At 72.0% G+C, this 56,291-nt stretch carries 51 protein-coding genes and 2 pseudogenes (1 of these 53 running past the window's edge); 36 read left to right on the top strand and 17 right to left on the bottom strand.

What is annotated here, in order from left to right:
- Positions 1-133: the 3' portion of a multicopper oxidase family protein gene (locus ACQRUO_RS01505; RefSeq protein ID WP_428313798.1), read on the top strand. It extends 1,430 nt beyond the left edge of the window; the window shows 133 of its 1,563 coding nt (coding positions 1,431-1,563); the start codon falls outside the window, past its left edge; its stop codon occupies positions 131-133.
- A gap of 82 nt (positions 134-215) precedes the next feature.
- On the opposite strand, the gene ACQRUO_RS01500 is transcribed toward ACQRUO_RS01505, so the two are convergent.
- The gene (locus ACQRUO_RS01500; protein ID WP_428313797.1) at positions 216-920 is read right to left on the bottom strand and encodes a peptidylprolyl isomerase; all 705 of its coding nucleotides are present in this window, start codon (positions 918-920) and stop codon (positions 216-218) included.
- Positions 921-1,171: 251 nt separating this feature from the next.
- Here ACQRUO_RS01500 and ACQRUO_RS01495 point away from each other — a divergent pair, with 251 nt between their 5' ends.
- Positions 1,172-2,203 (top strand): serine hydrolase, encoded by a 1,032-nt coding sequence (locus ACQRUO_RS01495; RefSeq protein ID WP_428313796.1) that lies wholly within the window; start codon positions 1,172-1,174, stop codon positions 2,201-2,203.
- A gap of 80 nt (positions 2,204-2,283) precedes the next feature.
- On the opposite strand, the gene ACQRUO_RS01490 is transcribed toward ACQRUO_RS01495, so the two are convergent.
- Positions 2,284-2,490, bottom strand: a complete 207-nt coding sequence (locus ACQRUO_RS01490; RefSeq protein WP_428313795.1) for a hypothetical protein — start codon at positions 2,488-2,490, stop codon at positions 2,284-2,286.
- Complete coding sequence (locus ACQRUO_RS01485) at positions 2,487-2,810, bottom strand: hypothetical protein (RefSeq protein ID WP_428313794.1); 324 nt, start codon at positions 2,808-2,810, stop codon at positions 2,487-2,489. The genes ACQRUO_RS01490 and ACQRUO_RS01485 overlap by 4 nt, the downstream gene beginning before the upstream one ends.
- A gap of 125 nt (positions 2,811-2,935) precedes the next feature.
- Between ACQRUO_RS01485 and ACQRUO_RS01480 the strand changes: the two genes are divergently transcribed.
- From ACQRUO_RS01480 to rarD, 23 genes are all read left to right on the top strand, one after another.
- A complete protein-coding gene (locus tag ACQRUO_RS01480; RefSeq protein ID WP_428313793.1) occupies positions 2,936-3,778 on the top strand; it encodes a helix-turn-helix domain-containing protein in 843 nt (280 codons plus the stop codon).
- Positions 3,754-3,966: a DUF397 domain-containing protein gene (locus ACQRUO_RS01475; protein ID WP_428313792.1), complete on the top strand. Its 213-nt coding sequence runs from the start codon at positions 3,754-3,756 to the stop codon at positions 3,964-3,966. Before ACQRUO_RS01480 ends, ACQRUO_RS01475 begins: the two co-directional genes overlap by 25 nt.
- Positions 3,967-4,509: 543 nt before the next feature.
- Positions 4,510-4,869 carry an NADH-quinone oxidoreductase subunit A gene (locus ACQRUO_RS01470; RefSeq protein WP_428313791.1) on the top strand — a complete coding sequence of 120 codons (360 nt, stop codon included), beginning with the start codon at positions 4,510-4,512 and terminating at the stop codon, positions 4,867-4,869.
- 60 nt (positions 4,870-4,929) lie between these two features.
- The gene (locus tag ACQRUO_RS01465) at positions 4,930-5,484 is read left to right on the top strand and encodes a NuoB/complex I 20 kDa subunit family protein (protein ID WP_428313790.1); all 555 of its coding nucleotides are present in this window, start codon (positions 4,930-4,932) and stop codon (positions 5,482-5,484) included.
- A 74-nt stretch (positions 5,485-5,558) separates the two neighbouring features.
- Positions 5,559-6,248: an NADH-quinone oxidoreductase subunit C gene (locus tag ACQRUO_RS01460; RefSeq protein WP_428313870.1), complete on the top strand. Its 690-nt coding sequence runs from the start codon at positions 5,559-5,561 to the stop codon at positions 6,246-6,248.
- A complete protein-coding gene (locus tag ACQRUO_RS01455; protein ID WP_428313789.1) occupies positions 6,248-7,597 on the top strand; it encodes an NADH-quinone oxidoreductase subunit D in 1,350 nt (449 codons plus the stop codon). Before ACQRUO_RS01460 ends, ACQRUO_RS01455 begins: the two co-directional genes overlap by 1 nt.
- 26 nt (positions 7,598-7,623) lie before the next feature.
- Positions 7,624-8,334, top strand: coding sequence for an NADH-quinone oxidoreductase subunit NuoE (gene nuoE, locus ACQRUO_RS01450; protein ID WP_428313869.1), 711 nt, complete (start codon positions 7,624-7,626; stop codon positions 8,332-8,334).
- Complete coding sequence (gene nuoF / locus ACQRUO_RS01445) at positions 8,334-9,698, top strand: NADH-quinone oxidoreductase subunit NuoF (protein WP_428313788.1); 1,365 nt, start codon at positions 8,334-8,336, stop codon at positions 9,696-9,698. The genes nuoE and nuoF overlap by 1 nt, the downstream gene beginning before the upstream one ends.
- Positions 9,695-12,151 carry an NADH-quinone oxidoreductase subunit G gene (locus ACQRUO_RS01440; RefSeq protein ID WP_428313787.1) on the top strand — a complete coding sequence of 819 codons (2,457 nt, stop codon included), beginning with the start codon at positions 9,695-9,697 and terminating at the stop codon, positions 12,149-12,151. The genes nuoF and ACQRUO_RS01440 overlap by 4 nt, the downstream gene beginning before the upstream one ends.
- Positions 12,152-13,588, top strand: a complete 1,437-nt coding sequence (gene nuoH, locus ACQRUO_RS01435) for an NADH-quinone oxidoreductase subunit NuoH (RefSeq protein WP_428313786.1) — start codon at positions 12,152-12,154, stop codon at positions 13,586-13,588. It begins immediately after the preceding gene.
- A 6-nt stretch (positions 13,589-13,594) separates the two neighbouring features.
- The gene (gene nuoI / locus ACQRUO_RS01430; RefSeq protein ID WP_428313785.1) at positions 13,595-14,179 is read left to right on the top strand and encodes an NADH-quinone oxidoreductase subunit NuoI; all 585 of its coding nucleotides are present in this window, start codon (positions 13,595-13,597) and stop codon (positions 14,177-14,179) included.
- Positions 14,176-15,039, top strand: a complete 864-nt coding sequence (locus ACQRUO_RS01425) for an NADH-quinone oxidoreductase subunit J (RefSeq protein WP_428313784.1) — start codon at positions 14,176-14,178, stop codon at positions 15,037-15,039. Before nuoI ends, ACQRUO_RS01425 begins: the two co-directional genes overlap by 4 nt.
- A complete protein-coding gene (nuoK, locus tag ACQRUO_RS01420) occupies positions 15,036-15,335 on the top strand; it encodes an NADH-quinone oxidoreductase subunit NuoK (protein WP_327068437.1) in 300 nt (99 codons plus the stop codon). The genes ACQRUO_RS01425 and nuoK overlap by 4 nt, the downstream gene beginning before the upstream one ends.
- A gap of 8 nt (positions 15,336-15,343) precedes the next feature.
- Positions 15,344-17,239, top strand: coding sequence for an NADH-quinone oxidoreductase subunit L (gene nuoL, locus ACQRUO_RS01415; RefSeq protein ID WP_428313783.1), 1,896 nt, complete (start codon positions 15,344-15,346; stop codon positions 17,237-17,239).
- 31 nt (positions 17,240-17,270) lie between these two features.
- Positions 17,271-18,890 carry an NADH-quinone oxidoreductase subunit M gene (locus tag ACQRUO_RS01410; protein ID WP_428313782.1) on the top strand — a complete coding sequence of 540 codons (1,620 nt, stop codon included), beginning with the start codon at positions 17,271-17,273 and terminating at the stop codon, positions 18,888-18,890.
- A gap of 56 nt (positions 18,891-18,946) precedes the next feature.
- Complete coding sequence (gene nuoN / locus ACQRUO_RS01405; protein ID WP_428313868.1) at positions 18,947-20,566, top strand: NADH-quinone oxidoreductase subunit NuoN; 1,620 nt, start codon at positions 18,947-18,949, stop codon at positions 20,564-20,566.
- 218 nt (positions 20,567-20,784) lie between these two features.
- Entirely contained in the window at positions 20,785-21,795 is a 1,011-nt protein-coding gene (locus ACQRUO_RS01400) for a polyprenyl synthetase family protein (protein WP_428313781.1), read from the top strand.
- A 62-nt stretch (positions 21,796-21,857) separates the two neighbouring features.
- Entirely contained in the window at positions 21,858-22,517 is a 660-nt protein-coding gene (locus ACQRUO_RS01395; RefSeq protein ID WP_428313867.1) for a response regulator transcription factor, read from the top strand.
- A gap of 258 nt (positions 22,518-22,775) precedes the next feature.
- Entirely contained in the window at positions 22,776-24,770 is a 1,995-nt protein-coding gene (locus ACQRUO_RS01390; protein WP_428313780.1) for a 2-oxoacid:acceptor oxidoreductase subunit alpha, read from the top strand.
- Positions 24,763-25,815: a 2-oxoacid:ferredoxin oxidoreductase subunit beta gene (locus ACQRUO_RS01385; RefSeq protein ID WP_428313779.1), complete on the top strand. Its 1,053-nt coding sequence runs from the start codon at positions 24,763-24,765 to the stop codon at positions 25,813-25,815. The genes ACQRUO_RS01390 and ACQRUO_RS01385 overlap by 8 nt, the downstream gene beginning before the upstream one ends.
- A 103-nt stretch (positions 25,816-25,918) precedes the next feature.
- Positions 25,919-26,851, top strand: coding sequence for an RNA polymerase sigma factor SigJ (gene sigJ, locus ACQRUO_RS01380; protein WP_428313778.1), 933 nt, complete (start codon positions 25,919-25,921; stop codon positions 26,849-26,851).
- A gap of 34 nt (positions 26,852-26,885) precedes the next feature.
- The gene (locus ACQRUO_RS01375) at positions 26,886-27,956 is read left to right on the top strand and encodes a hypothetical protein (protein WP_428313777.1); all 1,071 of its coding nucleotides are present in this window, start codon (positions 26,886-26,888) and stop codon (positions 27,954-27,956) included.
- 127 nt (positions 27,957-28,083) lie between these two features.
- Entirely contained in the window at positions 28,084-29,040 is a 957-nt protein-coding gene (rarD, locus tag ACQRUO_RS01370) for an EamA family transporter RarD (RefSeq protein WP_428313776.1), read from the top strand.
- Between the two features lie 31 nt (positions 29,041-29,071).
- Here rarD and ACQRUO_RS01365 read toward each other — a convergent pair whose 3' ends face one another.
- The 3 genes from ACQRUO_RS01365 to ACQRUO_RS01355 are packed head-to-tail and all read right to left on the bottom strand — an operon-like array spanning position 29,072 to position 32,353.
- A complete protein-coding gene (locus ACQRUO_RS01365; protein WP_428313775.1) occupies positions 29,072-30,028 on the bottom strand; it encodes an ABC transporter permease in 957 nt (318 codons plus the stop codon).
- Positions 30,015-31,040 carry an ABC transporter ATP-binding protein gene (locus tag ACQRUO_RS01360; RefSeq protein WP_428313774.1) on the bottom strand — a complete coding sequence of 342 codons (1,026 nt, stop codon included), beginning with the start codon at positions 31,038-31,040 and terminating at the stop codon, positions 30,015-30,017. Before ACQRUO_RS01360 ends, ACQRUO_RS01365 begins: the two co-directional genes overlap by 14 nt.
- 2 nt (positions 31,041-31,042) lie before the next feature.
- A complete protein-coding gene (locus ACQRUO_RS01355; protein WP_428313773.1) occupies positions 31,043-32,353 on the bottom strand; it encodes a LolA family protein in 1,311 nt (436 codons plus the stop codon).
- A gap of 241 nt (positions 32,354-32,594) precedes the next feature.
- Between ACQRUO_RS01355 and ACQRUO_RS01350 the strand changes: the two genes are divergently transcribed.
- Together ACQRUO_RS01350 and ACQRUO_RS01345 are read left to right on the top strand one after the other, a co-directional pair.
- Positions 32,595-35,282 carry a bifunctional FO biosynthesis protein CofGH gene (locus ACQRUO_RS01350; RefSeq protein ID WP_428313772.1) on the top strand — a complete coding sequence of 896 codons (2,688 nt, stop codon included), beginning with the start codon at positions 32,595-32,597 and terminating at the stop codon, positions 35,280-35,282.
- A 68-nt stretch (positions 35,283-35,350) separates the two neighbouring features.
- Entirely contained in the window at positions 35,351-35,842 is a 492-nt protein-coding gene (locus ACQRUO_RS01345; RefSeq protein WP_428313771.1) for a hypothetical protein, read from the top strand.
- Between the two features lie 212 nt (positions 35,843-36,054).
- On the opposite strand, the gene ACQRUO_RS01340 is transcribed toward ACQRUO_RS01345, so the two are convergent.
- Positions 36,055-37,044, bottom strand: coding sequence for an ArsR/SmtB family transcription factor (locus ACQRUO_RS01340; RefSeq protein WP_428313770.1), 990 nt, complete (start codon positions 37,042-37,044; stop codon positions 36,055-36,057).
- Positions 37,045-37,115: 71 nt separating this feature from the next.
- Here ACQRUO_RS01340 and ACQRUO_RS01335 point away from each other — a divergent pair, with 71 nt between their 5' ends.
- Positions 37,116-38,378 carry an MFS transporter gene (locus ACQRUO_RS01335; protein WP_428313769.1) on the top strand — a complete coding sequence of 421 codons (1,263 nt, stop codon included), beginning with the start codon at positions 37,116-37,118 and terminating at the stop codon, positions 38,376-38,378.
- Positions 38,379-38,388: 10 nt separating this feature from the next.
- Here the strand turns inward: ACQRUO_RS01335 and ACQRUO_RS01330 are convergent, their stop codons facing one another.
- The 3 genes from ACQRUO_RS01330 to ACQRUO_RS01320 all read right to left on the bottom strand — a co-directional run bounded on the left by ACQRUO_RS01330 (position 38,389) and on the right by ACQRUO_RS01320 (position 40,382).
- A complete protein-coding gene (locus ACQRUO_RS01330; protein ID WP_428313768.1) occupies positions 38,389-38,637 on the bottom strand; it encodes an SCO4226 family nickel-binding protein in 249 nt (82 codons plus the stop codon).
- A gap of 105 nt (positions 38,638-38,742) precedes the next feature.
- The gene (locus ACQRUO_RS01325) at positions 38,743-39,486 is read right to left on the bottom strand and encodes an SDR family oxidoreductase (RefSeq protein ID WP_428313767.1); all 744 of its coding nucleotides are present in this window, start codon (positions 39,484-39,486) and stop codon (positions 38,743-38,745) included.
- 80 nt (positions 39,487-39,566) lie between these two features.
- Positions 39,567-40,382 (bottom strand): hypothetical protein, encoded by an 816-nt coding sequence (locus tag ACQRUO_RS01320; protein WP_428313766.1) that lies wholly within the window; start codon positions 40,380-40,382, stop codon positions 39,567-39,569.
- A 504-nt stretch (positions 40,383-40,886) separates the two neighbouring features.
- Here ACQRUO_RS01320 and ACQRUO_RS01315 point away from each other — a divergent pair.
- Complete coding sequence (locus tag ACQRUO_RS01315; protein WP_428313765.1) at positions 40,887-41,768, top strand: glycosyltransferase family 2 protein; 882 nt, start codon at positions 40,887-40,889, stop codon at positions 41,766-41,768.
- 22 nt (positions 41,769-41,790) lie between these two features.
- Here the strand turns inward: ACQRUO_RS01315 and ACQRUO_RS01310 are convergent, their stop codons facing one another.
- From ACQRUO_RS01310 to ACQRUO_RS01300, 3 genes are read right to left on the bottom strand one after another with little or no spacing between them, the layout of a single operon-like run.
- The gene (locus ACQRUO_RS01310; protein WP_428313764.1) at positions 41,791-42,930 is read right to left on the bottom strand and encodes a DegT/DnrJ/EryC1/StrS family aminotransferase; all 1,140 of its coding nucleotides are present in this window, start codon (positions 42,928-42,930) and stop codon (positions 41,791-41,793) included.
- Entirely contained in the window at positions 42,927-43,982 is a 1,056-nt protein-coding gene (locus tag ACQRUO_RS01305) for an NAD-dependent epimerase/dehydratase family protein (RefSeq protein WP_428313763.1), read from the bottom strand. The genes ACQRUO_RS01310 and ACQRUO_RS01305 overlap by 4 nt, the downstream gene beginning before the upstream one ends.
- A 17-nt stretch (positions 43,983-43,999) precedes the next feature.
- Positions 44,000-45,049, bottom strand: a complete 1,050-nt coding sequence (locus ACQRUO_RS01300) for an NAD-dependent epimerase/dehydratase family protein (RefSeq protein ID WP_428313762.1) — start codon at positions 45,047-45,049, stop codon at positions 44,000-44,002.
- Between the two features lie 125 nt (positions 45,050-45,174).
- Between ACQRUO_RS01300 and ACQRUO_RS01295 the strand changes: the two genes are divergently transcribed.
- From ACQRUO_RS01295 to aspS, 5 genes are all read left to right on the top strand, one after another.
- Entirely contained in the window at positions 45,175-46,530 is a 1,356-nt protein-coding gene (locus ACQRUO_RS01295; protein WP_428313761.1) for a tetratricopeptide repeat protein, read from the top strand.
- Positions 46,531-46,696: 166 nt separating this feature from the next.
- Positions 46,697-47,599, top strand: coding sequence for an aldo/keto reductase (locus ACQRUO_RS01290; RefSeq protein ID WP_428313760.1), 903 nt, complete (start codon positions 46,697-46,699; stop codon positions 47,597-47,599).
- A gap of 65 nt (positions 47,600-47,664) precedes the next feature.
- Complete coding sequence (locus ACQRUO_RS01285; RefSeq protein WP_428313759.1) at positions 47,665-48,096, top strand: MerR family transcriptional regulator; 432 nt, start codon at positions 47,665-47,667, stop codon at positions 48,094-48,096.
- Positions 48,097-48,423 (top strand): thioredoxin, encoded by a 327-nt coding sequence (trxA, locus tag ACQRUO_RS01280; protein ID WP_428313758.1) that lies wholly within the window; start codon positions 48,097-48,099, stop codon positions 48,421-48,423.
- Positions 48,424-48,794: 371 nt separating this feature from the next.
- Complete coding sequence (gene aspS, locus ACQRUO_RS01275) at positions 48,795-50,162, top strand: aspartate--tRNA(Asn) ligase (RefSeq protein ID WP_428313757.1); 1,368 nt, start codon at positions 48,795-48,797, stop codon at positions 50,160-50,162.
- Between the two features lie 158 nt (positions 50,163-50,320).
- Here the strand turns inward: aspS and ACQRUO_RS01270 are convergent, their stop codons facing one another.
- Positions 50,321-51,457, bottom strand: coding sequence for a tyrosine-protein phosphatase (locus tag ACQRUO_RS01270; RefSeq protein ID WP_428313756.1), 1,137 nt, complete (start codon positions 51,455-51,457; stop codon positions 50,321-50,323).
- 229 nt (positions 51,458-51,686) lie between these two features.
- Between ACQRUO_RS01270 and ACQRUO_RS01265 the strand changes: the two genes are divergently transcribed.
- A complete protein-coding gene (locus tag ACQRUO_RS01265; RefSeq protein ID WP_428313755.1) occupies positions 51,687-52,796 on the top strand; it encodes an ADP-ribosylglycohydrolase family protein in 1,110 nt (369 codons plus the stop codon).
- Positions 52,797-52,895: 99 nt separating this feature from the next.
- On the opposite strand, the gene ACQRUO_RS01260 is transcribed toward ACQRUO_RS01265, so the two are convergent.
- The 3 genes and pseudogenes from ACQRUO_RS01260 to ACQRUO_RS01250 all read right to left on the bottom strand — a co-directional run bounded on the left by ACQRUO_RS01260 (position 52,896) and on the right by ACQRUO_RS01250 (position 55,236).
- Positions 52,896-53,099 carry a DUF397 domain-containing protein gene (locus tag ACQRUO_RS01260; RefSeq protein WP_428313866.1) on the bottom strand — a complete coding sequence of 68 codons (204 nt, stop codon included), beginning with the start codon at positions 53,097-53,099 and terminating at the stop codon, positions 52,896-52,898.
- A gap of 37 nt (positions 53,100-53,136) precedes the next feature.
- Positions 53,137-54,016: pseudogene (locus tag ACQRUO_RS01255) on the bottom strand (helix-turn-helix domain-containing protein).
- Between the two features lie 479 nt (positions 54,017-54,495).
- A complete protein-coding gene (locus ACQRUO_RS01250) occupies positions 54,496-55,236 on the bottom strand; it encodes a GOLPH3/VPS74 family protein (RefSeq protein WP_428313754.1) in 741 nt (246 codons plus the stop codon).
- A 312-nt stretch (positions 55,237-55,548) separates the two neighbouring features.
- On the opposite strand from ACQRUO_RS01250, the pseudogene ACQRUO_RS01245 reads away from it, so the two are divergent.
- A pseudogene (locus tag ACQRUO_RS01245) lies at positions 55,549-56,291 on the top strand (hypothetical protein); the annotation flags it as partial.

The raw sequence follows: 56,291 nt of genomic DNA, 5'->3' as shown, positions 1-56,291 counted from the left end.
GGACGTGCTCCCGGCCCAGGGGGTGGAGGTGGCGGTCCGGTTCACCGACTACGCGGGCGCGTTCCTGCTGCACTGCCACAACCTGGAGCACGAGGACATGGCGATGATGGCGGAGTTCAGCACCACCGAGTGACCGCACTACCGAGTGACCGTGCCGCCGAGTGAGCGCCCCGGTGGCCCGCCCCCGGACGGGTGGGCCACCGGGAGTTCGGGGGTCAGTGCTTGCTGATCTTCACCGACTTGATGTCCACCGGCAGGTTCGGGAAGCCGTCGCCGGGGTTGTTCTGGTCGTCCTCGCCGCCGGCGGCGATCTTCTGCAGGACGTCGAGGCCGCCGGTCACCCTGCCGAACGGGGTGTAGGCCGGGGGCAGCTTGGTGTCCTGCCAGACGAAGAAGAACTGGCTGCCGTTGGTGTTCGGGCCGGCGTTGGCCATCGCCACGGTGCCGGCCGGGTAGGTGGCGCCGGTCAGGTTCTCGTCGTTGAAGGAGTAGCCCGGGCCGCCGCTGCCGGTGCCGGTCGGGTCGCCGCACTGCAGGACGAAGATGCCCTTGGTGGTGAGCCGGTGGCAGTGGGTGCGGTTGAAGTAGTCGTGCTCGGCGAGGAACCGGAACGAGAACGTGGTGCACGGCGCGTCGGCGGTCAGCGCCTGGAAGGTGATCGCGCCCTGACTGGTGCGCAGGGTGGCGTGGTACGGCTGGGCGGCCTCGGTGGCGTCGAACACCGGAATGCCCTTGAACCGGTCGGCCGGGACCGCCTTGGTGAACCCGCAGTTCGGCGTGGTGCCCGCAGCGGCGGCCGCCCGCGGGGCCGCGGCGGCGGGCTTGGCGTCCGGCGAGACGGTGGCGGCCGAGGCGGCGCTGGTCGCGCAGAGCACCAGGGTGGCGGCGGCAGCGGTCGCGGCGAGGCGGGTGCGGGCCATGTGGGGACCTTTCGGGAGCCGGCTCAGTGCGCATGGGGTGTCATGCGCACAACGTCATGCCCAGGAGTCACACCACTCATGCCTACGAGATGGTCATTGCGAACGAACGGGCGATGAAGTCCGTGTGGAGGCCGCTAGTCTCCTGAGGCAACGTCAGGGGCCGGATCCAGCGTCATGGGAAGCGCGTGATCAACGCGCACGGCCCCCGAGCCGCCCGAACTGCCCGAACTGCCGGAAGGATCCCACGACCGATGACGGTCTCCGACTCGCTTCGCATACGCCGCCCGCTCGCCCGGCTGGCCACCGGGGCCGCGGTGGCGCTGCTGGCGTCCGCCCTGCCCACCGCCGCCTGGGCGAGCGGCGTCCAGCCGAACTCCCCGGGCTACTGCTCCTCCGCGCAGAACCCGCAGCTCGCCGCCCAGCTCTCGTCCGACATCTCGGGCGCGCTGGCGAGCCGGACGGACACCTACGCCTTCACGGTGGCGGACGACACCACCGGCATCACCTGCGCCTTCCAGGCCGACCAGCACTTCGACTCGGCGAGCGTGGTCAAGGTGATCATCATGGGTGCGGTGCTCCGCCGGGCCGAGGACCAGCACCGGTACCTCACCGACTTCGAGGACAGCAACATGACGCAGATGATCACTGCGTCCGACAACGACGCGGCCACCGCGCTCTGGAACGACCTCGGGATGGCCCAGCTCCAGTCCTTCCTCGACCTGGCCGGGATGCACGACACCCAGCTCGGCCAGAACGGCTACTGGGGCCTGACCCAGATCACCGCCGCCGACGAGATGAAGGCGCTGGACGTCTTCGTCAACCAGACCGTGATCACCCCCTCGGCCAAGGCGTACGCCCTGGGCCAGATGAGCCAGGTCGAGGCCGACCAGCGCTGGGGCACCCCGTTCGGCGCGCCGGCCGACGTCACCGTGCAGGTGAAGAACGGCTGGCTGCCGCGGGCCACCCACGGCTGGCGGGTGCACAGCCTGGGCATCTTCACCGGGACCGGCAAGAGCTACCGGATGGCGGTGCTGACCCAGGACAACGCCGAGGAGTCGGACGGCATCGACACCATCCAGGCGGTCGCGGCCGTGGTGCACCGGGACCTGAACGGCGGCGCGGCGAGCACGGCCGCGAAGCGTCGGGCCGGGGTCGCGCCGCAGGCCCACCCGGGCGGGGCGGCACCCGAGGCGCCGGGGGCGTCCGCGGCGCCGAAGGGCACCGGGGTCTCGGACGGTTCGGCGCCGTTCGGCCCGGTCGCGTCGGGTGACTCGAAGGGCTGACGCCCGCACGGTTCAGTAGGTGCTGCCGGGGCGCCGGGTGGGGCGGAGACGTCACGCTCGGCGCCCCCGGCGTATCCGGGTCATACGGGGAAGTCCGGCGGGCGGATGGCGCGGGCGAGGCGGAGCACCTCGATCGGGAGCAGCGGGCGGAGCTGGACCAGGACGGTGCCGGCGTGGGTGATCCGCCAGCCGCTGGAGAGGTCGGGGATGTCGACGTCGGCGTCGTCCAGGGCGTCGGTCAACTCGTCCAGGGCGCTGAGGGCTTGGCGGTGGGCGCGGAGGTTCACCGGGCATCCACCAGCCACTTGGCGTCGACGTCCCACTCCTGACCCCCGCGCTCGGGGCGCAGGTAGACGACGTGGCCGACCCGGTCCATCACGACACCCAGCCGCCGGTTGAGCACGTCGTGGACCAACTCCCCGCGCCGGACGGGGGAGTGGGGGTGCTCCGGTGGCTTGATCGTGCGGTCGTCCGGCGGGGCGGGGTAGGCGGGCGCGAGGCGGAGCAACGCCTCGGGGCGACCGCCGCAGTCGGCCGGACACTCGCAGGACGGCAGGCCGCGGTCGAAGGTGGGGGGCGGTGGGGTGTGGATCTGGTGGCTGGTCATGGCTGACTTTCTGTGCACGGTGAGGTGGGGATTCTCACGATCCGTGCATCAAGCGTGGCGCTGCGGAGTTAGCATCGCCAAGGGGGCAAGGCTTCACTAGGCCAGAATGAGATTGGGGTGTGGCGATGCCGGCTCCGAAGGAACTGGATCCCACGGCGTCGGTGGCCGCGTACCTGGGCGCGCAGGTGCGGAAGAGGCGCGAGGAGAAGGGCCTGACCCAGCGGGAGTTGGGGCTCAAGGTCTTCGTCGGGCACAACCGGATCGCCCAGATCGAGCTGGCGACCGATCCGCCGGGGCGGGACCTGATCAAGCTGCTGGACGCGGCGCTGGAGGCGAACGGGGATCTGAGCGACCTCTGGCAGGTGATGACCTGCGCAGGTATCAAGCGGTACGCGAAGGTCTTCTTGCTGCGGCAGTCCCAGGCCAGGATCATCCACGAGTTCGGTTTGGTCATCCCGGGCCTGATGCAGACCGAGGCGTACATGCGAGCGTTGTTCTCGGTCAGCGAGGCCATGGGCGAAGGCACGGTCGAGGAGAAGCTTCCGATCCGACGCGGTCGTCAGGAGATCCTCGCCAGGGAAGATCCGCCGTGGTACCGGGTCACCCTGGACGAGGCGGCGTTGCACCGCAACGTCGGCGGCCGCGAGGTCATGTGCGGGCAGCTGGAGCATCTGCTGGAGGTCAACCGGCACCCCAGGGTCGCTGTGCAGGTGGTTCCGTTCGGTGCGCTCGACGCCATCGCCATGTACGGCTCGATGTGTCTGCTCACGATGCCGGACGGTTCCCGGACTGCCTACACCGAGGGGCTGCGGACCGGGCAGTTCTTCGAGGAACCGGAGGACGTCGCCCGACTTACCGTCATCTACGATCGGATCCAGGCTGCCGCTCTCTCTCCTGAGATGTCGGCCGCCTTCATCCGGCACGTGATGGAGGAACGGTACGCATGGGACCTGCCGCCCTTGACCTGATAACCGCTGCTTGGCGCAAGTCCAGCTACAGCAGCGGGGACCAGGACAACTGCGTCGAGGTCGCCGACGGCGTCCCCTCCCTCGTCCCCGTCCGGGACTCCAAGGACCCCGCCGGCCCGGCCCTCGCCTTCCCCGCCGCGTCCTTCGCCGCCTTCCTCACCGCCCTCAAGGCCGACAGCCTTTCCTGACCCGGCCCCCGGCCCCGGCCCCGGTTCCCGCACCTCGCGGGGCCGGGGCCGACCTGTATTCAGCCGCCGCGGCCTGACACTAGTGATCTTGGCCCGGGGCCCCGCGTCCCCGCCGCAGCCGCTTGTGAACCAAGGGTCAAGCGCGTGCCTTTCCCGCGTCACCCTCCCGAGCGAGATCCACTATCACGTCAACCTGAACCCCAGAAATTTGCCAAGATCGCCGCACACTTGATATAGGAAACCGGCTCTGACCAGCCGCTTCCCCTGGAAAAGTGACTGTTTGCGACCATATGCGTTCGTTGCGTTCATATCTCGTGTCTTGTGGCCATGGCTACGGGTTCGCGAGGTGGCGTAGATCACAAAGATCCCCTTGAACCGCGTGTCGCAGATCACAAGCCGACGGGCATAGGATGCGCTCGGTCCGGGCTTTGTGAACTGCCTCACATGAGGTGGATCTCGGGAACCGGACCGCCGGATCACCGGAGGGTGACCCGGCATATCCGATCTGCAGTCATGGCTGACTGCACGGAGGGAGCGAGGCGGATGAACGCCTACGTGCCGATCCTCGTACTCGGTGCCATCGCGGCGGCGTTCGCGGTCGGTTCCGTCGTGATGGCCTCGCTGACCGGCCCGAAGCGGTACAACCGGGCCAAGTTGGAGGCCTACGAGTGCGGCATCGAACCGACACCGCAGCCCGCGGGCGGCGGACGGTTCCCGATCAAGTACTACCTGACGGCGATGCTCTTCATCGTCTTCGACATCGAGATCGTCTTCCTCTACCCGTGGGCGGTCAGCTTCGACGCCCTGGGGATCTTCGGGCTGGTCGAGATGCTGCTCTTCATCGCCACCGTCTTCGTCGCCTACGCGTACGTGTGGCGGCGCGGCGGCCTGGAGTGGGACTAGCGGGCCCTGGCGACCGCGGTGCGATCAGTTGGATTCGAGGCCACTGAGAGGGATGGGTAGATGGGAATCGAGGAGAAGCTGCCGAGCGGCTTTCTGCTCACCACGGTGGAGACCGCCGCGGGGTGGGTCAGAAAGGCCTCGGTCTTCCCGGCCACCTTCGGGCTGGCCTGCTGTGCCATCGAGATGATGACCACCGGCGCCGGCCGCTACGACCTGGCCCGGTTCGGGATGGAGGTCTTCCGCGGTTCGCCGCGGCAGGCCGATCTGATGATCGTGGCGGGCCGGGTGAGCCAGAAGATGGCTCCGGTGCTGCGCCAGGTCTACGACCAGATGCCCAATCCCAAGTGGGTCATCTCGATGGGCGTCTGCGCCTCCTCCGGCGGCATGTTCAACAACTACGCGATCGTCCAGGGCGTCGACCACATCGTCCCCGTGGACATCTACCTGCCGGGGTGCCCGCCCCGCCCGGAGATGCTGATGGACGCGATCCTCAAGCTGCACCAGAAGATCCAGCACGAGCCGCTCGGCGTGAACAAGCAGCGCGCCCAGGACGAGGCCGAGGAGCGCGCCCTGCGCGCGATGCCGACCAGCGAGATGCGGGGGCTGCTCCAGTGACCGCCACCCCGAAGGACCCCGGCACCCCGAAGGGCCCGGACACCCCGCCGGCCCAGGAGAGCCCGGACGCACCCGTGGTCCCGGAGACCCGCAAGGAGATCCCGGTCGAGGTGATCGGCCGCCGCAAGGGCATGTTCGGCGCCCAGGGCAGCGGCGACACCTCCGGCTACGGCGGCCTGGACGCCGCCATCGTGCGCCCCGCGCCGGCCGAACGCCCGTACGGGGGCTGGTTCGACGAGGTGGCGGACGAGCTGGAGGGCGCCCTGGAGGAGCAGGGCCTGACCGTCTCCGCGGTGATCGAGAAGACCGTGGTGGACCGCGGCGAGCTGACCTTCCAGATCGCCCGCGAGCACCTGCTCGCCACCGTCCGCACGCTGCGCGACGACCCGGCGCTGCGCTTCGAGCTCTGCCTCGGGGTGAGCGGCGTGCACTACCCGGGCGAGCCGGGGCGCGAGCTGCACGCGGTCTACCAGCTGCGCTCGATCACCCACGGCCGGCTGCTCCGGCTGGAGGTCACCGCCCCGGACGCCGATCCGCGGATCCCGTCGGTCGTCTCCGTCTACCCGACCAACGACTGGCACGAGCGCGAGGCCTACGACTTCTTCGGCATCGTCTTCGAGGGCCACCCGGCGCTGACCCGGATCATGATGCCGGACGACTGGCTGGGCCACCCGCAGCGCAAGGACTACCCGCTCGGCGGCATCCCCGTCGAGTACAAGGGCGCCCAGATCCCGGCACCCGATCAGCGGAGGTCGTACAGCTGATGAGCACTCAGCACGAAGAATCGGCCCGGCCGTTCGAGGAGGCCGGAGCCCGCGAGACGACCGAGGGTCGGGTCTTCACCGTCACCGGTGGGGACTGGGGCGAGGTGGTCGACGCCGTCGCCCGGGCGGACGACGAACGCATCATCGTCAACATGGGTCCGCAACACCCGTCCACCCACGGGGTGTTGCGGCTGATCCTGGAGATCGACGGCGAGACGGTGACCGAAGCCCGCTGCGGCATCGGCTACCTGCACACCGGCATCGAGAAGAACATGGAGTTCCGCACCTGGGTGCAGGGCACCACCTTCGTCACCCGGATGGACTACCTCACGCCGCTCTTCAACGAGACCGCCTACTGCCTGGCGGTGGAGAAGCTGCTCGGCATCACCGACCAGGTCCCGGACCGGGCCAACGTGATCCGGGTCCTGATGATGGAGCTCAACCGGATCTCCTCGCACCTGGTCTGCCTGGCCACCGGCGGCATGGAGATCGGCTCCACCACCCTGATGATCTACGGCTTCCGCGACCGCGAGCTGATCCTGGACGTCTTCGAGCTGGTCACCGGCCTGCGGATGAACCACGCCTACGTCCGCCCCGGCGGCCTGGCCCAGGACCTGCCGCCCGGCGCGGTGGACCAGATCCGCGAGGCGGTCAAGCTGCTGCGCTCCCGGATGCACGAGTACGACAAGCTCGCCAGCGGCAACCCGGTCTTCAAGGCCCGACTGGTCGACGTCGGCCACCTGGACCTGGCCGGCTGCCTGGCGCTCGGCGCCACCGGCCCGATCCTGCGGGCCACCGGCCTGCCGCACGACCTGCGCAAGTCCGACCCCTACTGCGGCTACCAGGACTACGACTTCGAGGTCGCGGTGGCCGACACCGCGGACTCCTTCGGGCGCTTCCTGATCCGCCTGGAGGAGATGAAGCAGTCGCTGCGGATCGTCGAGCAGTGCCTGGACCGGCTGCGCCCGGGGCCGGTCATGGTGGCCGACAAGAAGATCGCCTGGCCGGCCCAACTCGCCATCGGGCCGGACGGCATGGGCAACTCGCTGGACCACATCCGGAAGATCATGGGCACCTCGATGGAGGCCCTGATCCACCACTTCAAGCTGGTCACCGAGGGCTTCCGGGTCCCGGTCGGCCAGGCCTACGCGGCGGTCGAGTCACCCAAGGGCGAGCTCGGCGTGCACGTGGTGAGCGACGGCGGCACCCGGCCGTACCGGGTGCACTTCCGCGACCCGTCGTTCACCAACCTGCAGACGATGGCGGCGATGTGCGAGGGCGGCCAGGTGGCCGACGTGATCGTGGCGGTGGCCGGGATCGACCCGGTGATGGGAGGCGTGGACCGGTGAGCAGCACTGATCTCGGCGTGCCGGCGATGCCGGCCAAGCCGTACCCGCCCGAGGTGCACCAGCGCCTCGCCGCCGACGCGAAGGAGTTGATCGACCGCTACCCGCAGTCCCGCTCGGCCCTGCTGCCGCTGCTGCACCTGGTGCAGGCCGAGGAGGGCTGGGTCAGCCCGACCGGGATCCGGTTCTGCGCCGAGCAGTTGGAGCTCACCACCGCCGAGGTCACGGCAGTGGCGACCTTCTACACCATGTACCGGCGCCGCCCGGCCGGCCGGCATCACGTGGGCGTCTGCACCAACACGCTCTGCGCGGTGCTCGGCGGCGACCAGATCTTCGCCGAGCTCCAGCAGCACCTCGGGATCGGCAACAACGAGACCACCGAGGACGGCGAGGTCTCGCTGGAGCACATCGAGTGCAACGCGGCCTGCGACTACGCGCCGGTGGTGATGGTCAACTGGGAGTTCTTCGACAACCAGACCCCGCAGAGCGCCAAGCAGCTGGTCGACGACCTGCGGGCGGGCGCCGAGGTGCACCCCACCCGCGGCGCCAGGCTCTGCAGCTTCAAGGAGACCGCGCGGATCCTGGCCGGCTTCCCGGACGAGCGCGAGGGCGCCGTCGACGAGTCCGGAGCCGGCGGCGCGCCCAGCCTGGCCGGCCTGCGGCTGGCCAAGGGCGAGCAACTGCCCGGCACCCCGGGCGCCCGAGTGGTCTCCCCGCGCGCAGAAGGGACGGAGGCGTGATGACCGCCACCGAGCCGGCCGAGAAGCTGCTCACCCCCGTGCTCTCCGCTTCCTGGGACGACCACCGGCCGTGGTCGCTGGAGACCTACCGCCGCCATGACGGCTACCTGGGCCTGCGCAACGCGCTGCAGTTGGAGCCGGACGCACTGATCGCCCTGGTCAAGGAGTCCGGCCTGCGCGGTCGCGGCGGCGCCGGCTTCCCGACCGGGATGAAGTGGCAGTTCATCCCGCAGGGCGACGGCAAGCCGCACTACCTGGTGGTCAACGCGGACGAGTCCGAGCCCGGGACCTGCAAGGACATCCCGCTGCTCTTCGCCAACCCGCACGCGCTGATCGAGGGCATGGTGATCGCCTCCTACGCGATCCGCTGCAACCACGCCTTCATCTACCTGCGCGGCGAGGTGGTCCCGGTGCTGCGCCGGCTGCACGCGGCCGTCGCCGAGGCCTACGCGGCCGGCTACCTGGGCCGCGACGTGCTGGGCTCCGGGTTCGACCTGGACATCACCGTGCACGCCGGTGCCGGCGCCTACATCTGCGGCGAGGAGACCGCGCTGCTCGACTCGCTGGAGGGCCGCCGCGGCCAACCCCGGCTGCGCCCGCCGTTCCCCGCCGTCGCCGGCCTCTACGCCTGCCCGACCGTGGTGAACAACGTCGAGTCGATCGCCTCGGTGCCGCCGATCCTGGTCCGCGGCAAGGAGTGGTTCACCTCGCTGGGCACTCCCAAGTCGCCCGGCTTCACCCTCTACTCGCTCTCCGGGCACGTCACCAACCCCGGCCAGTACGAGGCGCCGCTGGGCGTCACGCTGCGCCAGCTGCTCGAGGTGAGCGGCGGGATCCGGGCCGGCCACCGGCTCAAGTTCTGGACCCCGGGCGGCAGTTCCACCCCGATGTTCACCGACGAGCACCTCGACGTGCCGCTCGACTACGAGGGCGTGGGCGCGGCCGGCTCGATGCTCGGCACCAAGGCGCTGCAGATCTTCGACGAGACCACCTGCGTGGTCCGCGCGGTCACCCGGTGGACCGAGTTCTACGCCCACGAGTCCTGCGGCAAGTGCACCCCGTGCCGCGAAGGCACCTACTGGCTGGTCCAGTTGCTCAAGCGGATCGAGGCCGGGCAGGGCGTCCCGGGCGACCTGGAGAAGCTGCTGGACATCGCCGACAACATCAACGGCAAGTCCTTCTGCGCCCTGGGCGACGGCGCGGCCAGCCCGATCGCCTCCTCGTTGCAGTACTTCCGCGCCGAGTACGAGCAGCACATGGCCGAGCGCCGCTGCCCGTTCGACCCGGCCGCCGCCACCGTCTGGGCCGACGGCCACCGCGCCGCGGCCCCCGAGCCCGTCACCGAGAGGGAGGTGCACGCGTGACCATCGTTGATCCGGACACCAAGACGGCGGTCGAGCTCGTCACGCTCACCATCGACGGCGTCGAGGTCCAGGTCCCCAAGGGCACCCTGGTGATCCGAGCCGCGGAGCAGATCGGCACCCAGGTGCCCCGGTTCTGCGACCACCCGCTGCTCGACCCGGTCGGCGCCTGCCGCCAGTGCATCGTCGAGGTCGAGGGCCAGCGCAAGCCGGTCGCCTCCTGCACCACCACGGTCGCCGAGGGCATGGTGGTGCGCACCCAGCTCAGCTCGCCGGTCGCCGAGAAGGCGCAGCGCGGCGTGATGGAGCTGCTGCTGATCAACCACCCGCTGGACTGCCCGGTCTGCGACAAGGGCGGCGAGTGCCCGCTGCAGAACCAGGCGATGTCCACTGGCGCGGCCGACTCCCGCTTCGAGGGCATGAAGCGGACCTACGAGAAGCCGGTCCCGATCAGCAGCCAGGTGTTGCTGGACCGGGAGCGCTGCGTGCTCTGCGCCCGCTGCACCCGGTTCTCGCTGCAGGTCGCCGGCGACCCGTTCATCGACCTGGTGGAGCGCGGCGCGCTGCAGCAGGTCGGCACCGGCGAGGGCGACGACTTCGAGTCCTACTTCTCCGGCAACACCATCCAGATCTGCCCGGTCGGCGCGCTCACCTCCGCCGCCTACCGGTTCCGCTCCCGCCCGTTCGACCTGGTCTCCTCGCCCGGCGTCTGCGAGCACTGCTCGGCCGGCTGCGCGCTGCGCACCGACCACCGGCGCGGCAAGGTGCTGCGCCGGCTGGCCGGCGAGGACCCCGAGGTCAACGAGGAGTGGAACTGCGACAAGGGCCGGTTCGCCTTCCGCTACGCCCAGCAGCGGGACCGGCTGACCAAGCCGCTGGTGCGCGATGCGGCCACCGGCGAGCTGGTGGAGACCTCCTGGCCGCAGGCGCTGGCGGCGGCCGCCGAGGGGCTGGCCGGGGCCCGGGCCGCGGTGCTGACCGGCGGCCGGGTGACGGTCGAGGACGCGTACGGCTACGCCAAGTTCGCCCGGGTGGTGCTCGGCACCAACGACGTGGACTTCCGGGCCCGCCCGCACAGCGCCGAGGAGGCCGACTTCCTGGCCGCCGCGGTCGCCGGGCACGGGGTGGACCTGGACGGGAAGGGGGTGACCTACCGGGCGCTGGAGGCCGCGCCGGCCGTGCTGCTGGCCGGCTTCGAGCCCGAGGAGGAGTCCCCGATCGTCTTCCTGCGGCTGCGCCAGGCCGCCCGCCACGGGCTGAAGGTCTTCGCGATCGCCGACCACCGGTCGCGCGGCCTGGCCAAGCTGTCCGGGTCGCTGCTGCCGGCGGCCCCGGGCACCGAGGCCGAGTGGCTGGGCGCGCTGGCCGCCGAGGAGCCGCTGAGCGAGGAGGCCGGTCGGGCCGCCGAACTGCTGCGGCAGCCGGGCGCGGTGATCCTGGTCGGCGAGCGGCTGGCCCAGACGGCCGGCGCGTTCACCGCGGCGCTGCGGCTGGCGCACGCCTCCGGTGCGGCGCTGGCCTGGGTCCCGCGCCGGGCCGGCGAACGCGGTGCGCTGGAGGCCGGCGCGCTGCCCGGGCTGCTGCCCGGCGGTCGCCCGGTCACCATGCCGGCCGCGCGCGCCGAGGCGGCCGCCCGGTGGGGCGTGGCCGACCTGCCGGGCCGGCTCGGCCGGGACACCGGCCAGATCCTGGCCGCCGCCGCGCACGGGGACCTGGACGCGCTGCTGGTCGGCGGCGTCGACCCCGACGACCTGCCCGACCCGCAGCTCGCCGAGGAGGCGCTGACCCGGGCCGGCTTCGTGGTCTCGCTGGAGCTGCGGCCCTCGGCCGTCACCGAGCACGCCGACGTGGTGCTGCCGGTGGCCGCGGTCGCCGAGAAGGCCGGCACCTTCCTGGACTGGGAGGGCCGGGTGCGGCTGTTCGAGGCCGCGCTCAAGCCGGACCAGCAGATGGGCCGCCACCTGCACTCGGACGTCCGGGTGCTGCACATGCTGGCCGACGCGCTCGGCCGGCAGCTGGGCCTGCCCGACGTCCGGGCCGCCCGGCGCGAGCTGGACGCCTTCACCCCGTGGACCGGCGACCACCCGGCCGCGCCGGCCGGTCACCCGGCCCCGCTGCCCCGCCCGGCCACCGGGCAGGCGGTGCTGGCCGGTTGGCGGCTGCTGCTGGACCGGGGCACGCTGCAGCAGGGCGACGAGCACCTGGCCGGCACCCGGCACCCGGCCGTGGCCCGGCTCTCGCCGACCACCGCGGAGGAGATCGGCGCGGGCGACCGGCTGCGGGTCAGCGGGCCGGCCGGCTCGGTGGTGCTGCCGTTGGAGGTCACCGCCGAGATGCCGGACCGCACGGTCTGGCTGCCGCTCAATTCCGTGTCCCAGGAGGGCAGCGCGTACCGGGTGCTCGGCACCACGGTCGGCCACCTGGTGACCATCGCCCCGGCAGGAGGGGAGGAGTAGATGCACACCGCCGAGTCATTGCACGGCGCCGAGCCACTGCACGGCGCCCAGGCGCTGCGCGGCGTCAGGCCGCTGGCCGACGCGAACTACCAGACGTTGAGCTTCTTCGGCCACGACCCGTGGTGGCTGATCGTGGTCAAGGCGCTGTTCTGCTTCGCCTTCCTGGTGATCAGCGTGCTCTTCGCGATCGTCTGGGAGCGCAAGGTGGTCGCCTGGATGCAGCTGCGGATCGGGCCCAACCGGCACGGCCCGTGGGGGATGCTGCAGTCGCTGGCCGACGGGATCAAGCTCGCCCTCAAGGAGGACCTGGTGGTCGCCGGGGCGGACAAGGTGGTCTACGTCCTGGCCCCGATCGTCTGCGCGATCCCGGCCTTCATGGCGATCGCGGTGATCCCGTTCGGGCCCGCCGACAACGAGATCTCGATCTTCGGCACCCGCACCCCGATGCAGCTCACCGACCTGCCGGTGGCCCTGCTCTACATCCTGGCCACCGCCTCGATCGGGATCTACGGCATCGTGCTGGCCGGCTGGTCCTCCGGCTCCACCTACCCGCTGCTCGGCGGCCTGCGCTCGTCGGCCCAGATGATCTCCTACGAGATCGCGATGGGCCTCTCGTTCGCCGCGGTCTTCATCTACTCCGGCTCCATGTCGACCTCGCAGATCGTCGACAAACAGCAGTCGACCTGGTTCGGGGTGCTGCTGCCGGTCTCCTTCATCGTCTACCTGATCGCGATGGTCGGGGAGACCAACCGGGCGCCCTTCGACCTCCCGGAGGCCGAGGGCGAGCTGGTCGGCGGCTTCAACACCGAGTACAGCTCGCTGAAGTTCGCGATGTTCATGCTCGCCGAATACGTCAACATCACCACCGTCTCGGCGGTGGCCAGCACGCTCTTCCTGGGCGGCTGGCGGGCGCCGTGGCCGATCTCCTCGTTCTGGGTCGGGGCCAACCACGGCTGGTGGCCGATGCTCTGGATCGTGCTCAAGATCCAGCTGCTGCTCTTCTTCTTCATCTGGCTGCGCGGCACGCTGCCCCGGCTGCGCTACGACCAGTTCATGAAGCTCGGCTGGAAGGTGCTGATCCCGGTCTCGCTGGTCTGGCTGGTGATGGTGGCCAGCGTCCGGGCGCTGCGCAACGAGGGCCGCGGCTTCGGCCAGGTGGTGCTCTGGGTGGGCGCGCCGGTGGCAGCGGCGCTGCTGATCTCGCTGGTCTGGGACGCCCTGCGGAGCAAGGAGAAGCCGCAACCGTTCGAACCGGCCGCGGAGTTCGACCCGCTGGCCGGCGGCTACCCCGTCCCGCCGCTGCCCGGCCAGCAGCTGCCGCCGGTGCCGCGCCGCCGCAGCCGGGTGCCCAAGGCCACCCCGCCGCCGCAGCAGCTCGACGACGGGCAGCAGTTGGAAGACGCGCTCAACGGCGCCAACCATTCCGAAGGGAGCTGAACCGGGATGCCAGAGTCCGAGGACAAGCCGTCGCTGCTGGGCCCGGCCGCCGGCTTCGGCGTGACCTTCAAGGCCATGTTCAAGAAGCGGCTCACCGAGCAGTACCCGGAGCAGAAGAAGCCCACCGCGCCGCGCTTCCACGGCCGCCACCAGCTCAACCGGCACCCGGACGGGCTGGAGAAGTGCGTGGGCTGCGAGCTGTGCGCGTGGGCCTGCCCGGCCGACGCGATCTACGTGGAGGGCGCCGACAACACGGAGGAGGAGCGTTACTCCCCGGGCGAGCGGTACGGCGCGGTCTACCAGATCAACTACGCCCGCTGCATCCTGTGCGGGCTGTGCATCGAGGCCTGCCCGACCCGCGCGCTGACCATGACCAACGAGTACGAGCTGGCCGACTCCTCGCGGGCCGACCTGATCTTCACCAAGGAGCAGCTGCTGGCCGGCCTGACCGAGGGCATGGTCGCGCCGCCGCACGCGATGTACCCGGACACCGACGAGGGCGCCTACTACCGCGGTGAGGTCACCCACGCCGCCCCCGGCACCGTCACCCAGGAGAGCCACCCGCTCGACGAGCGGGAGGTGACCGCATGACCTCCACCGGCGAGGCGGTGCAGTTCTGGGTGCTCGCGGTGATCGCGGTCGGCGGTGCGCTGGGCATGCTGACCATGCGCAAGGCGGTGCACAGCGCGCTCTGCCTGGCGGCCACCATGATGGCGCTGGCGGTCTGCTACCTGGCGCAGGGCGCGGTCTTCCTGGGCGTGGTGCAGATCGTGGTCTACACCGGCGCGATCATGATGCTCTTCCTCTTCGTGGTGATGCTGGTCGGCGTCACCTCGGCGGACTCGCTCAAGGAGCAGCTGAAGGGCCAGCGGGTGGCCGCGGTGCTCTGCGGGCTCGGCTTCGGGGTGCTGCTGGTCGCCGGCATCGCCAACGCCAAGCTGGGCCACTTCACCGGGCTGGCCGAGGCCAACGCCGAGGGCAACGTGCAGGGGCTGGCCCGGCTGATCTTCACCCAGTACGTCTGGGCCTTCGAGGTCACCGGCGCCCTGCTGATCACCGCGGCGGTCGGCGCGATGGTGCTGACCCACCGCGAGCACGTGCAGCCGCCGAGCAGCCAGCGCGAGCTGGCCGCGCAGCGGGTGCGGGAGAACAAGCAGGTCCCGCCGCTGCCGGCGCCCGGCGTCTACGCCCGGCACAACGCGGTGGACATCGCGGGCCTGCTGCCGGACGGCACCATCGCCGAGGACTCGGTGATGGCCACGCTGCGCGAGCGCGGGCAGATCCGCGACGTCAGCCAGGACATGCTGCGCCGGATGGCGGAGCTGGAGAACACCACCGCCGACTGGCTGGGCCGGCCGCCCTCCGAGCGGCCGCTGCCCGCGCAGCAGCGCCCCGCGCTGGCGAAGGTGCCGGGCAAGCAGACCGAGGAGACGAGGGAGGAGGCGGAGTGAATCCGGTCAACTACCTGTACCTGGCCGCCCTGTTGTTCACCATCGGGGCCTCCGGCGTGCTGATCCGGCGGAACGCGATCGTGCTGTTCATGTGCGTGGAGCTGATGCTCAACGCCGCCAACCTGGCCCTGGTCACCTTCTCCCGGCTGCACGGCAACCTGGACGGTCAGATCCTGGCCTTCTTCACCATGGTGGTCGCGGCGGCCGAGGTCGTGGTGGGCCTGGCGATCATCGTGAGCATCTTCCGGACCAGGCACTCGGCTTCGGTCGACGACAGCAACCTGATGAAGCTGTAGGGGCCCAGGTGAACTCTCTCATCCCGCTGCTCGTCGCAGCGCCGCTGGCCGGTGCTGCCCTGCTGCTGCTCGGCGGCCGCGCGCTGGACCGTTTCGGCCACTGGCTGGGCACCTGCGCCGCGCTGCTCTCCTTCGGCTTCGCGCTCGCCCTGTTCGCCGACATGCTGGGCCGCAGCACCGACCAACGCCCGGTCGACCAGCACCTGTTCAGCTGGGTGCCGGTGGCCGGCTTCCAGGCCGACGTCTCCTTCCAGCTCGACCAGCTCTCGATGACCTTCGTGCTGCTGATCACCGGGGTCGGCACGCTGATCCACCTCTACTCGGTCGGCTACATGGCGCACGACGAGCGCCGCCGCCGCTTCTTCGCCTACCTCAACCTCTTCCTGGCCGCCATGCTGCTGCTCGTGCTGGCGGACAACTACCTGCTGCTGTACGTCGGGTGGGAGGGCGTCGGGCTCGCCTCGTACCTGCTGATCGGGTTCTGGCAGCACAAGCCCAGCGCGGCCACCGCGGCCAAGAAGGCGTTCATCGTCAACCGGGTCGGCGACATGGGCCTGTCCATCGCGATCATGCTGATGTTCGCCCAGTTCGGCAGCTTCGCCTTCGGCCCGGTCTTCGACACCGCGCACCAGGCGAGCACCGGGCGGCTGACCGCGATCGGGCTGATGCTGCTGCTCGCCGCCTGCGGCAAGTCGGCCCAGGTGCCGCTGCAGAGCTGGCTCGGGGACGCGATGGAGGGTCCGACCCCGGTCTCCGCGCTGATCCACGCGGCCACCATGGTGACCGCCGGGGTCTACCTGATCACCCGCTCGCACGCGATCTTCGACCTGGCGCCGGACGCGCAGACCGCGGTGGTCTGCGTCGGCGCGGTCACGCTGCTCTTCGGTGCGATCGTCGGGTGTGCCAAGGACGACATCAAGAAGGCACTGGCCGGCTCGACCATGTCGCAGATCGGCTACATGATCCTGGCCGCCGGCCTCGGCCCGGTCGGGTACGTCTTCGCGATCATGCACCTGGTCACCCACGGCTTCTTCAAGGCCGGGCTCTTCCTCGGCGCCGGGTCGGTCATGCACGGCATGAACGACGAGGTGAACATGCGGCACTACGGCGGCCTGCGCAAGTACATGCCGATCACCTTCGCCACCTTCGGGCTCGGCTACCTGGCGATCATCGGGTTCCCCGGGCCGTCCGGCTTCTGGTCCAAGGACAAGATCATCGAGGCGGCGTTCGCCAAGGGCGGCACCGAGGGCTGGATCCTCGGCGCGGTCACCCTGATCGGCGCCGCGGTCACCGCGTTCTACATGACCCGGGTGATGATCCTGACCTTCTTCGGCGAGAAGCGCTGGCAGCCGGACGCAGAGGGCAACGCGCCGCACCCGCACGAGTCGCCGGCCTCCATGACCGTCCCGATGATCCTGCTGGCGATCGGCTCGGTCTTCGCCGGTGGCCTGTTCGTCCTCAACGACTCCTTCCAGAACTGGCTGGCGCCGGTCACCGGGCACAGCGAGGGCAACTCCCCGCTGCCGACCGCGGCGGTCATGGCGCTGAGCATCGGCTGCATGCTGGCCGGCGTGCTGGTCGCCTACCTGGTGTACGCGCGCTCCACCGTCCCGGTCACCCCGCCGGTGGGCTCCGCGCTCACCCGGGCGGCCCGCCGCGACCTGCTGCAGGACGACTTCAACCACGCCGTCCTGGTGCGGCCCGGCTCCGCGCTCACCGCCGCGCTGGTCTTCTTCGACAGCAAGGGGCTGGACGGCTTCGTCAACGGGCTGGCCGCCACGGTCGGCGGCGCCTCCAGCCGGCTGCGCCGGGTGCAGACCGGCTACGTCCGCTCCTACGCGCTCTCCATGTTCGGCGGCACGCTGGTGCTGGTCGCCACGACGCTCCTGATGAGGTCGGTCTGATGAATCCGAAGAACCGTCAGGAGGCCCGGCGATGAGCTACCTGCTGACCACCACCTGCGCCGTCCCGGCCGCCGGGGCGATCCTCACCGCGGCGATGCCGGCCGGCACCAGCGAGGCCCGCCGGCGCACCACCAAGGCGGTCGCGCTGACCGTCGCCACCGCCACCCTGGCGCTGGCCGCGCTGGTCGCCGCCGACTTCAAGCCCGGCGGCGCCCGCTACCAGCTCACCGAGTCGCACCCCTGGATCCGCGCCTTCGGGATCAGCTTCTCGCTCGGCGTGGACGGCATCGGCGCGGTGCTGGTGCTGCTCACCGCGGTGCTGGTGCCGATCGTGATGCTGGCCTCCTGGCACGACGCGGAGCCCGAGGTGGCCGCGGACGGTGCCACCTTCGAGGGCCGCCGCCGCACCCAGGGCTTCTTCGCCCTGGTGCTGGCGGTGGAGGCGATGGTGATCGTCTCCTTCCTGGCCACCGACGTCTTCCTCTTCTACGTCTTCTTCGAAGCCATGCTGATCCCGATGTACTTCCTGATCGGCGGCTTCGGCGACCGGGTCGGCGGCGCCGAGGCGGCCCGCCAACGCTCCTACGCCGCGGTCAAGTTCCTGCTCTACAACCTGCTCGGCGGGCTGGTCATGCTGGCCGCGGTGATCGGCCTGTACGTGATCGCGAACAACCAGGGCCAGGGCACCTTCGACCTGCAGGCGCTCACCTCGGCGCTCGCCGACGGCCGGCTGGTGGTCAACCCGACCGCGGAGAAGGCGCTCTTCCTCGGCTTCTTCTTCGCCTTCGCGGTGAAGGCGCCGCTGTGGCCGCTGCACACCTGGCTGCCCAACGCGATGGGCGAGGCCACCGCCGGCACCGCGGTGCTGATCACCGCGGTGGTGGACAAGGTCGGCACCTTCGCGATGCTCCGGTTCTGCCTGGGCCTGTTCCCGCACGCGTCCAAGTTCTTCGCCCCCGCGATCCTGGTGCTCGCGGTGGTCGGGATCATCTACGGCGCGCTGCTGGCGGTGGGGCAGAAGGACATCAAGCGGCTGATCGCCTACGCCTCCATCTCGCACTTCGGCTTCATCATCCTGGGCATCTTCGCGATGACCAGCCAGGGCCAGAGCGGCGCCACCCTCTACATGGTCAACCACGGCATCTCCACCGCGCTGCTGATGCTGGTCGCCGGCTTCCTGATCTCGCGCCGCGGCTCGCGGCTGATCGCCGACTTCGGCGGGGTGCAGAAGGTGGCGCCGGTGCTGGCCGGCACCTTCCTGATCGGCGGCCTGGCCACCCTCTCGCTGCCCGGCCTGGCGCCGTTCGTCAGCGAGTTCCTGGTGCTGGTCGGCACCTTCACCCGCTACCCGGCGCTCGGCATCGTCGCCACCGTCGGGATCGTGCTCGCCGCGCTCTACGTGCTGGTGCTCTACCAGCGCACCATGACCGGCCCGGTGCGCGAGTCGGTGCGCGGCATGGCCGACCTGAAGGCGCGCGAGCTGCTGGTGGCCGCGCCGCTGATCGCGCTGACCCTGGTGCTCGGCGTCTACCCGAAGCCGCTCACCGACATCGTGAACCCGGCGGTGGCCGACACCCTCTCCCAGGTCCACCGGACCGACCCGGCCCCGGCCCACCCGGTGGCCATCCCTGCCGGAGGTGAGCAGCAGTGAGTGCCCTTCCCGTCCACGCCGTCCCCGGCGGCGCCGGGGCCGTCCACAGCCTGTGGATGACGGCGGCCGGCGGCAACTCGCCGAGCATCCCGGCCCCGCACCTGGAGTACGGCCGGCTCTCCCCGATGCTGGTGGTCTTCGGCGCGGCGCTGCTCGGTGTGCTGGTCGAGGCCTTCCTGCCGCGCCGCGCGCGTTACGCCACCCAGGTGACGCTGGCGCTTGCCGGGGTGGCCGGGGCCTTCATCGCCGTCGTGGTGCTGGCCAGCCAGGGCTACGGCACCACCAAGGCCGGCGTGCTGGCGATGGGCTCGGTGGCGCTGGACGGCCCCGCGCTCTTCCTGCAGGGCGTGATCCTGCTGGCCGCGGTGCTCTCGGTGCTGCTCTACGCCGAGCGCGGCCTGGACCCGCGCACCGAGGGCGGGCCGCTGGACGCCTTCACCGCGCAGGGCGCCGCCACCCCCGGCAGCGAGCAGGAGAGGCAGGCCACCCGGGCCGGCTTCGCCTCCACCGAGGTCTACCCGCTGACCCTGTTCGCGGTCGGCGGCATGCTGCTCTTCCCGGCCGCCAACGACCTGCTGACCATGTTCGTGGCGCTGGAGGTCTTCTCGCTGCCGCTGTACCTGCTCTGCGCGCTGGCCCGGCGGCGCCGGCTGCTCTCCCAGGAGGCGGCGGTCAAGTACTTCCTGCTCGGCTCCTTCGCCTCCGCCTTCTTCCTGTTCGGCAGCGCGCTGCTGTACGGGTACGCGGGCAGCTTCCGGCTCCCGGAGATCGCCGACGTGATCTCCGGGGTGGCGCCGTCCACTCCGGCGCTGGCGATCAGCACCCGCAACGACGCGCTGCTGCTGATCGGGCTGGCGATGCTCGCGGTCGGCCTGCTCTTCAAGGTCGCCGCGGTCCCCTTCCACGCCTGGACCCCGGACGTCTACCAGGGCGCCCCGACCCCGGTGACCGGCTTCATGGCCGCCGCCACCAAGGTGGCCGCCTTCGGCGCCTTCCTGCGGCTGTTCTACGTGGCCTTCCCCGGGCTGCGCTGGGACTGGCGCCCGGTGATGTGGGGTGTGGCGATCCTCACCATGGTGGCGGGCGCGGTCTTCGCGGTGACCCAGCAGGACGTGAAGCGGCTGCTGGCGTACTCCTCGGTGGCGCACGCCGGGTTCATCCTGACCGGCGTGATCGCCACCGACCGGCAGGGCCTGAGCGCGGTGCTCTTCTACCTGCTGGCCTACTCCTTCGTCACGCTGGGTGCCTTCGCCGTGGTCACCCTGGTGCGCGACTCCAAGGGGGAGGCGACCCACCTGTCCAGCTGGGCCGGGCTCGGGCGGCGCTCGCCGCTGCTCGCCGCGGTCTTCGCGCTCTTCCTGCTCTCCTTCGCCGGCATCCCGCTGACCAGCGGGTTCACCGGGAAGTTCGCGGTGTTCCAGGCCGCGGCCTCGGGCGGGGCGACGCCGCTGGTGATCGTCGGTGTGCTGAGCTCGGCGGTGGCCGCGTTCTTCTACATCCGGGTGATCGTGCTGATGTTCTTCTCCGACCCGCAGCCGAACGGCCCCGCGGTGGCGATCCCGAGCGTCTTCACCACCCTGGCGATCTCGCTCGGCGTCCTGGTCACGCTGGCCCTGGGTCTGCTGCCGCAGTACTTCCTGGACCTCGCGTCCAAGGCGGCCATGTTCACGCGCTGAGCCCGCGGCTGCACCACCCGCTGAGGGCCGATCAGCCGCCCGCAGCGCACCCACCGGCCGGGTCCGGGGCGGTCACCGCCCCGGGCCCGGCGCCATCTTCGCCGCGCTACCCGCACGCCCGTACAGTGATCCACTCGTGACCGGATACGCTGCTGGGGATGGCAGCGGCCGCAACAGGGACCGGACCGCATGATCGACCGGCGACAGGAGTGGTCTTCGTGACCGTCGTGGAACCCTTCGGGCTCAGCGTGCAGGACCGCGATCTGACCCGTGACGTCCAGGCCGGGCTGGAGGCGGTGGAGGCCGCCATGGCCGAGGCCGTGAAGAGCGACCTGCCGCTCGTCACCGTCACCGCGAGCCATCTGATCAAGGCCGGCGGCAAGCGGTTCCGCCCGCTGCTGGTGATGCTGGCCGCCCAGTTCGGCGACCCGACCGCCGTCGGCGTGGTGCCGGCCGCCGTGGTGGTCGAGCTGACCCACCTGGCCACCCTGTACCACGACGACGTGATGGACGAGGCCCCGGTGCGCCGCGGGGTGCCCACGGTCAACGCCCGCTGGGACAACTCGGTGGCCATCCTGACCGGCGACTTCCTCTTCTCCCGCGCCTCCCAGGTGCTCTCCGGCCTCGGCCCGGAGGCGGTCAAGATCCAGGCCGACGCCTTCGAGCGGCTGGTCACCGGCCAGATCCTGGAGACCGCGGGCCCCGGCCCCGGCGACGACCCGCTCAACCACTACCTCGAGGTGCTGGCCGGCAAGACCGGCGCGCTGATCGCCGTCTCCGGCCGGTTCGGCGCGCTGATGGCCGGAGCCGAGCCCTGGGTGGTGGAGATCCTCACCGAGTACGGCGAGAAGATGGGCCTCGCCTTCCAGCTCGCCGACGACGTGCTGGACATCGCCAGCGACGGCCACGAGTCCGGCAAGACCCCCGGCACCGACCTGCGCGAGGGCGTGCCCACGCTGCCGCTGCTGCTGCTGAAGTCGATGCCGGAGGACCCGAGCGACCCCGAGGACGCCCGGCTGCGCGAGCTGATCCAGCAGGACCTGACGGACGATCGGCTGCACGCCGAGGCGCTGCGCCTGCTGCGCCGGCACCCGGCGCTGGAGCGCGCCCGCCGCGAGACCCTGCGCTACGCCGAGGAGGCCCGCGCGCTGCTCGCCCCGCTGCCGGACTGCCCGGCCAAGGCGGCCCTGCAGGGCCTCTGCGACGCGGTGGCGATCCGTACCATGTGACGGGTCCGCGGCACCCGCGGACGCGTCCGTCGTACTGCGGCCCACCGGGGGAGAGCACCATGCTGCGCGTCGTCATCGCCGAGGATTCGGTCCTGCTGCGGGAGGGCCTGATCCGGCTGCTCACCGACCGCGGGCTGGAGGTGGTCGCCGGGGTCGGGGACGCCGCGGCGCTGATCACCACCATCGACGAGCTGGCCGCGGCCGGCACGCTGCCGGACGTGGTGGTGGCGGACGTGCGGATGCCGCCCACCCACACCGACGAGGGCGTGCGGGCCTGCGTGGAGCTGCGCGGGCGCCACCCGGAGCTGGGGGTGCTGGTGCTCTCCCAGCACGTGGAGCAGCAGTACGCCGCCGAGCTGCTGGCCGGCTCCACCCGCGGGGTCGGCTACCTGCTCAAGGACCGGGTGGCCGAGGTGCGCGAGTTCGTGGACGCGGTGGTCCGGGTGGCCGGCGGCGGCACCGCGCTGGACCCCGAGGTGGTGCAGCAGCTGCTCAGCCGCAGCCGCAAGGGCGACGTGCTGGCCGGGCTGACCCCGCGCGAGCGCGAGGTGCTGGGGCTGATGGCCGAGGGCCGGACCAACACCGCGGTGGCCAAGCAGCTGGTGGTCTCGCACGGCGCGGTGGAGAAGCACGTCAGCAACATCTTCCTCAAGCTGGGCCTGGCGCAGAGCCCCGAGGACCACCGCCGGGTGCTCGCGGTGCTCACGTACCTGAACTCCTGAGGGCCCGCCGCCGTACCTCCCGGTGGCCGCTTTGGTGGCCGCTCCGGTGGCTCCTCCCGGGATCCTTGCGGCGGCCCCTTCGCGCGGCCCCCGGGAGAGCGGATACCGCTGGGAGGTACGGGAATACACAGCGCCGCCGGAACGCTCTAGTTACGGCTCAGGGAGAAACAAGCCGCATAGGATGCGATGTGGTGCACCAGGCGGACGGGGCACACGGCTCACGCCCGCGGCTGGTACCCCTGAGGGAGGTTCGCGGCAGTGACCAGCGAGGTCGATCAGGCAGAGGCAGCGAGCGGCGGCCCGGACGCGCCGAACGGCCGCCTGGCACCAGACGCCCCCAACGGGACCAGGTCATCCGGACCGACCGGCGGCACCGAGCCGGGCGGGCGGGCCAAGCCGATCCGCCGGGTGGACCGGGTGATCATCCGCTTCGCCGGCGACTCCGGCGACGGCATGCAGCTCACCGGCGACCGCTTCACCTCCGAAACCGCCTCCTTCGGCAACGACCTCTCCACCCTGCCGAACTTCCCGGCCGAGATCCGGGCCCCGCAGGGCACCCTGCCCGGCGTCTCCAGCTTCCAGCTGCACTTCGCCGACCACGACATCCTCACCCCGGGCGACGCGCCCAACGTGCTGGTGGCGATGAACCCGGCCGCGCTCAAGGCCAACCTGCCCGACCTGCCGCACGGCGCGGAGATCATCGTCGACACCGACGAGTTCACCAAGCGGGCGCTGGCGAAGGTCGGTTACGGTGCGGACCCGCTGGCCGACGGCTCGCTGTCGGGCTACCACCTGCACAAGGTGCCGCTGACCACGCTGACCCTGGAGGCGCTCAAGGAGAGCGGCCTGGCCCGCAAGGACGCCGAGCGGGCGAAGAACATGTTCGCGCTGGGCCTGCTCTCCTGGATGTACCACCGTCCCACGCACGGCACCGAGTCCTTCCTGCGCACCAAGTTCGCCAAGAAGCCGGCCATCGCCGAGGCCAACATCACGGCGTTCAAGGCGGGTTGGAACTTCGGGGAGACCACCGAGGACTTCGCGGTCTCCTACGAGGTGCTGCCGGCCAAGCTGCCGGCGGGCACCTACCGCAACATCTCCGGCAACCTGGCGCTCTCCTACGGCCTGATCGCCGCCGCCCAGCGCGCCGGCCTGCCGCTCTTCCTGGGCTCCTACCCGATCACCCCGGCCTCCGACATCCTGCACGAGCTCTCCAAGCACAAGAACTTCGGGGTGCGCACCTTCCAGGCCGAGGACGAGATCGCCGGGATCGGCGCCGCGCTCGGTGCGGCCTTCGGCGGCTCGCTGGGGGTGACCACCACCTCGGGGCCCGGGGTGGCGCTGAAGTCGGAGACGATCGGCCTGGCCGTCTCGCTCGAACTGCCGCTGCTGGTGGTCGACATCCAGCGCGGCGGCCCCTCCACCGGGCTGCCCACCAAGACCGAGCAGGCCGACCTGCTGCAGGCGATGTTCGGGCGCAACGGCGAGGCCCCGGTGCCGATCGTGGCCCCGGCCACCGCCGCCGACTGCTTCGACGCGGCGCTGGAGGCGGCCCGGATCGCGGTCACCTACCGCACCCCGGTGATGCTGCTCTCGGACGGCTACCTGGCCAACGGCTCGGAGCCCTGGCGGATCCCGGCGATCGACGAACTGCCGGAGATCAAGCCGGAGTTCGCCACCGGCCCGAACACCCCCGAAGGCGAGTTCCACCCCTACCGGCGCGACCCGCACACGCTGGCCCGCCCCTGGGCGCTGCCCGGCACACCCGGCCTGGAACACCGGATCGGCGGCATCGAGAAGCAGGACGGCACCGGCAACATCTCCTACGACCCGGCCAACCACGACCTGATGGTCCGCACCCGCCAGGCCAAGGTCGACGGCATCACGGTCCCGCCCCTGCAGGTCGACGACCCGGACGCCACCGCCCGGGTCCTGGTCCTGGGCTGGGGCTCGACCTACGGCCCGATCACCGCCGCGGTGCGCCGGGTGCGCGCCGACGGCGGCCGGGTCGCCCAGGCCCACCTGCGCCACCTCAACCCCTTCCCGGCCAACCTCGGTGCGGTGCTCGGGAGTTACGACAAGGTCATCGTCCCCGAGATGAACCTCGGCCAACTCGCCCTGCTGCTGCGGGCCAAATACCTGGTGGACGCCCAGTCCTACAACCAGGTGCGCGGACTGCCCTTCAAGGCGGCGCAGTTGGCGGACGTGCTGTGGGCGGCGATCGGAACCCTGGACGGGAGTGCGGGCAATGAGTGAGCAGGGCGGCTTCCGTTCGCTGGAGCTGGTGCCGAAGGCCGACGCGCCGCAGAGCGCCAAGGAGTTCAAGACCGACCAGGAGGTGCGCTGGTGCCCCGGCTGCGGGGACTACGCGATCCTGGCCGCCGTGCAGTCCTTCATGCCCGAACTGGGCATCCGCCGGGAGAACACCGTCTTCATCTCCGGCATCGGCTGCTCCTCCCGCTTCCCGTACTACATGAACACCTACGGGGTGCACTCGATCCACGGCCGGGCTCCGGCGATCGCCACCGGCCTCGCCGCCTCCCGGCGCGACCTGAGCGTCTGGGTGGTCACCGGTGACGGCGACGCGCTCTCGATCGGCGGCAACCACCTGATCCACGCGCTGCGCCGCAACGTCAACCTGAAGATCCTGCTCTTCAACAACCGGATCTACGGCCTGACCAAGGGCCAGTACTCGCCCACCTCCGAGGTCGGCAAGATCACCAAGTCCACCCCGATGGGCTCGCTGGACGCGCCGTTCAACCCGGTCTCGCTGGCGCTCGGCGCCGAGGCGAGCTTCGTGGCCCGCACCATCGACTCCGACCGCAAGCACCTGACCTCGGTGCTGCGGGCCGCCGCCGAGCACCGCGGCACCGCGCTGGTGGAGATCTACCAGAACTGCAACATCTTCAACGACGGTGCCTTCGACGTGCTCAAGGACCCGGAGACCGCCGAACAGGCGCTGATCCGGCTGGAGCACGGGCAGCCGATCACCTTCGCCGACCGGGGCGTCTTCCGCGACCCGGCCACCGGCGAACTGACCGTCGCCGAGGTCACCCCCGCCAACGAGGACCGGGTGCTGGTGCACGACGCGCACGCGGCCAGCCCGGTCACCGCCTTCGCGCTCTCCCGGCTGGCCGACAACGACACCTTGCACCGCACCCCGATCGGCGTGCTGCGCAGCGTCGAACGCCCGGTCTACGACACCCTGATGGCCGATCAACTGGACGCGGCCGTGGCCCGCAGTGGCCCCGGCGACCTGGCGAAGCTGCTGGCCGGCCAGGACACCTGGACCATCGCCTGACCCACCGTCGCCACGGACGTCACCGACGCCACCGACGTCACCGCCCCGGGCCGCTCGCCACGCGATGCTTGCCCGGGGCGGTGGCGGCTGGCAGCCTGGACGGGTGATCGAGACCGACACCGAGGACCCGTTCCTGGCCAACCGGCGGCTGCTCTTCGGCACCGCCTACCGGCTGCTCGGCAGCGTCGCGGACGCCGAGGACGTGCTGCAGGACACCTGGCTCAAGTGGGCCGCCGTGGACCACGACACGGTCAACCACCCCAAGGCCTACCTGGTGCGCACGGTCACCAACCTGTCGCTCAACCGGCTCGGCTCCGCCCGGGCCCGCCGCGAGGCCTACGTCGGCCCGTGGCTGCCCGAGCCGCTGCTCACCGACCGCACCCCGGCCGACCGGCCGGCGCTCGCCCCGGACGCCGCCGAGCACGCCGAACTGGCCGACTCCGTCTCGCTGGCCATGCTGGTGGTGCTGGAGACGCTCAGCCCGCTGGAACGCGCGGTCTTCGTGCTGCGCGAGGTCTTCGACTACTCCAACGCCGAGCTCGCCGAGGCGCTGGAGCGCTCCGAGGCGGCCATCCGGCAGACCGCGCACCGGGCCAAGGCACACGTGGCGGCCCGCCGGCCGCGCTTCGACACCGACCCCGCCGAGCGCCGCCAGGCCACCGAGCGGTTCCTGGCCGCCTGCGCCACCGGCGACGCGGCCAAGGTGATGGAGCTGCTCGCCCCCGAGGTGACCGCCTGGTCGGACGGCGGCGGCGTGGTCCGCTCGGCGCTCCGCCCGCTGCACGGGCCCGACCACGTGGCGCGCTGGCTGCTCGGCGTGCTGGCCAAGCCGGAGATGGTCGGGGTGAGCCCCGAGTTCGCCTGGATCAACGGCGAGGAGTCGCTGCTCCTGGTCAAGGACGGGGTGCCGCGGGGCGCGTTCGGCCTCGACCTGCGCGACGGCGCGGTGGTCGGGATGCGCGCCCAGCTCAACCCCGAGAAGCTGCGCGGCCTCAGCGGCCCGGCCCCCTGGGAGCGGGTGACGGGCGGGGCGTAACCTCTGGGCGGAATCTCGACCTCGGGGGGAAAGCGTGCCGTACCTGTTGCTCCTGCTGGGCTGCGCGGTCGTGGTGCTGGCGGCCAGGTTGTCGATCGTGCAGCGGACCGCGCAGCGGGCGCTGGCGACGGCGGAGGAGGCCAAGCGAGTGGCCGCGGCCCGGCCGGCGGCGGCGCAGGCCAAGGCTGCCCGGGTGGTGCTGACCAAGGCGCCGGCTGCGGACCGCACCGGGCAGCTCGCGGTGCTGCACACCGACCTGGTCCAGGTGCTCGGGCGCCGGGCGGCCCAGGAGCTGCCCGCCGCGGCGCGCGCGGTGGCGGCCGCGCCGGTCAGTGCTGCGGTGCGCCCCTCGGCGGCTTCGGTGCCGCGGGACGCGGTGCCGGTGCCGGCCTCGCCGGCCGACGACGGCCTGCCGCGGCTGTCCGTCGTGTCCGGCCCGCAGGACAGGGTGACCGCGGTGCCGCAGGCCCAGCCCGGCGAGCGCTTCCACTACGCGGGCGTGCGCACCGGGCCGGGCGAGCAGGAGTTCCGCTTCGAGTGGCCGGAGCCCGGGGCGGTCGCGGTGGCGGAGGCGGTGGTCAGCACCGAGGGCCAGGCGTCCGTCACCCCGATGACCCGCACCGCGACCGCGGTGCACACCCACGACCAGTTGGTCCGTGCCACGCAGTACAGCGGCACGGTCCGCCGGCGTGCGCTGCTCACCCCGGAAGCCACCCACCTCAAGGTGGAGACCCAGGGCACCGGGCAGACCGAGTGGTCGGTGCGCCTGCTCGGTCCGAGCGAGCTGGACGAACTGGTGGACGAGCGGTCCGGAGCCGGCCGCTCGATGCTGATGGTGCGGCCGGCCAAGCCGGTGGAGCTGGTGGTGCACGCCAAGTCCCGCTCCTCCTGGACGGTGGAGTTCGTCTGCGGCTGCTGGGCGGGGCCGGCGTGCAGCTGCAAGCAACCGAAGCAGCTCAGCGGCTACGTGGCGCCGAAGGCCTTCGGCACGGGGGAGGCGATCGAGGTGCTGACGATCCCCAGGCCGGGGCTGGTGATCGTCCACGCGTACGAGGAGTCCGACCCCTGGCAGCTGAAGCTGCGCCCGCTCGGCGCCAAGAAGTGATCCCCGGCCGAGCGGTCCCTGTCCCGCCCCTGTCATGACCAAAATGCGAGAACGGAGATGACAAGACTGGGCGCTGCCCGCTACGGTCACCACGTCACACGTGCGCCGAGCGGAGGAGAGGCCTGCCATGGCATCCGAGCCCCAGGGACTCCAAAGCGAAGGCGGCCGCGGCCTCGGGCTCGGCATCGCCGCCTACGGCATCTGGGGGCTCTTCCCGCTCTACTGGCCGCTGCTCGAACCGAGCGCGTCGGGGGACATCCTGGCCAACCGGATGGTCTGGTCGCTGTGCGTCGCGGTCGCCATCCTCACCGCCCGCCGGCACTGGGCCTGGCTGCGCCCGCTGCTCCGGCAGCCCCGACGGCTGGCGCTCACCGCGCTGGCCGCCGCCGCGATCTCGGTCAACTGGGGCGTCTACATCTGGGGCGTGAACTCCGGGCACGTGGTGGAGACCAGCCTCGGCTACTTCATCAACCCGCTGGTCACCATCGGCTTCGGCGTCCTGGTGCTCAAGGAGCGGCTGCGCCGGGCGCAGTGGGCGGCGGTCGGGGTCGGCGCGCTGGCGGTGGCGGTGCTCACCGTCGGGTACGGGCGGCTGCCGTGGATCGCGCTCACCCTGGCGTTCAGCTTCGCGGTCTACGGGCTGCTGAAGAAGACGGTGGCGCTGGGCGGGCTGGAGAGCTTCGCCCTGGAGACCGCCTTCATCTTCCCGTTCGCGGTCGGCTTCCTGGTCTACCGGGCGGCCACCGGGCACGCGGTGTTCGGCCACGGCGCCGGCCACCTGACGCTGCTGATGCTGACCGGCCCGATCACCGCGGTGCCGCTGCTCTGCTTCGGCGCCGCGGCGATCCGGATCCCGCTCTCCACCATGGGCCTGCTCCAGTACCTGGCGCCGGTCTTCCAGTTCCTCTGCGGGGTCCTCTACTTCCACGAGTCGATGCCGCCGGAGCGCTGGGCCGGCTTCGCGCTGGTCTGGGCGGCCCTGGTGATGCTCACCTGGGACGCGGTGCGCCGGCTGCGCGCCGAGCGGCCGGGCGCCGTGGCGGCCCGGCCGCAGCCGGCCGCGGTGCCCAGCAGCACCCGCTGACCGGCCTTGTGCGGGAGCTGCTCAGGGTGGTTCAGGCGGTGATGTCGCGGCTGGTGAACCGGGCCCAGGCGGCCGAGCCGAAGACCGCGACGTACAGCGCCTGCAGCCCCAGGTCGCGCCAGACCCCGCTCCAGTACATCGGCTGGCGCAGCAGGTCGCCGAAGGAGAGCCAGTCGTGGGTGAAGAGCCACGGCTGGATCGCGGCGAGCTGCGGGAAGCCGTCCAGCACCTGGACGATGATCACCAGGCCGACCGTGCTCGCCATCGCCGCGATGCCGCTGCCGGTCAGCGTGGAGATGAACAGCCCGATCGCCACCAGACCGGCCAGCGAGAGCGCCACCACCGCGCAGATCAGCACCACCCGCAGCAGCGCCGCGCCCAGGCCGATGGTGTCGCCGGAGAGCAGCGTGACGTTGCCGACCGGGAAGAGGATCGAGCCGGCGATCAGCCCGGAGAGCGCCACCGCCAGGGTGGCCGCCACGCAGAAGGCCATCGCCGCCGAGAACTTCGCGGCCAGCAGCCGGGTCCGGCCGGCCGGCGCCACCAGCAGGTAGCGCAGGGTGCCGGTGGCGGCCTCGCCGGCCACCGAGTCGCCCGCCACCACGCCGACCGTCATCGGCAGGAAGATCGGCAGCGAGGTGGCCAGCGCGGTGAAGGTCAGGAAGACGCCGTTCTGGGTCACCTGGGCCAGGAAGGCCGGGCCGTTCGGGCCGTCGTGCAGGTGGCCGGTCTCGATCCGCACCACCACGCCGATCAGGATCGGCACCGCGGCCAGCACCCCGAGCAGCGCCATGGTCCGGGCCCGGCGGAAGGTGAGGGTCAGCTCGCTGCGGAACAGCGACAGGAACCCGGGCAGGGTGGCCGAGCGCGGCCCGGCCGGCGCCGCGGCGCTCCCGGCCGGCCCCGCTCCGGCCGCTGTCGCTCCGGCGGCCACCGCCACCGTCTCCGCAGTCGCCGCCGTCACCGTGTCAGCGTCAGCCCGCGACATCGAATCCCTCCCCGGTCAGTGCCACGAAGGCGTCCTCCAACGTGCCCCGCTCCACCCCGAAACCACGCACCGCGACCCCGGCCTCCACCAGGGCGGCGCACAGCCGGGGCAAGGTCTCCTCGTCCGCGGCGGTCAGCTCGCCGTCCACCCGGCCGTCGCCGATCCGCAGGTCGGTGACCCGGTGGCCGCGCAGCACCGCCACCGCCTGCTCGGTGTCCGCGGTGCGCACCACCAGGCGGCCCTGGGCCCGGGCGGCCAGCTCGGCCACCGTGCCCTGCACCACCAGCCGGCCCTTGGACATCACCGCGGCATGGCTGCAGACCTGCTCGATCTCGTCCAGCAGGTGGGAGGAGAGGAACACCGTGGTCCCCTCCGCCGCGACCTCGCGGACCAGCGCCCGGATCTCCCGCATGCCCTGCGGGTCCAGCCCGTTGGTCGGCTCGTCCAGCACCAGCAGCTCGCGCGGCTGGAGCAGTGCGGCGGCCAGGCCGAGCCGTTGCTTCATGCCGAGCGAGTAGGCCCGGGCCTTCTTGCCGGCGGCCGCGGCCAGCCCGACCCGGTCCAGCGCCTGCGCCACCCGCTGCTTGCGGGTGCGCGGGTCGGCGGTCGGGTCGGCCGAGTCGTAGCGGATCAGGTTGTCCCGGCCGGACAGGTAGCCGTACAGCGCCGGGCCCTCGATCAGGGCTCCCACCCGCGGCAGCACCCGGGCGGTGGACTGCGGCATCGGGGCGCCGAGCACCGTGGCCACCCCGGCGGTCGGCGCGATCAGGCCGAGCAGCATCCGGATGGTGGTGGTCTTGCCCGAGCCGTTCGGGCCGAGGAAGCCGAAGACGCTGCCGCGCGGCACGGTCAGGTCCAGGCCGTCCACGGCCAGCTGCCCGCCGGCGAACCGCTTGGTCAGCCCCTGGGTGCGGATCACCGGCGAGCCGCCCGAGGGGGCCGCGACGGCGGCCCCCTCGGTGGTTCCCGCCGGATCCCCCTGGACGGAGACCGCAGTGGGAGAGACGGTCATTGCTACTTCACTCCCGCCGCGGCCTGCAGCACCGGCAGGGTGACCGCGCCGGCGTAGACCCGGTTGTCGTCGGTGATCAGCACGTTGACCACCTTGGTGCTGATCAGGGTGCCGCCGGCGACCGGCTTGCCGAGCGACTTGGCCAGCTCGGCGGCGTTCGGCAGCTGCGCCCGGTTCGGGTGGCCCTTGCCGCCCTGCGGCGCCTGGCCGACCGGGCCGTTCGGGTGCGCGGTGGCGGCGGGCAGGGTGAAGGAGACCACGGTGGTCCAGTCGGTGCCGGTCACCGTGGGGGCGCTGCCGTCCTGCGGCCGCTCGCCCTTGGTGCGGTCGGCCTTGGGGTCGCCCTTGGTGTGGTCCGCCGGGCCCTGCTGGACCACGGTGGCGCCCTTCGGCGGCGTGAAGTCGAAGGTGCCGGCGCTCGGCTCGGCGAACGACACCTGGCTGAAGTGCGCGTCCAGCACGGTGCCGCCGGAGGCCGCGGTGGCCACCACGGCCAGCGGGGTGCCGGTGGCGGCGTCGACCGCGATCTTCACCTCGCCGATGGTGGAACCGGTCTGCTTCGGCTTGACGCTCAGCCGGTAGGCGTCGCGACCGGCCACCGAGGTGGTGCCGGCCACCGCGATGTCGGAGTTCGCGGCGTTGTCGGCCAGGAACTGCTGGGCGGCCTGCTCCGGGGTGACCGGCACCCCGGCCGGCAGCTGCTCCGGTGCCCGCGTCGCCGCGTCCTTGCCGGTCGCCGCGTCCTTGCCGGTCAGGTGGACCGCCTGGTCGGTGGCGCTGTCCCAGGTCCAGGCCTGGTCGCCGTTGTGGATCAGGTCGTACTCGGCCAGCGGCTCGACCAACGCCACCCGCTGCTTGTCCGGGCCGTCGGCCGCGATCCGCAGGGTGTGGTCACCGGCCAGCAGGGTGGCCAGCTTGGCCTGCGGGTCCGCGCTCGCGCCGGCACCCTGCTTGGCCTGCCCGCTGCCCCCGGCGGCCCCCGCCTCGCCGGTCACCCCGGCCAGGCCGCCGCGGCCGGCGATGTCGAGCAGCTCACTGGGCACCCCGAGGTCGGTGGAGACCTGCACGGTGCCGCTGAGCTGCTGGGTCCGGTCCGACAGCACCTTGGTGACCAGCTGCTGCGCGGTCACCTGAGGCAGCGTCGGATCCCCCGGGCTGGCCAGCGCCGGCACCACGGCGATCCCGGCCGCGGCGACGGCGGCGATCGCCACCGGCACCAGCACCCGGACCGCGGTGCGGCGCCGGGCGTTGTAGGGGGTGCCGAGCGGCTCCTCTGGCGGCTGCTCGTCGAATCCGGCGTAGGTGGTCGTCATGGTGTCAGCCCCTCCGGTAGCACTCGAAGTCGTGCTCTGTCGCTCGGTCGTGAGCGCCCTGTCGTGCTCTGTCGTGCTCTGTCGTGCGTCTTCCCTGTGACGTCCATTAGAGCCCGCTGAACGCTCCGTCACATCGCCCCGCAGGGCTAATCCGCGGTACATCGCCGGATGCAGCCGACCCTGAGGCCGTCTCAGGGTTGTCGGGGTCGTGGGGTCCTCCGGCTGGCGTAGTGTCGGCCCCATGGACGCCACGCCACTCTCCGCTCCGCGCCCGACGGTGCCCGCCACGCCCGTCCCGCTCGGCGCACCCGTCCCGCCCGGCACCCAGGTCGCCGGGCAGCCCATGCCCCGCACGGCCACCGCGACCGCGATGCGGCGCGCGCTGCGCCGGGCCCGCGACGGGGTGGCGCTGGACCGCGCGGAGGCGGCGGTGCTGCTCCAGGCCCGCGACGCGGACCTGGCCGAACTGTGCACGGTCGCCGCCCGGTTGCGCGACCAGGGCCTGGCCGCGGTCGGCCGGGAGGGCGTCATCACGTACTCCCGCAAGGTGTTCGTCCCGCTCACCCGGCTCTGCCGGGACCGCTGCCGCTACTGCACCTTCGTCACCGTCCCCGGCAAGCTGCGCCGGGCCGGCCAGGGCATGTTCCTCTCGCCGGACGAGGTGCTGGAGATCTGCCGCCAGGGCGCCGCGATGGGCTGCAAGGAGGCCCTGTTCACGCTCGGCGACCGCCCCGAGGACCGCTGGCCCGAGGCGCGCGAGTGGCTCGACACGCACGGCTACGACGACACCGTCTCCTACCTGCGGGCGATCTCCATCCGGGTGCTGGAGGAGACCGGCCTGCTGCCGCACCTCAACCCGGGCGTCTGCAGCTGGACCGACTTCCAGCGGCTGAAGCCGGTCTCCGGCAGCATGGGCATGATGCTGGAGACCACGGCCACCCGGCTCTGGTCCGAGCCCGACGGCCCGCACTACGGCTCCCCCGACAAGGAGCCTGCGGTGCGGCTGCGCGCCCTGGAGGACGCCGGGCGCAGCGCGATCCCGTTCACCACCGGCCTGTTGATCGGCATCGGCGAGACCTACGAGGAGCGGGCCGACTCGCTCTTCGCGATCCGCTCGGTGGCCCGCCGCCACCACGGGATCCAGGAAGTGATCATCCAGAACTTCCGGGCCAAGCCGGACACCGCGATGCGGGGCATGCCGGACGCCGAACTGCAGGAGATCGCCGCCTGCATCGCGGTCGCCCGGGTGGTGCTCGGGTCCGGCATGCGGCTCCAGGCGCCGCCGAACCTGCTCGACGGGGAGTACCAGCTGATCATCGGTGCGGGGATCGACGACTGGGGCGGGGTCTCCCCGCTCACCCCGGACCACGTCAACCCCGAGGCGCCGTGGCCGCAGATCGAGGAGCTGGCGGCGCGCACCGCCGAGCAGGGGTACCGGCTGCGCGAGCGGCTGACCGTGTACCCGGAGTTCCTGCGGCGCGGCGAGCCCTGGCTGGACCCGCGGCTGCGCCCGCACGTCGACGGCCTGCTGGCCGAGGGCACCCTGCTGGCCCGCGAGGACGCCCCGGTGGTCGGGCGGCCCTGGCAGGAGCCGGAGCAGCCGGTCACCGGCAGCGGGCGCACCGACCTGCACCGCACCATCGACACCGAGGGCCGCAGCGGCGACCGCCGCGGCGACTTCGACGAGGTCTACGGCGACTGGGCCGAACTGCGCGCCCAGGCCGCCGCGCTGCCCTCACCCGCCACGGCGCCGGCCCCGGAGCGGCTGGCCGGGGACCTGCGGCAGGCGCTGGCGGTCGCCGCCGACGACCCGACCAGGCTGACCGACGAGCAGGCGCTCACCCTGCTGCACGCGGACGGGCCCGGGCTGGACGCGCTCTGCCGGATCGCCGACCAGGTGCGGCAGTCGGCCGTCGGCGACACCGTCACCTACTGCGTGACCCGGAACATCAACTTCACCAACGTCTGCTACACCGGCTGCCGGTTCTGCGCCTTCGCCCAGCGCCGCACCGACGCCGACGCCTACACCCTCTCGCTCGACCAGGTGGCCGACCGGGCCGCCCAGGCCTGGGAGGTGGGCGCCACCGAGGTCTGCATGCAGGGCGGCATCCACCCGGACCTGCCCGGCACCGCCTACTTCGACATCGCCCGCGCGGTGAAGGCCCGGGTGCCGGACATCCACGTGCACGCCTTCTCCCCGATGGAGGTGGTCAACGGCGCCACCAGGACCGGCCTGTCGATCCGCGACTGGCTCACCGCCGCCCGCGAGGCGGGCCTGGACACCATCCCCGGCACCGCCGCCGAGATCCTGGACGACGAGGTCCGCTGGGTGCTGACCAAGGGCAAGCTGCCGGCCGACACCTGGGTCGAGGTCATCACCACCGCGCACGACCTGGGCATCCGCTCCTCGTCCACCATGATGTACGGCCACGTGGACCAGCCGGCGCACTGGCTGGGCCACCTGCGGCTGCTCGCCGAGATCCAGCAACGCACCGGCGGCTTCACCGAGTTCGTCACCCTGCCGTTCATCCACACCAACGCCCCGGTCTACCTGGCCGGCATCGCCCGCCCCGGCCCGACCGCCCGCGACAACCGCGCGGTGACCGCGGTGGCCCGGCTGCTGCTGCACCCGCACATCCCCAACATCCAGACCAGCTGGGTGAAGCTCGGCGCCGAGGGCGCGGCCGAGATGCTCCGCAGCGGCGCCAACGACCTGGGCGGCACCCTGATGGAGGAGACCATCTCCCGGATGGCGGGCTCCTCCTACGGCAGCCACAAGTCCATCCGCGACCTCGAAGCCATCGCCACCGCCGCCGGCCGCCCCGCCCGCCAACGCACCACCACCTACGGCGAGGTGACCGCCGAACGCCGCACCGCCGCCCTCGCCTCCGACGGCCACCTGCCCCGCCTGCTCCCGGTGGTGGAGTAGGGGCGGTGGTGGGATGGGGTCGTGGTGGCGCAGGAGCGAAGAGCGACATCCAAGGTACTGTGGAAGTCATGTCGACGGCCTACGAGGACGTGCCCTTCAGCGAGCTGTTGCACCACCCGGCGGCGACCGCCCGTCGGTTGGAAGCGGTCCGCGCACTGCGGCTGCGCCGCCGTGATGCGGGGGATCTCGCACTGATCCGGGCGGACCAGCTGGAGCAGGACAGTGCGGTGGTCGACTTCACCGCCAGGCTGTTGGCGGGGTTGCTCCGCAGCGAGAACACCGCGGCGTTGCGTGCGGTGCTGCCCGATGCCCTGCCCTGGTCGGTCTTCCTGCCGGAACCCGACGTCGAGTCGATGCTCGACGAGCTGGCCACCACCGCCCGCGGTGCCGCCGCGCTGGAGAACCTGGCCCCGCTCGCCACGCTGCTCACCCAGTGGCGGCACACCGCCGAGATCCATGCCGACCCCGCCCTGTACGCCGCCATCACTCGCGAGCCGGAGGGCGACCTCGGGCCGGTGCCGTCGCCGGAGCCATCGCCGGAGCCCGAGGCGGCCGAGTGACCCCCAAGCGCGGTGACCGCGCTGCACCACCCGCGGTCGGTGACGAGTACGAGCTGCGGTTCGCCACCGGTGATGCCGCCACCGGCTGGGAGGACCTGGCCGCCCACGCAGCGGGGAACCTGCGCCGTGCCTTCGACAAGCTGCGCACCAACCCGAACGCTGTGGATCGCTTACGCGGGCACCGGTCACCCTAAGGCCACTGACTGACAGCGCTACGGACCGTCGCCCGCGGCCCCCTCCGCCAGGGCGTCGCCGAGGGGTGTGCGGCGGTAGACCACGCGGCGGCCGACGCGGGTGCGGGTGATCAGGGCGGCCTCGCGCAGGATGGTCAGGTGGGCGCCGATGGTGCCCAGGGAGTGGCCCAGTTCGGCGGCGAGTTCGCTGGTGGTGGCGGGGTGGGCCAGGTCGCGCAGGACGGTGGCGCGGACCGGGCCGAGCAGGCGGTCCAGGGCGTGCGGCGGGCGGTCGGCGGCGGGGGAGTCGGCCACCCCGCGGGCCGGGTAGACCTGGGCGTAGCGGCCGTCCGGGCCGACGCAGAGCCAGGTGCCGGTGGCGACGGTGACCGGGACGAAGAGCATGCCGTCCTCGCCCACCACGAAGTCCGGCCCGGGCTGGTTGCTGAACCTGATCGCGTCCGCCCCCACCCAGGAGCTGCGCCGGCTCATCCGGTGCAGCGCGCCGGGCCAGCCGTAGGCGGCCAGCAGGCCGGCCCGGTAGGTGACGTCGCGCTCCAGCATGGCCCGCCGGCGCGGCCACTCGGGTGCCACGAACCGGTCCCAGACCGTCCGCAGCAACTCCGCCGTGCGCGGCCCGTACCCGCCGCCGGTCAGCCAGTCCAGCTCGTGCCGCTGCCAGCTGCGGGCCACCGACCGCGCCAGCTGGGCCCGCACCCCCTCGTCCGACTCCTGCTCCACCAGCGGGAGTTCGTCGGCGAGCCGGGTGCGCATGCCGCCGGCCGGCGGGTGCACCAGGTAGTCCGGCAGCCACTTGGTGCTGGAGACCAGCCGGGCCAGGCCGCGGTGGAACGGGTCGGCGGCCAGCAGCTCGGTGAAGGCCGGCCGGCTGCCGGCGTGCCAGGCGGCGAACCAGGGCTCGGGCACGGGCCGGCTCAGCGCGATCAGGGTGCCCAGCGTCTCGGCGAGCGGGGAGAGCGCGAACCGGGACCGGGACAGCGCGAGCGGGGAGAGCCGGAGCAGGACCATCCGTTGCCGCCACCTTTCGCGTCCAGACGAAACGATAGTCCGTCGCGACCGGTTGCCGAAGGCTCTGCCCAATGCGCCCCTCTTCGCTCGCGTCCCCCGGCTTCCGCTGGTTCTTCACCGGTCAGTCGATCTCGCTGCTGGGCAGTTCGCTGGCCCCCGTGGCCCTCACCTTCGCCGTGCTGGACGCCTCCGGGCGGACCGGTGACCTCGGCGTGGTGCTGACCGCCCGGATGGTGCCGATGCTGGCCTTCCTGCTGGTCGGCGGCGCCACCGCCGACCGCTTCCCGCGCCGCACCGTGCTGGTGGCCGCCAACCTGGGCTCGGCGCTCACCCAGGGCGCGGTGGCCGCGCTGCTGCTGACCGGCCACTACGCGCTGCTCGCGGTGGCCACCCTGGAGTTCCTCAACGGTGTGCTCGCCGCCTTCAGCACCCCGGCGCTGCGCGGTGTGGTGCCGCAACTGGTCGCCCCCGAGCTGTTGCAACGGGCCAACGCGCTGCTCGGCTCGGCCCGGAACGCCACCAAGGTGCTGGGGCCGAGCCTGGCCGGGCTGTTGGTGGTGGCCGTCGGCGGCGGGTGGGCGATCGGCGGCGACGCGCTCAGCTACCTGCTGGCGGCCGGCTGCCTGCTGCGGGTACCGGTGGCGGGTGCGCCGGGTGGGGGCGCTGGGGGACATGCCGCTGGGGGCCATGGCGCGTTGCTCGCCGACATCCGTGCCGGCTGGGCCGAGTTCCGCCGGATCCGCTGGGTCTGGCTGAGCGCCTGGGCCTTCTTCGTGCTCAACCTCGCGCAGACCGGGACCTGGCAGATCCTCGCCCCGCTGCTCACCCGCCAGCGCGCCGGCACCGCGGCCTGGGGCCTGCTGCTGAGCGTGCGGGGTGCGGGTCTGCTGCTGACCAGCGTGCTGCTCTACCGCCTGGTGCTGCGCCGCCTGCTGCGGGCGGGCCAGCTGGCCTGCGTGCTGAGCCCGCTGCCGCTGCTGGCGCTCGGCGCAGGCCTGGGCATGCCCTGGCTGCTCGCCGCCGCCCTGCTCTCCGGGCTGGGCTCCGCGGCCGCCGCGATCGCCTGGGACACCTCGCTGCAGGAGCACGTCCCCGGGCACGCGCTGGCCCGGGTCGGCGCCTGCAACGACCTGCTCAGCTACCTGCCGATCCCGCTCGGCCAGCTCGCGGTCGGCCCGCTGGCCCACGCCTTCGGCGCGGCCCGGGTCACCGGCGCGGCCGGCCTGCTCGCCATGGCGGCAGCCCTCGCGCCGCTGGCCCTGCCGGCGGTGCGCCGGCTGCCGCACGCCACGCCGGGCGGGGCCGAGGCCGAGGCGGTCGGGGTGCCGGCCTAGACCAGCACCCTCAGACCATCAGCGACACCTGGTGGATCTCGTCGGCCTTGTGGCCGGCCCGCTCGTGCACCCGCTGGACCGCGGCCGGGGACGGCGCCTCGGAGAGGCAGTAGACCGTCCCGGAGTCCGGGTCGGCCCAGGCCTGCCTGAAGTGCACGTTCTCGCTCGCCTCGATCGCCTGGTCCGCCCGGTGGGCGGCGGCCAGCTGGTCCGCCGTGATGCCGGTCATCCCGTGGTGGACGTCCATGAACAGGGGCATCGTCCTCGCACCTCCGTCGGCGCGTCGTTGCTTCGCCTGCTTCCAGGATGACCCGCCGCCGCCCCGGGTGCGCGGGGGCCGGGGCTCGTGCCGCCTCCCCGTCCGCTACCCCAGGCCGCCGGTCGCGCGCAGGTTCTGGCCGGTCACCCAGCGCCCGTCCGGCCCGGCCAGGAAGCCCACCACGTCGGCGATGTCGGCCGGCTCGCCGAGCCGGCCGAGCGGGGTCATGGCCGGGATGGCCGCCAGGATCTCGTCCGTGTTGGCCCCGCGCAGCATCTCGGTGTCGGTGGCGCCCGGCGAGAGGGTGTTCACCGTGATGCCGCGCCCGCCCAGCTCCTTCGCGGCCACCGCGGACAGCTGCTCCAGCGCACCCTTGCCGGCCACGTACGTGCCGACCTTGGGGCTGGGGTGCGCGGTGGTGGCGCTGGAGACGTTGACGATCCGGCCGCCGTCGCGCATCCGCCGCGCGGCGTACCGCATGGTCAGGAACGGCGCCCGGGCGTTGACCGCCAGCATGTGGTCGAAGTCCGCCGGATCGGTGTCGGCCAGCGCGGTCAGCCTGCGGATCACGGCGGCGTTGTTGACCAGGATGTCCAGGCCGCCGAGCAGCCCCTCGGCCTCGGTCATCAACTCCTCGGCGGCGTCCGGCTCGGCGAGGTCGTACTGCAGCGCCCACACCGTGCCACCGGCGGCCTGCACCGCCTGCACCGTCTCCTCGGCCGCGGCCTTGTTGCCGCCGTACCCGAAGACCACGGCCGCCCCGTCCCGGGCCAGCCGCTGCACGATCGCCCGCCCGATGCCCCGCGAGCCACCGGTCACCACGGCGGCCTTGCCTGCGAGCACTGACATGAGGTCCTCCCCCTGTTCAAGGTGCGGCCGTCCGTTCGGCCGCGGAGGCACTCCTTCCCACTTTGGATGCCGTGGCCACATCAACTCTCGAACGAGGTAGCGATGGTGGCGACCGTCGCCCGCATCGCCGCCCGCGCACTCGCGGCCCCGCGCGCCGTCGCCTCGTGGCCCCCGCCGAGCGGCAGCAACGGTGCGCCCCGCCCCGCGCACGCGCCGCACCGGCCGGGGCGCGGCAGCGGATCGCGACACTCCACGCACTCGTGGAGCGCGGCCCGCTCGGTCGGCCCGTCCACCTGCTCCGGCGGCATCTTGCGCTGCAACCGGCTCCGGATCAGCCCCATCGGCGAGTCCAACACCGCGGGCAGGCCCGTCAGCAACGCCTGGCCGAGCTCGGCGAGCGAGCTGCCGCGCCGCAGCCAGTCGGCCACCAGCGGGGCCAGCTTCCACGCCTCCGCCTCGCCGAGCCGCAACCGCCGTTCCGGCCGGATCACCCGGTACAGCGCCGCCACCGCCTCCCGCAGCACCGGGTCCACCGGACGGGTGGGGCGGGGGGTGGGTGCTGTCTCCCGGGTCTCTCTCTTTTGGGCGACAGGCGATCCGGGTCTTGGCACACCGGGTCCCAGCATCACGGGATCCGGCGCCACCTGCTGCGGAGTGTCGAAGACGTGCACCTCGGAGCGGAGCGTGCCGTCGGCCTGGCGGACTTTGAGGACCCAGTAATAGCCGTGCCGCTTGAGCTCGTTGAGCGCCCGGGCCACCGCCGTCCGCCCCTGCGGACTGGAGTCGGCCATCCGCCGCCCGTCCTCCCGCCACCCGGCAGGCCGCGAGAGCAGGTCGACCAGCAGACCGCGCGCACTGTAGCTCAGCAACCGGTTCTGCAGAAGCTGGTTGGGCAATACCGCAAACCCGCGCGCGGGCGCGCTAAGGTGAATGTGCATCAGAGGGCCTGTTTCCCTTGGGTGCCACGCCCCGGGGTGTTCCAGCACCGCCGGGGTCAACACTTTTCCGTTGACGTTCCAGCCGGACCGTAGCACCCCAACTACCCTGCGCCACCACCCATTCACCCGATCGGATTGCCGCGGGGGGCGCACACCACCTCACGCGCGCTCTGAGGGCGAACCCGCCGGATCGACGCGCTGGTCAGATGAGCGATCCGACAGGGCTGGCAGCCCGGTGACCGACCCAGAACGCGGCGGCGGCCAGCTGCCTTGGCCATCGGTCGCGGGGCAGTGTGGCATCGTGACCGGGACATCCGGGCCGGTAGGCCTCAGCCCGGGTGTGCTGGTATGGGTACTGGTGGTCCGGGAGCCAGGCGGTCCTGGCGAGTACGTGCAGCGGCACGTCCCCTGGTTCCGGTGACCACGAGATCTTGAAGGGTTCCTCGATAGGGGTCGGGTGCGATGGGCGTCACGCTGGGCGTGGTGGTGCTGACGATGGGCGACCGGCAGAAGGAGCTGCATGCGCTCCTGCAGTCGGTGGCGGCGCAGGAAGCCCAGGAGGGCGAGAGCGTCAAGACCGTGGTGCTCGGGCAGGGGGTGAAGCTCCCGGAGCTGCCGACCTGGGTGGATGCCGTAGAACTCCCCGAGAACCTCGGCATCCCCGGCGGCCGGAACGCGGGCGTCGAGCAGTTGCGGAAAGTCGGTGACATCGACGTTCTGGTAGTGCTCGACGACGACGGGCTTCTTCCCCAAACCGACACCTTCCGGCTGATCCGCGAGGCCTTCGAACAGAACCCGCGCCTCGGGGTGGTGAGCTTCCGGATCGCAGACGAGACCGGGTTCACCCAGCGCAGGCACGTTCCCCGGTTCGGCTCCTCGGACCCGCTGCGATCCGGTGAGGTCACCACCTTCCTGGGCGGCGGTCACGCCATCCGGATGAGCGCGATCGACCAGGTCGGCGACTTCCCGGCGGCGTTCTTCTACGCGCACGAGGAGACCGACTTCGCCTGGCGGGCGCTGGATGCCGGCTGGGAGATCCACTACCGGGCCGACATGGTGCTCCAGCACCCCCGAACCGACCCGGCCCGGCACACCACCTATTACCGGCTGACGGCCCGCAATCGAGTGTGGCTGGCCAAGCGACATCTGCCCGCCGTCCTGGTGCCGATCTACCTCACCTCCTGGGCGCTGTACACGCTGGTCCGCCGGCCGCCGCTGTCCGGGCTCAAGGCGTGGTGGTCCGGCTTCTTCGAGGGCGTTCGGTCGCCCTGCCCACCGCGTCGGCCGATGCTGTGGAGCACGGTCTGGCGGATGACGCGGCTGGGCCGGCCGCCGGTCATCTGACAGCCGGCCAGTGCACCGAGAATCAGGCCCAGATGGTATGTAAGGCGTCGAGCACGCGCTGCACGTCCGTGCTGGTCATCGCCGGGTAGCACGGCAGGGACAGTTGCCGGGCTGCGATCTGCTCGGTGACGGGCAGGTGGCAGTCCACGTACCGGTATGCAGCGAGTCGATGCACTGGCTTGAAGTGCACGCTGGTGCCGATGCCGTAGGTGTCGCGGAGCCGGGCGGCCACGATGTCCCGGGTCCGGCCCCCGACCGGTTCGATCAGGACGGGGTAGAGGAACCAACCGTGCCGGACTCCGTCCAGGACGGTCGGCAGCCGCAGCCCCGGAAGCCCGGCGAGGGACCGGTCGTAGGAGCCGGCGATCAGGGTCCGGCGCGCGGTGAACTCCGGCAGCTTCCGGAACTGCTGGATACCGACCGCGGCCGTGATGTCCGGCATCGTGTACTTCAGGCCCGGCACGGTGACCTCGTATTCGGCGGTCCGGTGCTTGCCGTGCCGTTGCCAGACGGACGAGTCGATGCCGTGCCGGCCCAGGAGGCGGGCCGTCTGGACGAGGTCCGCGCGGCCGACGATCATCCCGCCTTCACCGGTGGTCATGACCTTGTTCGCGTAGAAGGAGAACACCGCCAGGTCGCCGACACTGCCCGCCCGCAGGTCGTCGCGCGAGGCGTGCAGAGCATGGGCGGCGTCCTCGATCAGCACCAGGCCGTGGTCGTCAGCGATTTTGCGGAATGCCCGGAGGTCGCAGGGTTGGCCGCCGTAGTGCATGACCACGATGGCCTTCGTCCTTGAGGTGACCGCTTGCTCGGCAGCGTTGGGGGTGATGGTGAAGGTGACGGGATCGACCTCGGTGAACACCGGCGTGCCGCCGCAGTGGACGATGGCGTTCGGGGCCGCGCAGAAAGTCAGACTCGGGGTGATCACCTCGTCGCCCGGCTCGACCCCGGCCGCCAGGAGGGCGAGATGTAGAGCGGCCGTGCACGAGGAGACGGCGAACGCGTCCTCGACACCGAGCTCGGACCGCATGGCTTCCTCGAACCGGGTCGCCTTCGGGCCGTGGGTGAGCCAGCCCGAGCGCAGGGTGTCCAGGACCTCGGCTTCCTCCTCCTGCCCGAGGGAAGGCCGGTTCCACGGGAGGAACGGGACGCTGGTCGTCACTGTTTCTTCCACGCGTCGGCGTATTCGGCGTGGTACCGCTGGCAGGCCGGGGTACGCAGGCTCCGCACCTTGCCGGCGGTGACGGCGTCCAGCAGGCCTCGGTGGTTGTCGTACTGGGGCTCGTTCGGGTCCGTGATCCTGTGGCTCACGAGGAGATCGGCGATCTCCTGCACACCGTCCTTGAGAGTGGTGGAGCACGCCCCGGGAATGTGCTGCTGGAGCCGGGCGAAGCTCACCCGGTAGTCGCGGGCGTCGGCTTCGTCCCGCTCCGGCCCCAGCTGGATCTTCGAACCGGGCACGATGGCGGCCACGGTCTCGGCGATGTCGGCGATGGTGCGGTTCTCCTGGTCGCTGCCGACGTTCCATTTCCCGGACAGGTGGCGCTCCAGGACGTCGGCGAGCACCCTGACGACGTCGCCGACGTGGACGAGGGGCCGGCGCTGCGAGCCGCCGTTGAGCGGGATGCGCCCGGTGGCGACGGCGCGCGACGTCATGGAGTTGACCACGGAGTCCAGACGCTGGCGGGGTGAGGAGCCGTGGACGGTCGCCAGCCGAAGGCTCGTCAACCCGGTGGCTCCGGCGAGTACGTCGGGCAGGCGCCGTTCGGCGAGGACCTTGGTCCGAGCGTAGATCCCCAGCGGGTTGGGTTCGGTGTCCTCGTCCACGGTGCCTTCGTGCTTGCCGTAGACGCTGCACGAGGAGAAGAAGACGTACTGGCCGACGCCGGCACCGGCGGCTGTCTCGGCGGCGAGCAGCGGGGCGGCGTAGTTGAGCTCGACGGCCAACTCCTCGTCCAGCTGGCAGGCGGGTTCACCCACGATCCCACCGAGGTGCACGACGGCGTCCGCGCCGTCGCAGACCCGGGCCAGCAGGTCTGGGTCGCGCAGATCCCCGTTGATGAACGAAGCGGCGCTGGGCAGGAGCCGGCCCGGGTCGTCCCCGCGGTTGTAGATCAGGCCGTCCACGATGGTGACGTGGTGGCCGAGCGATACGAGGTGGTGCGACGCGGCGGAGCCGATGTAGCCGGCCCCGCCGAGCAGTACGACGCGCATGGAAGTGGTCCTTTCGTTCAGGCGGCCAGGGGAGTGGCCCGGCAGGCGAACCAGTCCGGGACGGCGTCCGGCGTGGCCTTGAGCCAGTGCACGTAGCGGTCGACGCCCTCGGCGAGGGTGATGGTCGGACGCCAGCCGAGCAGGTCCGTCGCCCTGCGGGTGTCGGCACAGCCTCCGCGCGGGTCGCCCTCGGGCATCGGAGTCTCGACGAGTGTGGCGTCGGGGTAGTGGGCGGCTATCAGGTCGGCAATCTCGCGGACCGACGACGGGTTGCCGGTACCGATGTTGACGGTCTGCCCGGCGGTCTGGTCCGCGACGAGGGCGAGGACGGTGGCGTGTGCGATGTCCTCGACGTGGACCATGTCGCGCACCTGTCGGCCGCCACCGTTGAGCCGCATCGGCCGGCCCGTGTGGGCGGCCATGGCCAGCCACGGGACCATCCAGGAGTGCGAGCCGGGCTTGGGGATCTGCGGGTCGCCGTAGACCGAGAAGTACCGGACGATCGAGAACTCGGTGCCGCCACCGCCGAGCATCAGGCGCACCTGGTGCTCGCCCCACACCTTGGTGTTGGCGTAGACCGAGATCGGGGTCAGCGGCTGATCCTCGCTGAACCGCGACACGCCGTCCTCGGTAGGAGCGCCGTCGCCGTAGACGGATGCGGACGACACGAACACCAGGCGCCTCACCTGCGAGTCCGCCACTGCGTCCAGGACGGTCTGGGTGCCGTGGACGTTCGCGGCGAACGCGATGTCGGGCCGGCGGGTGCAGGCGGCGACATCGGCGTACGCGGCGGCGTGGATCACGTAGTCGGCACGGCCGGTGAGCCATTTCACGGTGGCCCTTTCGCGAACGTCGCCGAGGACGACCTGGGCGCTGTTGCGGTCCACCTGGAACAGGTCCCGCACCGGATGCGGGTAGGCGTCGAACCGGTCAAGCACGATCGGCGTGGCGCCGCAGGCGGCGAGTTGGGCGACGACGCGGCTGCCGACCAGGCCGCCGCCTCCGGTGACCAGCACGCCGGCCCCGGCCAGTTCACGCAGGCGCGGATCGGAGTACACGTCAGCCATGACGAATCGACCTCCTCTGAAGTGCGGGTTTGTGCAATCAGTGAACAGTCGGCCAGCTGGCGGCGGTACGGTGGTGGCTCACCCATCCCGTTCAATCTGTTCAAGATCCGTTCCGGGGGCGTGAGGTGACTGGTCGTAGGGAGCCCAATAGGCGGCTGGCCGCCGTCATCGAGGAATCCGGGTGCACGTACGAGGTGTTGGCCAAGGGGGTGCGCGCTGTCGCAGCGGAGGCCGGCGAGACGCTGCACACCTCTCGATCGGCTGTGCACTCCTGGGTCACGGGAGGCACTCCAACTGGCAAAACGCCGGCATACATTGCCGAAGCCCTGACCAGAATGGCGAAGCGGAGGGTGACGCCCTCCGAGATCGGTCTAGGCTTCGACGCAATCGGGGAGGCCATGGCCCCGGATTTCCTGGCCACCGCTTCCGATCTCGGGAGACTCGTCATGTTCCATCGCCGTGACTTCCTTGCCCTCGCGTTCGCCACCGCCTCCGTCGGGCTCCCGCTCGCCTACGACCACCAGGCCGCCGCCGCAACACTGCGAGTGATGAAGAGCGGTCGCAGAGCCGGCGCCGACGAGGTGGCCACCGTCCGGCAGCACACCGAGATGTTCAGGACCGCTGATGACAAGCTCGGTGGTGGCCACGGGCTGACCACCGTGTCGTCCTACCTTGCCGACGCAGTCGTGCCGATGCTTTATGCAACCTTCCCTTCGGAGACGGTGCGGATGGACGCCTTCGGGGCGGCGGCTGAGTTGGCGACTCTGGTGGGATGGAAGTGCCACGATCTCGGCCGCGAGGGTGCAGCACAGAGGTTCTACCTCCTTGCCTACCAGCTCGGTTGCGAGTCCGATCCCGCAGGCCACGGGGCGTGGATGATGCGAGCCCTCACTCATCAGGCCCTCGACCTGAACCAGACCACGCACTGCGTCGAACTGGCCGAGGCTGCGCTGTCACGGGCCCAGGGGAAGGTGGATCGGAAGACTGAGGCGCTGCTGCTGGTCACCGCCGCTCGGGCGTACGGAGCGAGCGGCCAGGGCAGCAGCGCTGCCGGGGCGCTCCTGGCGGCCGAGGATGCCATGCTCGCCGGCGATGACGGCCTTCCCTCGTACGCTGCCGCCTCCGGTCCGGTCGCAGCCACCGTGGCGTCACACACGGGCAGGACCCTGACCGAGATGAAGGACCACCGGGCCGCCGAACGGCACTACCGTGCGGCGCTGGCGGGCCGGGCCCCGGAGGCCTACCAGCGGGTTCGTGGTCTGACCATCGCCAACCTTGCCAAGTCCGTGGCCGCCCAACACCGCCACGAGGAGGCCGTGATTCTGTGGAACCAGTGCCTGGACCTCATGGACGGCGTGGCGTCCGACCGGAACCAGAAGGAGCTGAAGACGGTCCGCTCGACCATGGCCGTCTACAGCAGGCGAGGAATCCCCGGCGCCCCTGAACTCGCCCGGCGAGCCGCTGAGCTCGCATCCTCGTGAGTGTGACCAACCGGGCTGTTCGATGACTCGCCGATCCGCCAGGAAAAACTCGCGAATGGCCGTCTCGTGGGAACTCTGCGGCTATCCCGCTCGTTATCAATATGGGTAATTCGCCCGATAATTAACACTCTGGGCTGATTCCCAATCCTGTGATTTACTCCCCGGCATGACTTCCCAGATGATCTCCTCCCTGCCCTCCGCATCCGCCGCCGGTACCTGGCAGCTCGGTGACCTGACCGTCAATCGGCTCGGGTTCGGGGCCATGCGGCTCACCGGGACCGGGCCGTTCGACATCGGGGTGCCGCGGGACCGGGGGCAGTCGATCGCCGTGGTGCGGCGGGCCGTTGAGCTCGGGGTGAATCACGTCGACACCGCCGCCTTCTACTTCTCCGCGCTCCGCTCCGCGAACGAGCTCATCAACTCCGCGCTCTCGTCCGGTGCCGACGACGTGGTGGTCACCACCAAGGTGGGGCCGGGGCGGCAGGCGGACGGTGAGTGGTGGTGGGCGGAGCCGGCGCAGCTGCGGGGGCAGGTGGAGGAGAACCTGCGGCAGCTCGGGCGGGACCGGCTGGACGTGGTGAACCTGCGGATCAAGGGCAAGGCCGTCGAGCCGATGCTCGAGCGGTTCGCCGCGCTCGCCGAACTCCGTGAGGCCGGGCTGATCCGGCACCTGGGTCTGTCCAACGTGTCGGTCGAGCAGTTGGCGGCGGCCCGGGAGGTGGCGCCGGTGGTCTGCGTGCAGAACCGGTTCGGGGTCGGGGCCACGGTCGAGCAGCGGGCGGTGCTGCACGCCTGCGGGGAGGCGGGCATCGCGTTCGTGCCGTTCTTCGCGATCGCGGGTCAGGGCCGGGAGGAGGGTCCGGCGGCGGCCGAGGAGCTGGCGGTCACCGAGATCGCCGCGGCCCACGAGGCGTCCGCGGCCCAGGTGCGGCTCGCCTGGACGCTGGCGCAGGGCCCGCACGTGCTGGCGATCCCCGGCACCGGCAACCCGGAGCACCTGGTGCAGAACGTCGCGGCCGGTGCGCTGCGGCTGAGCGAGGCCGAGCTGGCCCGGCTGGACGCGATCTGAGGCTGGCGTTGACGTCGGGGTCAAGGTCTACCGTCGAGGGGAGCGAGCGGGCAGGAGGAGACGCCATGCGGATCGGCGAACTGGCGGAGCGCGCGGGGACCACCACCCGCACCCTGCGCTACTACGAGTCGCGCGGGCTGCTCACCGCCCGGCGCAGCGGCAACGGCTACCGGGCGTACGGCGAGGAGGACCTGCGGCTGGTCCGGCAGATCCGGCTGCTGCAGGACTTCGGCTTCGAGCTGGAGGACACCCGCCCGTTCGTGGAGTGCCTGCAGGCGGGGCACCCCGAAGGCGACGCCTGCCCGGCCTCGCTGGAGGTGTACCGGCGCAAGCTCGCCGAGCTGGACGCGGTGCTGGCCCGGCTGGGTGAGGTGCGCGAGCAGGTGGCGGGGCAGCTGGCCCGCGCCGAGCTGGCGGCCGACAGCGCCCGGACGGCGCCGCGCTGCGAGTGGACCGCAGGACAGACCGATGACGAGGACGACTGGGAGGGCCGATAGATGGCGGACGGCTTGACGATGGTGACGGACGAGACCTTCCGCGCCGAGGTGCTGGAGTCCGACCGGCCGGTGCTGGTGGACTTCACCGCCGACTGGTGCCCGCCGTGCCGGATGGTGGCGCCGGTGCTGGCCGCGGTGGCCGTCGAGGAGGCCGACCGCCTCAAGGTGGTCGCGCTCGACGTGGACCTCAATCCGGAGACCCAGGCCGCCTACGGGGTGCTCTCGATGCCGACCCTGGTGGTCTTCAAGAACGGTGAGCCGGTGAAGTCGATGGTCGGCGCCCGGGCCAAGGCCAGGCTGCTGCGCGAGCTGGCTGACGTGATCTGACGTACGGACGTCGGCCGGGCCAGTTGTCGAGACGGCCGTTGAGACGGTCGTTGAGACGCCTGACGGGATGGCACGCGCTGCCGCGGCGCGCGGGAAATGGCCTTGCGCCGTCCCGCGCGCCGTCCCTATCCTCCTGATCAACGCGACGAAGGAGACGAGTAACCGCGGGATTCCGCGAGCCGAGAGAGCCGCCGGCAGCTGTGAAGGCGGTCTCGTGCCCCACGGTGAAGACACTCCGGAGCGTAGCGCTGGACAAGAGGCCGACACGGTGCCCGAAAGGTGCCGGAGGTCGGCGAAAGTGCGGTGGCACCGCGAGTCACCCTTCTCGCCCGCACTCCCAAGGGATCAGCCGAGGTCCGTGGAGGACTGCGATGATCCACCCGACGAGCCACCCCGAGACGAGCCACCCGACGCCCCGCCCGGCCGGGCGCAGCAGCCGTACGCCGGTGGCCGAACTCCCCGAGCACATCGGCGAGACCGTGACGGTCGCCGGTTTCGTGCACACCCTGCGCCTGCAGAGCACCATGCAGTTCGTGCTGGTCCGCGACCGGAGCGGCACCGTCCAGGTGACCCACCGCCGGGGCGAGGACGAGCTGACCGCACTGCTGGACGGCCTGAGCACCGAGTCCGCCGTGCGGATCACCGGCACCGTGGTGGCCAACCCGGTGGTCAAGCTGGGCGGTCTGGAGCTGCTGCCGACCGCCGTCGAGGTGCTGAACAAGGCCGCCGCGCCGCTGCCGATCGACGAGCACTCGGGGCCCGAACCCCGGCTGGACTGGCGCTTCCTGGACATCCGCCGGCGCCCGGCGGCCCAGCTGCTGTTCGCGGTGCAGACCACGCTGGAAGCGGGGATGCGGGAGTACGCGTACGCCGCCGGCTGCACCGAGATGCACACCCCGAAGCTGATGGGCACCGCCTCCGAGTCCGGCGCCGAGGTCTTCGAGCTCGGGTACTTCGGCGGGCAGGCCTACCTGGCCCAGTCGCCGCAGTTCTACAAGCAGATGGCGATCGCGAGCGGCATCGACGGGGTCTTCGAGGTCGGCCCGGTCTTCCGCGCCGAGCCCTCGTACACCTCCCGGCACGCCACCGAGTTCACCGGGGTGGACGTGGAGCTGGCCTGGACCGCCGACGCCGAGGAGGTGCAGCGGTTCGAGGAGGGCATGATCGCGCACGCCCTGGGCCTGGTGGCCGAGCGGCACGGCGCGGCGATCCGCGAGCAGTTCGGGGTCGAGGTGACGGTGCCGAGCACGCCGTTCCCGCGGGTGACGATGGCCGAGGCGCAGCGGATCCTCCGCAGCGAGCTGGGCTGGGACCCGGAGGGCGCCAAGGCCGACCTGGACCCGGAGGGCGAGCGGGCGCTCAGCGAGTACTTCCGGGAGCGGACCGGGCACGAGTTCCTCTTCGTCACGCACTACCCGAGCAGCGTGCGCCCGTTCTACCACGCCCGACCGGCCGACCGGCCCGACCTGACGCTCAGCTTCGACCTGCTGTGGAAGGGACTGGAGGTCACCACCGGTGCCCAGCGCGAGCACCGCTACGAGGTGCTGGTCGAGCAGGCGGCGGAGAAGGGCATGCGGACCGAGCCGCTGTCCGACTACCTGAACTGCTTCCGCTACGGCTGCCCGCCGCACGGCGGCTTCGGGATGGGCCTGGGCCGGATGCTGATGGTGCTGCTCGGGCTGGGCTCGCTGCGGGAGGCGGTCTTCCTGTTCCGTGGGCCGAACCGGCTGACGCCGTGAGGGAGAAGTCGGTCGGTGGCGTGACGGAGGGGCGGTAAGTCGCGCGACGGGAGTCAAGGCGATGGAATCGCGATGACAGCTGACAGATTTCAGAATCTGTCAGCTGTCATCGGTTATCGCGGGATTGTCATCGGGAGACTGTCGTCGCCCCGACGCGCTCAGTCCACCAGCAGCTGCCGCTTGAGCTCGCGCAGGTCGTGCCGGTCCAGGCCGAGACCGTTCTTCAGGTAACCGTCGAACGAGCCGAAGTCCTTGGTGACCTCGGCGAAGCCGGCGTTCAGGTACTCGGGCCGGACGTCCAGCAGCGGCTTGTAGACCGCCTGGTAGGCGGGCGGCAGCTGGGCCAGGGTGGCGGCGTTGACCTGCGCCCGGTAGGTGTTGCTGGCGAGGTAGTCGCCCATCACGGTGTCGCTCGGCACGCCCAGCGCGGTGAGCAGCACGGCGCTCGCCCAGCCGGTGCGGTCCTTGCCGGCGGTGCAGTGGTACAGCACGCTCCCGTCGGCGTTCCCGCCGTCCCCGCCGTTCCCGCCGTCGCCGCCGTCCCCGCCGTCGCCGTCGCGCTCGACCAGCGCGGTGAAGACCGCGTGGTACGCCGACTTGGCGGACGGCGCGGCGACCATGGTCCGCTCGGCGTCCTCCATCGCCTGCACCGCGGCGGCCGGGGTGGTGACGTCGAACGCCCCGGTGCCCGCAACGCCGAGCACGTTCTCGCTGTACTCCGTGGCGCCGGCCGGCAGCCGGTCGGGCGCCGCCTGCTGCTCGCCGGGCGTGCGCAGGTCGTAGACCTGGGCGATGCCCAGCCGCTGGAGCTTGGCCAGGTCGGCGGCGGAGAGCTTGGAGAGGTCGCCCGAGCGGTAGACCGAGCCCATCCTCACCCAGTGGCCGTCGGTGGTGCGGTAACCGCCGGCGTCGCGGAAGTTGGGGGCCGAGGCGAGGTGCAGGTCGCGGTCGGCGATGGTCAGCGGGTCGCCGTGGTCCGGGACCAGCTCGAAGTACCAGCGGTCGGCGGCCGGCACGGTGACCGAGACGGTGGCCGCGCCGGCGGCCCGGGCGACCGGCTTGCGCAGCGCGATGCGGTCCTGGTCCTGGCCGGCGTAGACGGTGACGTGGTGCACGCCGGGGGCGGTCCAGGTCAGGGTGAAGGAGCCGTCGGCCTGCTGGGTGGCGGTGGCCGCGGTGAACGGGATGCCGTGCGCGTGGTGGTGGCCGTCGGCCAGGGCCGGGGCGGCGGTGCCGAGGGCGAGGGCGCTGGTCAGGGCGGCGGCGCCGGCCAGCAGGCGGGGGGAAGTCAGCATGCCGGGAGGCTAGGCGTGCCAAAGTGGCACGCCGTGACACTTCAATGGCCGATCGGCAACAAGTTGTTGAAGAGAAGGTGTTCGACCGGGTCCCGACCGAAACAGCCGGGACCCCGGTCGAAACCCCCCGAAGCGTCGCCACCCGCCGTCGGGACGAACTACAGTGCCCACCGGCGTCGGGGGGAGGCCCCGCGCGCGGGTCCTGTCGTCCAGTGAAAGGCCGTCATCGGTGATACCCCTGTGGTCGCGCGCCCAGCAGCAGGACTACCGCAGTCGGGTCCGCGGCTGCCTGCTCGGCGGGGCGATCGGCGACGCGCTCGGCGCCGGCGTCGAGTTCGACAGCCTCGACAAGATCCGGGCCGACCACGGACCCGACGGAGTGACCGGCTACGTCCCGGCCTACGGCAAGCGCGGCGCGGTCACCGACGACACCCAGATGACCCTCTTCACGGTCGACGGCCTGATCCGCGCCCACGTCCGGCAGGGCACCGGCGGCTGGCACCCGCCCACCGACGTGCACCAGGCCTACCTGCGCTGGGCCGCCACCCAGCGCGACTGGGGCCCGGACGAGCGGCGCCGGGACCTCGGCTGGCTGGGCCGCGAGGAGTGGCTCTACGCCCGGCGGGCGCCCGGCTCGGCCTGCCTGTCCGGCCTCTCCGGCCCGGACGCGGACCGGCTCGGCACCCTGGAGGCGCCGAAGAACCCGCACTCCAAGGGCTGCGGCACGGTGATGCGGGCGGCGCCGTTCGGCCTGCTGCTCGGCTGGGAGCCCGGCCTGGTCCTCCAGCTGGCCATCGAGTGCTCGGTGCTGACCCACGGCCACCCCACCGGCTACCTCTCCGCCGGGGCACTGGCGGTGATCGTCCACTCGGTGCTGCGCGGAGCCACCGTGGAGGAGGGGGTCGAGCTGGCGCTCGGGCTGCTCGCCGAGCGGCCCGGCCACCAGGAGACCACCGCGGCGCTGCGCGCGGCGGTGGCCGCGGTGCGGGCCGGGGAGCCGTCGTCGGAGCGGGTCGCCGCGCTGGGGGAGGGCTGGGTCGCGGAGGAGGCGCTGGCGATCGGGGTGTACTGCGCCCTGGTGGCCGAGGACGTCCGGGCCGGGCTGCTGCTCGCCGTCAACCACTCGGGCGACAGCGACTCCACGGGCACGGTCTGCGGGAACCTGCTCGGCGCGCTGCACGGGGAGACGGCGCTGCCGGCCGACTGGGTCGCCGAACTGGAGGGCCGCGGCACCCTGCTGCAACTGGCCGACGACCTGGTGCTGGAGCTCAGCCACGGTGCCGAACTGCACGGCCCGACGGCCGGCCCGGCCTGGCGCGAGCGCTACCCGGTGGGGTGAGACCGCGGCTCCGGTGCCGGAGCCGGTGCCCCGGGTCCAGAGCCGGTCCGCCCCGGCTCCGGTCGTGGCGAGCGCTCCCGACAGGCCAGTGGCCGGGACTCAGAGCACGCCGAACGCCCCGCGCCCGGTGGCGGCGGCGAAGGCCAGCCAGGCCGCCGGGGAGAAGTGCAGCTGCGGCCCGGACGGGTCCTTGGAGTCCCGGACCGCGACGGTGGCGGGCAGCGGCACCGCGACCTCCACGCAGGCGCCGTTCCCCCCGCTGTGGCTGCTCTTGCGCCACGCCGGGTCAACGGTCAGCAGCAGGCCGGCAGTCGAACCCGGAACAGCGGTCGAACCCGGCTCAGCAGTCAAGTTCTGGGGGCTCATTCTCGTATACCTCCGCATAGGTGGTGATCAGGGACCTCGACTCGGCGACACCGAACGCCGCCGCCCGCAGGTGGTCGTAGAGACCGGTATAGCGGCGGACGTCGCTCTCCTTCTCCAGGTAGAGGTCGCTCGTCACCCCTTCGAAGTAGACAACCGTGGAATCGGCAGACTCCGGGAACTCCATCAGGGAGAATGTCCCGGTCATTCCGGGGTGTGCGCCCCGGGTGAACGGGATCACCTGGATGTTCACGTTCGCCTGCTCGCTCGCCTCCAGCAGCCGGCGCAGCTGAGCCGCCATCACCACCGGCCCGCCGACCTCCCGGGCCAGCACCGCCTCGTCTATCACCGCCCAGAAGCTGGCCAGCTGGTCCTCGCCGGTCAGCCGGTCCTGCCGCTTGAGCCGCACCTCCACCCGGCGGTGGATCGCCTCCGCCTCGGTGTCCGGCTGGGTGCCCCGCACCACCGCCTCCGCGTACTCGCGGGTCTGCAGCAGCCCGGGCACGAACGAGGACTCCGTAGGCGCGGATCGAGAAGGCCGCCGCCTCCAGCCCGATGTAGACGCTGTAGGGGATGTCGCCGAAGTCGTTCCACCAGCCGCGCTGCTTGGACTCCCGGGCCATCTCCAGCAGGCTGTTGCGCATCTTCGGGTCGGTGACCTCGTAGAGCTCGCACAGGTCGCGCACGTCGCGCGGGCTGATGCTGCGCCGCCCGTTCTCCAGTCGACTGATCTTCGACTGGGAGACCATCAGGACGTCGGCGACCTGCTCGGCGGTCATGCCTCGTTGCTCCCGCAGGTGGCGCAGTTGCGCGCCCAGCCTTCTGCGACGGACGGTGGGGTTGCTGCTGGCGGACACGTGGACCTCCGGCGGGACCTCTTCGGTGCTGCTACTGATCGCGGGGGCGGTACGGCGGGGGCGCGGGGCGGGCGGCCGCCCGGCGCTGCGCAACGGCTCGGACAACGGGACCGACCCCCTCTTTCTCAGCAGCATGGCACCTCCGGTCGGCTCCCCGTCAGGGAATGACCCGAGCAGGCCCGGTCTGGGCGAAACTCGCACGCCGGGGCGATTTCGGTGGTAATGCGATCTGTATGCGGAGTTCGACGGCTCTGCGGTGACGGTTCCTCCGTTCCGTTCTGTTCCGTTCAGTCGCCCGGGATGTTCGAGGACGCTGTTCGAGGGCACTGGGTTCGAGGACGCTGGGTTCGAGGGCACTGGGCCGGTGGCCGGGTGCCAGTGGCACGTGCCGGGGACGACGCAGGGCGGCCGCTCCCGGCGAAGAGTGCCGGGGGCGACCGCCCGAGGGCCCTGGGGCCGTCAGTACGGCGGCCGTCGGTTCAGCGTGCGCCGACCCGGGTGGGTGCGGTCGGTGCGGTGCGGCTGCGCGGGACCTGGTCGCCGCCGCTGCGGGCGGCCGGAGCCCGCCCGCCGGGACCGTTCCGGCTCGCCTGGACGGGCAGGCCGTTCTGCACGTCCATCACGGCGTGCGCGACCATCCCGCCGAGCGGGTCGTAGCGGATCAGGTCGCGCAGGCGCGACCGTGAGGACCGGCCCTCGTTGCCGGGGTAGAGGTGCTTGCCCAGGCCGACGGCGTGGGCCAGGGCGGCCAGCGCTGCGGTCCGGGGGTCCGGCGGCACACCGGTGCGGATGGCGGTGTCGAGACGCTGCTTGATCGCAGCGTTCGTACAGTCGTCCGACGCCTGGTAACGGGTCGTCGGCAGGACCCCGCACACCTGGCCCGGAACGGCGGCGACCATCCCGCACCGCTCCAGATGGGCCAGGTAGGTCTGCCGAAGCCCCAGCCTGGGGCCGCCGATCCAGTGCGCCGCCCGCACCGGAGAGCCGCGTCGGCGCAGCAGCTCCAGTGCGTGGTCCAGGGTCGGATCGCCGGTCGGCCGCGGCAGCACCACGGCGATCCGGTCACCGTCCGGGACGATGCGTCCGGCCAGGGACAGCTCGACGAGCTGTGCCCCGGCGAGTCCGAGGTCGAGGGTTTGCGGCTGCGCTGTGGTGCCCGTGGTCGGGTCCAAGGCGAGCAGCAAAAGTTCCTCGGGAATTGTTCTACGGCTCTTGCCCATCCAAGCCTCCCCGCGTGGATGAATGACAGCGTGACGCCTCTCACACGGACTTGTCGAGTACGCCTCCGAATCGTGACCTTGGGCCGGGAACTCTTTCGGGGCACCGCCGGTGCGGGGAACCGGCGGCCGAGCGGGTGACGTCTGAGGCGAGAATGGGCCGAGTGTTCGGAATAACCGCCGGTCGGATGGGGTGTGGCGGGATGCGAACGGGCTGCGGTGGCGGAGACTGTACAGGTCGGACTCGCGGCGCGTAACCCCCGCGGGAATCCCTGCAACCCATGACGACGGACGAGAAAGAGGAGGTCGGGACAGGTGGGCGACGCCCCGGAGAAGGTGCAGGACGGGGAGCGGGAGCAGTCGTCGGCTGCCGCGGCGCCCTCGGTGGGCGAGGTCGAGGGGGGCAAGGGCGGCCAGACCGTCCACTTGCGCGTCCGGGATGTGGACAGCAAGACCACCTTCCTGCGGCTGCCCGACTCCGAGCCGGCCGAAGCCGCACCGGTGGTGGATGTGGAGAAGACGCAGGTGATGGACCCGCGTCTCGCACTCCGGGACAAGCCGGCCGATGCGGTGGACGGTGCCGCGAAGGCTGACGAGCCGTCAGATGACGAGTCGTCGAACGCGGCGTCGAACGAGCAGGTCGGCGAGGAAGCCGGCGAGGAGGTCGGCGAGGAGGCGGACGGGCCGTCGGACGAGCTGGTCGACGAGCCGTCGGAGGAGTCGTCGGACGAGCCGCCGGTCGGGAAGGCCGACGGGCCGTCGGAGGAGTCGCCGAAGGAGTCGTCGGACGCGAAGGCGGACGAGCCGTCGAGCGAGAAGACGGAGGAGGAGCCGGAGGAGGAGGCCGGCAAGAAGGCGGCCCCGGCCGAGGCTGTGGCGCCCGCCGAGCCGGTCCGTCCGGCCGAGCCCGCGCGGGTTCCGGCGGCAGTCGCCCCTGCCCCTGCCCCTGCCCCTGCCGCTCCTACTGCCCCTGCCCCTGCCCCGGCCGCGGCTCCGCGGCGGCCGGCCGCGCCGCCTGCCCCGCCGGCCGCCACCACGCCCACCCCCGCCCCGCTGTC

The sequence above is a fragment of the Kitasatospora sp. LaBMicrA B282 genome (genome assembly GCF_050325825.1).
Classification (GTDB): Bacteria; Actinomycetota; Actinomycetes; order Streptomycetales; family Streptomycetaceae; genus Kitasatospora.
This window is presented reverse-complemented; position numbering and strand designations above follow the sequence as displayed.

Excerpts from the sequence above, each read along its gene's own strand:
- ACQRUO_RS01350 (WP_428313772.1), top strand. The coding sequence starts at position 32,595 with ATGGACGCCACGCCACTCTCCGCTCCGCGCCCGACGGTGCCCGCCACG.
- nuoF (WP_428313788.1), top strand. The coding sequence starts at position 8,334 with ATGACCGCCACCGAGCCGGCCGAGAAGCTGCTCACCCCCGTGCTCTCC.
- ACQRUO_RS01465 (WP_428313790.1), top strand. The coding sequence starts at position 4,930 with ATGGGAATCGAGGAGAAGCTGCCGAGCGGCTTTCTGCTCACCACGGTG.
- ACQRUO_RS01455 (WP_428313789.1), top strand. The coding sequence starts at position 6,248 with ATGAGCACTCAGCACGAAGAATCGGCCCGGCCGTTCGAGGAGGCCGGA.
- ACQRUO_RS01340 (WP_428313770.1), bottom strand. The coding sequence starts at position 37,044 with ATGGTCCTGCTCCGGCTCTCCCCGCTCGCGCTGTCCCGGTCCCGGTTC.
- ACQRUO_RS01495 (WP_428313796.1), top strand. The coding sequence starts at position 1,172 with ATGACGGTCTCCGACTCGCTTCGCATACGCCGCCCGCTCGCCCGGCTG.
- ACQRUO_RS01385 (WP_428313779.1), top strand. The coding sequence starts at position 24,763 with ATGAGTGAGCAGGGCGGCTTCCGTTCGCTGGAGCTGGTGCCGAAGGCC.
- ACQRUO_RS01500 (WP_428313797.1), bottom strand. The coding sequence starts at position 920 with ATGGCCCGCACCCGCCTCGCCGCGACCGCTGCCGCCGCCACCCTGGTG.
- ACQRUO_RS01250 (WP_428313754.1), bottom strand. The coding sequence starts at position 55,236 with ATGGGCAAGAGCCGTAGAACAATTCCCGAGGAACTTTTGCTGCTCGCC.
- ACQRUO_RS01475 (WP_428313792.1), top strand. The coding sequence starts at position 3,754 with ATGGGACCTGCCGCCCTTGACCTGATAACCGCTGCTTGGCGCAAGTCC.
- ACQRUO_RS01360 (WP_428313774.1), bottom strand. The coding sequence starts at position 31,040 with ATGACCGTCTCTCCCACTGCGGTCTCCGTCCAGGGGGATCCGGCGGGA.
- nuoE (WP_428313869.1), top strand. The coding sequence starts at position 7,624 with ATGCCGGCCAAGCCGTACCCGCCCGAGGTGCACCAGCGCCTCGCCGCC.
- ACQRUO_RS01305 (WP_428313763.1), bottom strand. The coding sequence starts at position 43,982 with ATGCGCGTCGTACTGCTCGGCGGGGCCGGCTACATCGGCTCCGCCGCG.
- ACQRUO_RS01485 (WP_428313794.1), bottom strand. The coding sequence starts at position 2,810 with ATGACCAGCCACCAGATCCACACCCCACCGCCCCCCACCTTCGACCGC.
- ACQRUO_RS01330 (WP_428313768.1), bottom strand. The coding sequence starts at position 38,637 with ATGCCCCTGTTCATGGACGTCCACCACGGGATGACCGGCATCACGGCG.
- ACQRUO_RS01480 (WP_428313793.1), top strand. The coding sequence starts at position 2,936 with ATGCCGGCTCCGAAGGAACTGGATCCCACGGCGTCGGTGGCCGCGTAC.
- ACQRUO_RS01365 (WP_428313775.1), bottom strand. The coding sequence starts at position 30,028 with ATGTCGCGGGCTGACGCTGACACGGTGACGGCGGCGACTGCGGAGACG.
- rarD (WP_428313776.1), top strand. The coding sequence starts at position 28,084 with ATGGCATCCGAGCCCCAGGGACTCCAAAGCGAAGGCGGCCGCGGCCTC.
- ACQRUO_RS01355 (WP_428313773.1), bottom strand. The coding sequence starts at position 32,353 with ATGACGACCACCTACGCCGGATTCGACGAGCAGCCGCCAGAGGAGCCG.
- ACQRUO_RS01470 (WP_428313791.1), top strand. The coding sequence starts at position 4,510 with ATGAACGCCTACGTGCCGATCCTCGTACTCGGTGCCATCGCGGCGGCG.
- ACQRUO_RS01300 (WP_428313762.1), bottom strand. The coding sequence starts at position 45,049 with ATGGCTGACGTGTACTCCGATCCGCGCCTGCGTGAACTGGCCGGGGCC.
- aspS (WP_428313757.1), top strand. The coding sequence starts at position 48,795 with ATGATCCACCCGACGAGCCACCCCGAGACGAGCCACCCGACGCCCCGC.
- ACQRUO_RS01335 (WP_428313769.1), top strand. The coding sequence starts at position 37,116 with ATGCGCCCCTCTTCGCTCGCGTCCCCCGGCTTCCGCTGGTTCTTCACC.
- ACQRUO_RS01410 (WP_428313782.1), top strand. The coding sequence starts at position 17,271 with ATGAGCTACCTGCTGACCACCACCTGCGCCGTCCCGGCCGCCGGGGCG.
- ACQRUO_RS01315 (WP_428313765.1), top strand. The coding sequence starts at position 40,887 with ATGGGCGTCACGCTGGGCGTGGTGGTGCTGACGATGGGCGACCGGCAG.
- ACQRUO_RS01290 (WP_428313760.1), top strand. The coding sequence starts at position 46,697 with ATGACTTCCCAGATGATCTCCTCCCTGCCCTCCGCATCCGCCGCCGGT.
- ACQRUO_RS01270 (WP_428313756.1), bottom strand. The coding sequence starts at position 51,457 with ATGCTGACTTCCCCCCGCCTGCTGGCCGGCGCCGCCGCCCTGACCAGC.
- ACQRUO_RS01325 (WP_428313767.1), bottom strand. The coding sequence starts at position 39,486 with ATGTCAGTGCTCGCAGGCAAGGCCGCCGTGGTGACCGGTGGCTCGCGG.
- ACQRUO_RS01345 (WP_428313771.1), top strand. The coding sequence starts at position 35,351 with ATGTCGACGGCCTACGAGGACGTGCCCTTCAGCGAGCTGTTGCACCAC.
- trxA (WP_428313758.1), top strand. The coding sequence starts at position 48,097 with ATGGCGGACGGCTTGACGATGGTGACGGACGAGACCTTCCGCGCCGAG.
- ACQRUO_RS01425 (WP_428313784.1), top strand. The coding sequence starts at position 14,176 with ATGACCTCCACCGGCGAGGCGGTGCAGTTCTGGGTGCTCGCGGTGATC.
- nuoI (WP_428313785.1), top strand. The coding sequence starts at position 13,595 with ATGCCAGAGTCCGAGGACAAGCCGTCGCTGCTGGGCCCGGCCGCCGGC.
- nuoH (WP_428313786.1), top strand. The coding sequence starts at position 12,152 with ATGCACACCGCCGAGTCATTGCACGGCGCCGAGCCACTGCACGGCGCC.
- nuoN (WP_428313868.1), top strand. The coding sequence starts at position 18,947 with ATGACGGCGGCCGGCGGCAACTCGCCGAGCATCCCGGCCCCGCACCTG.
- ACQRUO_RS01285 (WP_428313759.1), top strand. The coding sequence starts at position 47,665 with ATGCGGATCGGCGAACTGGCGGAGCGCGCGGGGACCACCACCCGCACC.